Here is a 57,120-nt window from a genome sequence, read left to right as displayed (position 1 = left end):
CGCTTCAAGGACCGGGCCACCCAGCTGGGACTGCACCTCGCCCACGCGGCGCTCACCGACGCCGGGCTCCTCCAGGACGGCGAACCGACCGTCCCCGGAGACCGGCTGGGCACCGTGGTCAGCTCCAACCTCGGCAACGCGGACACCGTGTGCCGAGCCGTGGAGACCATAGCCAAGGAGTCCACCGGCGCCCTCAGCCCGATGGACACCCCCAACGCCTCCAGCAACATCATCGCCTCCGAGACGGCCATCCGGTACGGCCTGCGCGGCCCCAACCTGACGGTGTGCAACGGGCGTTCCTCGGGCCTGGACGCGATCCGCTGGGCCGCCCTGATGCTCCGCAGCGGCCGCGCCGACCACATCCTGGTCACCGGCGTCGAACCGGACAACGAGGTGACCCGCCGGCTCGTCGACGGACCGGTGGCGGACGGCGGCGCCGCCGTCGTCCTCAGCCGCACCACCACCCGTGCCAGGGCACTGCTCGGTCCGGTGCTGCGCACCGCCCGGTCCGCCGACACCGCCGACGAGCTGACCCGGCGCGCCCCCGGCGGCGAGCTCTGGCTCAGCGAGGAGGACCACGTCGTGCCCGGGCACGCACGACGGATCGCGCTGACCGGCTGGGGCGAACTCTCCGGCGCCCTCGGCGTCGCGCAGTGCGCCGCCGCGGCCGGCTGGTTCGCCCAGGGGCACGACGGCCCCGCCTACGCCCTGGCCGGCACGGCCGGAGCGGTCCTGTTCCCCCCGGAGCGCACCCCATGACCAACGTCGTACTGCTCCACGGGCTCGCCAACAACGAGGCCATCTGGTCGGCGCTCGACGGGCACTGGCCGGCTGACCTCGAGGTCCACGCGCCCCGACTGCCCTGGCACAGCGGCGGAATCGCCGACTGGCGCCACGAGACGGACTCGGCGGCCCGCCTCCAGGACGTGCTCGACGCGGTCCCCGGCGGCCCCGGTGTGGTGGTCGCCCACTCGTTCAGCTCGGTGGTGCTCCTCGAACTGCTCAGCCGCCGGGCGGCCGCCGCCGACCCGCTGGACGTACCGGCCGTCGTCCTTGTCAACCCCTTCTACCGCAGCGACGCGGACGCCTTCCACTGGAACATGATCGCCCCGATCCTGGACGACTTCCCGCGCACCATGGCCGAGTCCATCAGGCTGCGGACGTCCGGCCACCCCATCGAGGAGGAACGCCTCGCGGACATGGCCCGGCGCATGACCGAGTGGATCGGCCCCTACGGCTGGCTCCGGTTCTTCGACACCTATCTGCGCACCCCGCTGTTCCGGGTGGACCTCGTCGAGACCCCCGCCCTGGTGATCGGCTGCGCGGCCGACCGGTCCGCACCCGCGGAGCAGGCCGGCCACCTCGCCGCCCGGCTGCCCGCCGGCCGGGCGCTGACCGTGCCCGACTGCGGTCACTTCCCGATGCTCGAACGCCCCGCCTGGTTCACCGGCGCCGTGCACACGTTCCTCGAGCGGATCCCGGACCGCGCCCGGCCCCTGGCGGGCGCCTGACCCCGGCACGCCGGTTCCGTCCGACCCGACACGACACGTCCCGACACGTCCCGACACAAAAGGAGTCCGTGATGGGCCCGACGCCCCATCCTGCTGTCACGGCGCTGCTGGAGACCCCGACGACGGGGCGGCTGCGCCCCCTCTTCGAAGGCAACAACATCAGCTTCGCCATCGGCTTCAAGCACATCAACTACGTTGCCGAGGCAGCGGTCCTGAACCACTTCAGGGAGGCGGGGCTGCCCGTCGGCGACCTCTACCGGCGCTACGGGCTCGGGTTCGACGTGGTCGACATCCACTCCCGGCTCGGCGCCCTCCTCGCCGTCGACGACGAGGTGGAGGCGGTGGTCACCCCGGCCACCAAGGACGGCGCGGACCGGCTCCGCTTCAAGGTCGACCTGTTCGTCGAGCGCGACGGCAAGCGCGTCAAGTGCGCGGGCTCCACGATCCTGGTGGCGCTGCGCGTCGACGACCACATCAAGGCCGAGGAGCCCTGGCCGGACGGCCTCGAACCCTTCACCACCGCCCGCCTGGGCACCGGGGACCGCGTGGAGATCGCCGCCACCCCGCGGCCGTACGGCGAGTTCACCGCGGGCCGCGGCACCACCGCCGACCCGGTCCTCACCGAACTCATCGGCGAGACCAACGCGTTCGGCTGGCGCTGGCGGATGGGCTACTTCTACTGCCACTTCAACGAGCGCGTCCAGATGTCCGGATTCCTGCGGGTGATGGAAGAGGTGGAGGACCTCTTCCTCGCCGACCGGGGCCTGGCCATCAAGGAGGTCCTCGACACTCGCGGCTGGATCCCCGTGGTCACCCAGTCCCGCATCGAACTCCTCGACGAGACCGTCATGGAGGAGGAGCTCTACACCGTCTACACCGTCGAGAACGTCTTCAAGACCCTGCTCTACACCACCCGCATGGACTGCTACGTCCTGCGCGACGGGCAGCTGGTGAAGACCGCCACCGGCACCATCACCCACGGCTACCTCCACGAAGTGGCGCCCAACCAGTGGGAGATGGCCGAGTTCGACGAGTCCACCGTCACCGCGCTCACCACGCCCCGCAAGGCGGCGGCATGAGTACCGCGGTGACCACCCGGCCGGTGATCACCGGTTGGTCGGCGGTGTCCCCGCACGGCATCGGCGCCGACGCCCTCGCCGAAGGGCTGCGCACCCAGCGGTCCACGGCCGCGCCCGTCGACACCGCACGCTGGAAGGTGCCCGCCTCCCGGGCCCATCTGGTCCCCGGCTTCGAGACCCGCGAGGTGCTCGGCAAGAAGGGCACCCGCTCCATGGACCGGGTCACCGGCCTCGCCGTGGCCGCCGTGGGCTCCCTGCTCGACCGGCCCGGTGCGGTACGGGAGTCGGAGACCGGCGAACGCGCCGCCCTGGTGCTCGCCACCACCACGGGCAGCGCCGCCAGCATGATGGACTTCACCCGCAGCTCGCTCGAAGGCGCCCGGCCCTACGACGTCGACCCGGCCGTGATGCCCAACGCCGTCATGAACTGCGCGGCCGGCCAGTGCGCCATCTGGTACGGCATCAAGGGCCCCAACACCACACTCGCCGGCGGCCGCGCGGCCGGCCTGCTCTCCCTCAACTACGCGACACGGCTGCTGTCCACGGGCCGCGCGGACACCGTGCTGTGTGCCGCCGCCGAGGAGTACTCGGCCGCCCGCTACTGGCTGGAACGGCACAGCAGGGGCCCCGAGGCCCCCGGTGTCGCGCTCGGCGAGGGCGCGGCGGTGCTCCTGGTCCAGCCCGCCGCCGCGGTCACCCCCGAACGCCCCGCGCTCGCCGAGGTGCTCGCGGTCCGCACCCGGGTGGCCACCGGCAACCGGGCGCGCCCCGCCCTTCAGGCCTGCGTACGCTCCGCCCTGGAGGCCGCCGGGGTGACCGGCGACGACGTGTGGGCGGCGAGCCCCTCGGACGCGCCGGGCCTCCTCGGCCACCTGGAGCGCGAGGTACTCGGCGAGATCTGCGGCACCGAGGCGCTGGAGCGGGTGCCGGCCGTCGGCCGCCTCGGTGACGTCTCCGCCGCCTCCGGCTCGTTCCAGATCGCCATGGTCCTCGCCACCGCCGCCGGTACGCCCTCGGCGGCCGAGCGGGTCGCCCTGATCACCTCCGCCGATCGCGACGGCTCCCTCGCCTGCGCGGTGCTGAAGCTGCTGGACCGCCGATGACCGCCGCGCCGCGTGTCCACGTGAGTCCCGTCGCCGCCGAGGTACGGGTGGAGGCCCGCACGGAGGACGGCCTGACGGCCGCCGCCCGCGCCGACATCCGGCACAGCGAGCCGGTGTTCGCCGGCCACTACCCCGACTTCCCGATCTTCCCCGGGGTCTGCGTGCTGGAGTGCGTGCAGCGCGCGGCCACCGACGGGGACACCGCTCCGGACCCCACCGAGCTCGCCGCCGTGGAGTCGGCGCGGTTCGCCGGAGCCGTCTACCCCGGGGACACCCTCCGTCTGACGCTCAAGTGGCGCCGCACCGGCACCAGTCTGCGCTGCGACGCCACCGCCGCCACCGAACGGGGCAGGGCCGCCACCGTACGGCTGCGCTACGCCTGCGCGGGAGGTGCGCGATGACCGCACCCGCACCGGCCCTCCCACGGGTCACCGATCTGCTCCCGCACCGCTATCCGATGCTGCTGGTGGACCGGGTGACCGAACTTGTCCCCGGTGAGCGCATCCGCACGGTCAAGGCGATCACCCTCAACGAGCCCTGGTACGCGGGGATCTCACCCGACAAGGCCCTCGACTACCCGCCGTCCCTGCTCGTCGAGTCCTGGGGCCAGTCGGCGGGACTCCTCGCCTCGGCGATCGCGGAGGCCCCCACGCCGGGCCAGGTGATGCTGTTCGGCTCGGTGGCCGACGCCGAGTTCCACCTGCCCGTACTCCCCGGCGACGTGATCGAGCACCGGGTCCGCATCTCCCGGGCCCTCACCGACTCGGTGGTCTTCGAGGGCAGCAGCCATCGCGGCGACGAGACCGTGATGACCGTGACGCGGATGGTGATGGCCTTCCGCCCGGCGGACCTGCTCCGCCCCGACGACACCGCCGCCCCGACCCCCACCCCACCGTCCGCAGCACCCGGAAGAGAGGCCATCCGATGACCGACACCAGGCCCGTGGCCCTGATCAGCGGGGGCTCGCGGGGCATCGGCCGGGCCGCCGTACTGAAGCTCGCGGCGGACGGCTACGACATCAGCTTCTGCTTCCACTCGCAGGCGGAGGCCGCGCAGCTCCTCGCCAAGGAGGCCGAGGCGCTCGGCGCCCGGGTGCTGCACCACCGCGTGGACGTGAGCGAGGCGGCCGCGGTGCGCGACTGGGTCAACGCGACCGAGAAGGACCTCGGCCCCGTCGAGACCGCCGTCACCTCGGCCGGCATCACCCGCGACAAGGCGCTGGTGATGATGTCCGACGACGAGTGGACGTCCGTCCTGTCCACCAACCTCGACGGCGTCTTCCACGTCTGCCGCGCGGTCACCTTCGCCATGATGAAGCGCCGTCGCGGCAGCATCGTCAACATCTCCTCGGTGGCCGGGGTTCACGGCAACGCCACCCAGACCAACTACGCCGCCTCCAAGGCCGGGATCATCGGCTTCTCGCGCTCCCTCGCCAAGGAGGTCGGCCGCTACGGCATCCGCGTCAACACGGTGGCGCCCGGCTTCGTCGACACCGACATGGTGGCCGCCGTCACCGAGCGGGTCCGTGACGAGGCACTCGCCGCCGTCGCGCTCGGCCGGATGGGCACCCCCGACGAGGTCGCCGAACTCGTCGCCTTCCTCGCCTCCGGGCGCGCGAGCTACATCACCGGATCCGTGTTCCAGATCGACGGGGGGATCGCCCTGTGAGCACCGCCCACCGCAGGAAGAAGCACCCCAGGTGGTACTTCTCGCTGCGCAGCCCGTACTCGTGGTTCGCCTACCGCGACCTCAGTGAGAAGTACGCGGACGTACTCGACCGGATCGAGTGGATCCCCTACTGGGAGCCGGACGACGAGTCCACCCGGCTGCTCGAGGACGCCGGCGTCACCCTGCCGGTGATGCCCATGCACCGCACCAAGAACTTCTACATCCTGCGGGACGCGCGCCGCTGGGCGCATGCCCGCGGCTGGCAGGTGACCTGGCCGGTCGACCGCGCGCCGCACTGGGAGGTCTCCCACCTCGCCTACCTCGCGGCCGAGGAGCAGGGCCTGGGACGGCAGTTCGTCGACCTCGCCTACCGGGCCCGCTGGAACCGGGGCCTGGACCTCGCGGAGCGCGAGACCATCGTGGGCATCGCGGGCGAGCTCGGCCTCGACCCGGCGATCGCCGACTCGGTCGACGACCCGGATCTGCGGATCAAGGGCGTGGAGTGCCTGATCGCGGCCTACCACGACGACGCCTTCGGGGTCCCCTTCTTCATGCACGGCCGCGAGGCGTTCTGGGGTGCCGAGCGGGTCGGGGCGTTCGTGGCCGCCGTGCGCGGCGAGGCCTGGGACGGCATCAGCGACGCCCCCTTCGACGCCACCCCGTTCACCGCCGCCTCGGACGGCAGCCACCCGGCCTGACAGGAGACAGCGATGACGACCAACGGAACACCCCAGCGGACCGTCCCGCGCTGGGTACCCCCGCCCCCCGCCGGACAGTCACCACGCATCGGACGGGCGGAGCTGATCCGCCCGGTCCCGCTCCGCCTCGCCGCCCGGGCCCGGCTGCTGGCCCGGCGCTCGGGCACGGGCTGGGAGGCGGTGCTGCTCGCCGCCCACACCGCCGTCCTCACCGCGCTCAGCGGTGAACGCGCGGTCGTGAGCGGCTACCTCGCACCCGGCGCCGCCGAAGCCCGGCCCGTGGCACTCGGACTCGACGACGAGACCTGGCGCGCCCTGCTGGCCGCCGCCGAACGGGCCTCCACCGCACCCGCCGAGGGCGCCCACGAGACCGTACTGGACCTCGGACACACCGAGGGCGACCTCGACGAGCCGCACCCGGAGACCGTGCTCACCACCACGCTGCGGTACGGCCCGAAGGGACCCGCCCTGCTGATCGGTCACCGCACCGACGTGCTGGACGCCGACGCGGCCGACCGGATCGCCGGGTACTACCTGACGGCTCTTGAACAGCTGACCGAGGAGCCGGACGCGCCGGCCCGCGGCAGGAGCCTGCTGTCCGCCGCCGAGTACCACCACCAGATCACCGGACTCGCCGGACCGCACCGACCGTTGCCGGACCGGCGCTTCCACGAGCTGTTCGAGGAGCAGGCCGCCCGACGGCCCGCGGACATCGCCGCCGTGCACGGCGCCCGCACCTGGACGTACGAGGAACTCAACGCCCGGGCCAACCGGATCGCCCACGCGCTCCTCGCCCGGAACCTGGGAGCCGAGGCCGTGGTGGCCGTCGTCACCGAGCGCAACCTGGACTGGCTCGCCTCGGTCATCGGCATCCTCAAGGCCGGCGCCGCCTACCTGCCCGTCGAGCCGCACGCCCCCGCGGACCGCATGGCCCGCACCCTGGTCCGCAGCGGCTGCCGCCTGGTGCTCACCGAGGACGGCGGCCCCGGCCATCTGGAGCGGGCCGCGCCCTCCGGCGTGGAGCTCCTCGAGGTCGCCGCCGCGTACGCCGAAGGACACCCCGGCCACGATCCGCGTGTGCCCGTCGCCCCCGACCAGCTCGCCTACCTGTACTTCACCTCCGGCTCCACCGGTGAGCCCAAGGGCGCGATGTGCGAGCACGCCGGATTCCTCAACCACCTGTACGCCAAGATCGACGACCAGGGGATCGGCGCCGGCCACGTGGTCGCCCAGACCGCGCCGCAGTCCTTCGACATCTCCCTGTGGCAGCTGGTGGCGGCCCTGCTCGTGGGCGGGCGCACGCTGATCGTCGAACAGGAGGCGATCCTCGACGTCGACCGCTACCTCGACACCGTCGAGCACGGCGAGGTCTCCGTGCTCCAGGCCGTCCCCTCCTACCTGGAGGTGGTGCTCAGCCGCCTGGAGGAGCGCCCCCGCGAGCTGCCGGCCCTGCGCTGTGTCTCGGTCACCGGTGAGGCGCTCAAGAAGGAGCTCACCGTCCGCTGGTTCGCGCGCTTCCCGCACATCGCCCTGATGAACGCCTACGGACTGACGGAGACCTCGGACGACACCAACCACGAGGTCATGACCTCGGTCCCGGTGTGGGACTCGGTCCCGCTGGGGCGCGCGGTCGCCAACGTCTCCGTGTACGTCGTCGACGAGCGCCTGCGGCCGGTGCCGCTCGGCGCTCCCGGCGAGATCGTCTTCTCCGGCGTCTGCGTGGGACGCGGATACGTCAACGACCCCGAGCGCACCGCCCAGGCCTTCGTCGACGACCCGCACCGGCCGGGACAACGCCTCTACCGCTCGGGCGACTTCGGGCGCCGGCTGCCCGGCGGCTCCGTGGAGTTCCTGGGCCGGCGCGACGCCCAGATCAAGATCCGTGGCTTCCGGATCGAGATCGGTGAGATCGAGAACCAGCTGCTGCGGCTGCCCGGGGTCCGCGACGGCGCCGTCGTCGTGGTCGAGTCCGCCGACCGGGGACGCCATCTGGTCGCCTTCCGGACCGGCTCGCCCGAACCGGCCGAGGCCCTGCGCGACCGGCTGAGGCAGGCCCTGCCCGCGTACATGGTGCCGGACCGGATCGAACACCTCGACACGCTGCCCCTCACCCCCAACGGCAAGACGGACAAGCGTGCCCTGCGCGCGCTCGCCGCCGAACTCGCCGAGCGGGAGGGCACCGAGGAGCACGAGGCTCCCCGTACCGACACCGAACGGCGGCTCGCCGAGGCCTGGGCCGCCGTACTGAAACTGCCCCTCGAACGGGTCGGCCGCACCGCCGACTTCTTCGACCTGGGCGGCACGTCCCTCTCCGCGGTGCGCCTCGTCGTACGGATGGAACGTGCCTTCACCCTGCGCGACGTCGTGCTGCGCCCGAGGCTCGACGCACTCGCCGCGTTCCTCGACGATCCACGGGCCCACGCCCAGGACGGCACCACCTCCGGAGACCCGGGCGACACCACCGCGGCCGCGGCGCACGCCGAGGCCCCCGTCACGGCGCCCCGCACCGCGTGGGAGGCCACCCCCTTCGAGGTGATCAGGACCGAGGGCCGGCCCGCCGTGCTCACCCTCGACGGCCCCGTCCCCGACGACCCGGCGGCATGGGCCGCGGAGCACGTCGGCCGGGTGCGGGCCACCGTCGCGGAGCACGGCGCGCTGCTCGTACGAGGACTCGGCCTGCGGGACGCGGACACCGTCGCCCGCGTCGGCCGCGAGCTCCTGCACCAGGTGATGACCGAACGCGAGGGCTTCGCACCGCGCAAACCGCTCGCGGACGGCGTCCACTCCTCCTCGGAGTGGCCCGTCGACCAGCCCATGTGCATGCACCACGAGCTGAGTTACGCCCGTGAGGTGCCCGGCACCCTGCTCTTCGCGTGCCTCACCGCACCCGAGTCGGGCGGGATCACCGGTGTCTCCGACTCCCACGAGGTGCTGCGGGCGCTCCCCGCCGACCTGGTCGCCCGCTTCGAGGCCGAGGGCTGGCTCGTCGACCGCAACTACACCAACACCGTCGGCGTCGGCCTCACGGACGCCTTCGGCACCACCGACCGCGCGGCCATCGAGGCCTACTGCGCGGCCCGCGCCATCCAGTGCCGCTGGGAGCCCAACGGCGACCTGCGCACCCGGCAGCGCGCCGCGGCCGTGCTGACCCACCCGGTCACCGGACGGCGCGGCTGGTTCAACCAGATCGCCTTCCTCAACGAATGGACCCTGGACCCCGTCGTCCGGGAGTACCTGAAGTTCGAGTTCGGCGAGACCGGGCTGCCCTTCAACAGCCGCTACGGCAGCGGCGCCGCCCTCGACGAGGAAACGGTGCTCACGATCAACGGGGTGTACGAGAAGCACACCCTGCGCGAGCCGTGGCGGTCCGGCGACCTGCTGATCGTGGACAACCTGCGAATGGCGCACAGCCGGGAGCCCTACGAGGGGGAGCGGCGGATCGCGGTCGTCCTCGGCGACCCGGTCACCGTTCCCACCCACCCCTGACCAGTCCCTCCCCCCAGCCCATGGACGGAGCAACCATGTCCCGCCAGCCGCTCGTGCCGCCCTTCGCCGTCATCACCGGCGCGCAGGTGGCACAGGTTCTCACCGGCAGCGAGAAGCAGGTCGTGAACCTGGTCGAAGACATCTACCGGACCCACGGCCGGGGCGACTCGGTCAACCCGCCCTCGTACTTCCTGCGCTTCCCCGACCGCCCGAGTGCCCGGATCATCGCGCTGCCCGCCTCGGTCGGCGGCGCCCACCCCACCGACGGCCTGAAGTGGATCTCCAGCTTCCCCGAGAACGTCGAGGCCGGCATCCCGCGGGCCTCCGCGGTCCTGATCCTCAACGACCACCGGACGGGCTATCCCTTCGCCTGCCTGGAGAGTTCCATCATCAGCGCCTCCAGGACCGCCGCGTCGGCCGCCCTTGCCGCCGACCGCCTCAGCAGGGGCGAACGCCCCCGCCGCATCGGCTTCATCGGCACCGGCCTCATCGCCCGCTACATCCACCACTACCTGGAGGCCACCGGCTGGACCTTCGACGCGGTCGGGGTGCACGACCTGTCCCAGGAACACGCCACGGCGTTCGCCGACTACCTCGGCGGCCGCCCCGGCGACCGCACCGTGGTGGTGCACGACAGCTCCGAGGAACTGATCCGGGAGAGCGACCTGGTGGTCCTCGCCACCGTCGCGGGCGGCCCGCACATCCACGATCCGGCCTGGTTCGCCCACAACCCGCTGGTCCTCAACGTGTCCCTGCGGGACCTGGCGCCGGAGATCCTGCTCGCGTCCGCCAACATCCTCGACGACGTCGAGCACTGCCTCAAGGCGGACACCTCACCCCATCTCACCGAACAGCTCACCGGCAGCCGCGACTTCATCGACGGCACCCTCTTCGACGTGCTCGAGGGCCGGGTCGAACTCCCCGAGGACCGCCCCGTCGTCTTCTCTCCGTTCGGCCTCGGTGTCCTGGACATCGCCCTCGGCCGCTACGTCCACGACCAACTGCGCGACACGGGCCGACTCGGCGTCGTCGACGGCTTCTTCCACGAGCTCGACCGCTACGGCCGCGACAGCGCCCAGGCGGCACCCGAACGAAGGTGATGAAGTGACGGTCATATCCGCCCCGTACGAGATCAACGTCGACGACGTCTTCGTGGATCTGGAGCCCGTCTTCGACGTCCCTCTCTTCCTCAAATACGAGGGGATCAACCTCGCCGGCTCCGTCAAACTGAAGGCGGCACTCGGAATGGTGCTCGCCGCCGAGCGCGACGGCACCCTGACCCCGGGCGACGTGCTCGTGGAGTCCTCGTCCGGCAATCTCGGTGTGGCGCTCAGCATGATCGCCGCCCACCGGGGATACGGCTTCGTCTGCGTCACCGACTCGCGCTGCAATCCGGCGAGCCGTCGGCTCATGGAGTCCTTCGGCGCCCGCGTCCTGGTCATCTCCCGTCCCGACAAGGAACGCGGCCTGCTGGGCGCCCGGATCGACTACGTGCAGCGGCTGGTCGACTTCGACCCCAACTACGTCTGGCTCAACCAGTACGTGAACCCGCACAACTGGCTGTCCCACTACCGCTCCACCGGCCCCGCCGTGGCCGCCCAGTTCCCCGAGCTGGACGTGCTCTTCGTCGGCGCGGGAACCACCGGCACCCTGATGGGCTGCGCCCGCTACTTCAAGGAGCAGCGGCGGCCCGTGCGGATCGTTGCCGTCGACAGCGTGGGCTCCGTGACCTTCGGCGGCCCCGCCCGCACCCGGCACATCCCCGGCCTGGGCGCGGGCGTACGACCGCAGCTGCTCGACGACGGGCTCGTCGACGAGGTCGTGATGGTGCCCGAGAGGGACACCCTGGAGAGCTGCCACGCGCTGGCCCAGCGGGGCTTCCTGTTCGGCGGCTCCACCGGCACCGTCGTCAGCGGCGCGCTGCGCTGGCTGGCCGGGCGCCCCCGGGGAGAACGGCTCACAGCGGTCGCGCTCTCCCCGGACCAGGGCGACCGCTACCTCGACACGGTGTACGACCCCGAGTGGGTGGAGCGGCACTTCGGCGCCCCGCACACCTGGGACACGGCGGTCCCGGAGGCCTCGGCCGAACTGCCCCAACTGGTCACCAGCGCCGGCTGAGCCGACTCCGCCCGACCGCACGCCCTCACGAGCCCTTACGAGCCTTCACGAGCCCTCACAAGACAAGGAATCGCGTCGTGGACAAGCCAGTCGTACTGATCGCCGAGGAACTCTCTCCCGCCACCGTCGACGCCCTGGGACCGGACTTCGAGATCCGGCACTGCGCGGGCGCCGACCGCGCCGCGCTGCTCGACGCGCTGCCCGGGGCCGACGCGGTACTCGTACGCAGCGCCACCCGCATGGACGCGGAAGCCATCGAGGCGGCCACCCGGCTCAAGGTGATCGGCCGGGCCGGGGTCGGCCTGGACAACGTGGACGTGACCGCCGCGTCCCGGGCCGGCGTCATGGTGGTCAACGCCCCCACCTCCAACATCGTCAGCGCGGCCGAGCACACCGTCGGGCTGCTGCTCGCGGTGGCCAGGAACATCCCGCAGGCCGACGCGGCGCTCAAAGCCGGCCACTGGCAGCGCAGCCGCTTCACCGGCGTCGAGCTGGCCGACAAGACGCTCGGCATCATCGGACTGGGCCGCATCGGCTCCCTGGTGGCCCGCCGCATGGCGGCCTTCGGGATGAAACTGCTCGCGTACGACCCGTACGTCCAGGCCGGGTACGCCGAGCGGACGGGGGTGCGCGCGGTCGCGCTCGACACCCTCCTCGACGAGGCCGACTTCCTGACCGTCCATCTGCCGAGGACTCCGGAGACCGCGGGCCTGATCGGCTTCGACGCGCTGCACCGGGTCAAGCCCGGCGTACGGATCGTCAACGCGTCCCGCGGCGGGATCGTCGACGAGGCGGAGCTGTACGCGGCGCTGAAGGAGGGCCGCGTCGCGGGCGCGGCCATCGACGTGTTCGCCACCGAACCCTGCACCGGCTCCCCGCTGTTCGAGCTCGACAACGTGGTCGTCACCCCGCATCTGGGCGCGAGCACCGCCGAGGCACAGGAGCGGGCCGGCGTCTCGGTCGCCAGGTCGGTCCGCGAGGCGCTGTCCGGGCGGTTCGTGCCGGAGGCGGTCAACGTGCGGATGGGCGAGGTCGACGCCGAGCTCGACCCGTGGCTGCCCCTGGCCGAGCGCCTCGGCCGGCTGTTCACGGCGACCGCCGGGGGGCTGCCCGGGCAGTTGCGGGTGACCGTGTCCGGAGAGATCGCCCGCCATGACGTCGTGGCCCTCGAACTGGCCTCCCTCAAGGGCGTGTTGGGCCAGGTCGTCGACGGCGGTGTCAGCTATGTCAACGCCCCGCTGATCGCCCAGGAGCGCGGCCTGGGCGTCGAGGTGCACTCCGGCCCCGACAGCCCCGTCCACCGCAGTGTGGTCCGGGTCGACGGGACACTGCCGTCCGGTGAACCGGTCTCGGTGACCGGCACCCTGTCCGGGCTCCGCTCCGGCGCGCGGCTGGTGGAGATCTGCGGCTACGAGGTCGATGTCGAGCTCGACGGTGACCTGGCTTTCTTTCTCGCCCCCGACGCACCCGGAGTGATCGGCGCGGTCAGCGAGGTCCTAGGGCAGGCCGGGACCCCCGTGGAGTCCCTGCGGATCGTCCGGGGCGCCGGGGCGCGGGAGGCGGCCCTCGTCGCGGTCGGACTGGGCGGACGGGTCGCCCAGACGGTCCTCGACGACGCGTCCGCCGCGATCGACGCCACCCGTGGCTGGAGCCTGGAGCGGACGGGATGAGCACCTATGAATGGCTGATGGGCCAACTGGAGCGCAGGCAGGCGCGTTTCCGGCTCATCGACCACGCCCCGGAGGGCCGCACGGAACCCGCGAGCATCCTGCGCGACCACGCCCTCGCGCAGGCGGCCAAGTGCCTGGTGGTACGCGTCGCCACCGGCCGCCGCTCCCGGCGGTACGTCCTCGCGGTCGTGCCCGGCGACCGCAAGGTCGACCTCGACGAGCTCCGAGCCATGTACGCGGGAACGGAGGCGTCGTTCGCGGCACGTGACGTGGCCGAGCGGCTGGCGGGCAGCGTCAGCGGTTCGGTGGTGCCCTTCGCACGCCACCCCGAGCTCGACCTGGTGGTCGACCCGGACATGCTGGTCCACGACGAGATCTTCTTCAACGCGGCCCGACTCGACCGGTCGGTGGCCCTGGCCACGGACGACTATGTGGCGATGGCCCTGCCGCGCGTGGCGCCCATCGCCCGCCCCCCGCTCGCCCAGCACACGACATCCCGGAGGATGACAGGATGAGCACGAGCGTCGGCGCCCACGGCACCGTACCGTCAGCAGCCGTCGGCACCGACCGGTGGTTCCGCCGGTACCCGGCGACGGCACGCCCCCGCCGCAGGCTGCTCGTCCTGCCGCACGCGGGCGGTTCGGCCAGCTTCTTCCACTCCTGGGGCACCGCCTTCGACAGCCGCACCGAGGTACTGGTCGCGCGCTACCCAGGCCGGCACGACCGGCTGGCCGACCCCTGCATCGAGACCATGGAGGAGCTCGCGGACCAGGTGACCGCGGCGCTCCTGCCCTTCCTCGACGTACCGGTGACGCTCTTCGGGCACAGCATGGGGGCCTCCCTCGCCCACGAGGTGGCGCTGCGCCTGCACCGCCGGCACGGGGTCGCCCCGGCGGCGCTCCATGTGTCGAGCCGCAGGCCCCCGCACCTGCTGACTCCGCGAGAGCTGCACACACAGGGCGACGAAGCACTGATCGAGGAGGTCCGACGGCTCGGCGGCACCGACGAGTCGCTGCTCACCGACCCCGATCTCCGGGAGATCGTCCTGCCCGCGATCCGCGCCGACTTCACGATCGTCGGCACCTACGGCCCCCGCGACGCCGACCCGGTCGCCTGCCCCGTGTACGCGTACATCGGCGACCAGGACCCGGCCACCTCGACAGCGGAGATGGCGGACTGGCACGCCGTCGCGCCCGAGGGATTCCACCTGGACGTGCTGCCCGGCGGCCACTTCTACCTGGTCGACCAGCACGACGACCTGGTCAGCACGATCGCGGCCCGCCTGCTGCCCGAGCACTCGACGCGGGAGGCCCCGCCGTCGCGTGGGCCGGCGCACTGATCACGGGCGGCACCTTCACACCGACGGCCCAGGGAGCGGGCCCGGACACATGCGGCCGGGCGGGAGCTGTGGAAGCGTCATGAGCAACCGATCTCGTTCCCCGCTGCTCATGAAGGGCCGACGGTGGTTGCTGCGGTTGCCGAGAAGGGGGCTCGATTCGCGCTGTCCTGGGGGCAATTCAGCCTCGGCCAGTACCTGGGGCTGACCCTGATCGCGGTGGGGACGCTGGTCGGCGCCTGGCTGGGCCGCCGGTGGTCGCACCGCTCGACGATGATGCTCGGCGCCGCGTCCGGGGTGCTGCTGGCGGTGGCCGGTGCCGACATCGTGCCGCACGCCCTGCACGAAGCGGAGGAGCAGGGACTCGCGGGCTGGATCGTGCCGGTCGTCGCCGCCGCCTTCGCCCTCGTCTCGACCGGACACCTCCTGCGTAGACGGGGGGAGCCGGGGCGGCTTCTGGGCGCCGGAACGGCCGTCGCCCTCGTGCTGCACCGGCTGGTCGAGGGCATGACGGTGGCCCTGCTGGCCTCGGTTCCCGTGGTGGCGGCGCTGACCGTGCACTCCGTCAGCGAGGGGCTCGCGTTGACGGCGGTCCTCGACGCGCGTGGCCGAAGTCCCCTGGCGCCGTGGCTGATCGCCGTCTGCGTGAGCCCGCTCGTGGGCGGCTGGATCACCGCGGTGGCCCCCGTGCCGGGGTGGACGCACGTGCTGTTGCTCTCCGCCGTCGCGGGTGTGCTGCTGCGGAACGCCGCCACGGCTCTGGCACTGGCCCGGCGCCGACACCTGACCGGGGAACTGGCGGGGGCACCTGTACTGCTGGTGCTCGGGTCCGCTGCCGTCGTCACCACGGCCGCCGTGCTGGTCCTGCGCTGAACCCCGCCCGTTGAGTTGCGTGCCCGTCACCCGATGCGATGCTGGAGATGGTTGCCCCAGTCGGGGTACGCGCGGCATGTCCGTCATCCACCGCCGCGCCTTCCCGCCGCGCATGGTCACCCCGAGTGGCGCGCGGCAGCACCATCACCTCACCGGAAGGGCAGAGTCATGGCCCAAGCGGCTCGAGTGCGTCGTGACACGACGAAGATGACAGACACCTGGGACCCCCAGCTCCTCTGGTACGCCCGAGCGGTACGGCGGATGCAGAGCAAGCGGGAATCGGATCCGTCCAGCTGGCTCTGGCAGGCCAACATCCACGGCGAGAAGGCGGAAGCCCCCGGCCCCAACCCGGAATGGAACAACTGTCCGCACGGCGGCTGGTTCTTCCTGCCGTGGCACCGCGCCTACATCCTCTGCTTCGAGGAGATCGTGCGCGACGTCATCCAGAACGAGCTGGACGGACCCGACGACTGGGCGCTGCCGTACTGGAACTACACCCGGGTGACGAACGGCGACCCGGACAGCCCGGAATCCCTGGAATGCCGTCGCCTGCCGCGCGCGTTCCGCAGCCCGACCTGGCCCGACGACGACGGCGACAACCCGCTGTACCTGGCGGAGCCCGACCGCAGCCCGGGTGCCGCCCTGGGAGCACCCGTCGGGTGGACCGAGGTCAACCCGCACAAGGCCATGCAGGCACCGCGCTTCACCGGCGTGCCCCAGTTCGGCAGCGAGTACACCGGCAGCCATCTGGTCCACAGCAACGGGCAGTCCGGTCTGCTGGAGATGCAGCCGCACAACCTCCTCCACGGTTACGTGGGAGGGGTGATGTCACAGTTCTTCTCGCCCCGTGACCCCATCTTCTGGCTGCACCACGCCAACATCGACCGTCTCTGGGCCGCGTGGATCGCGAGCAACTCCGGGCACAAGAACCCGACGGACCAGGACTGGCTCGGATTCACCCACACCTTCCGCGACGCGCAGGGCAACAAGGTGGGGTTCACCTCCGAGAAACTGCAGTCCGAGGAGGCGCTCGGCTACGTCTACGAGTCGGTGACGGACGGAATCGGTCTGAAGCCGCCCGAGCGCCTGGTAGCCCTGGTGGCGGCCGGCGGCGACGGCGACGCCCCGGTGGAGCAGGTGGCGTCGACCTCGGGCCCGACCGACCTGGGCCCGGAGGCCCTCACCGTCCCGCTCAACCCTGAACCCAGCGCCCGCGCCGGGGCTCTGCCCGAGGCCGCCTCGCCGGACACCGAGGCCCGCGCCATCCTCACCGTGGACGGGGTACGCGCCGACGCGCCGCCCCAGACGAACTACCGCGTCTTCGTCGGCGCACGCCCTGACCACGAGGAGGACCTCGACCCGGAAGGCCCTTACTTCATCGGCCACCTGCACTTCTTCGGCGCGGTCGGGGCCAACACCGAGCATCACGGCGGTGAGGGGCTCACCTTCAAGTTCGACATCACCGAGCATCTGACCGAGCTGCGCCAGCTGGGCATCTGGAACGGCGAGGGCATTCCGTCCGTCGTCGTGACGCCGGCCCCGCTCGGCCCTCCGCCGCCCGGCGCCGAGGCGCAAGCGGCCTTCCGCGCGGCCGCCCCGACGCCACCGCCCGAGTCGCGTCCCCGCATCGGCAGCGTCTCCCTCACCACCACCTGACCGAGGCACGGAGGCCGGAATGGACACAGCAGACCTGACCGGGACCTATACCTACCGAAGCTTCCTCGACCTGCCCCAACCGGTTGACGACTTCAACCGACTTCGGTTCGCCCAGCTGGAGCTCAGGTTGTCGGTGGAGTCCGGCGGGGCGATCAGCGGGGCGCTGGTCTTCTCCGACGCACCCGACGACTTCCTCGCGATGGACATCACCGGGAAGGCCACGAACGGGTCCCTCGTGCACTTCACCCTGACCGGCAAAGGACAGCCGGACACGCCCATTTCGGACTTCCACTACGAGTACGACGGCATCATCCTGCCGCACTGGCCGGCGGGGGTGAACCAGCGGCAGACCCTGGCCGGGACCGTGCTGCGCGCGGCGGACCACGGCAGCGGTCCCGACCTGGCTCCGGCCGGCCAGACGGCCGGCTTCCTCGCGGTCAAGCGGGACGGCTGATCCCGCACGCGCTGCGCCGGTGGCGCAACTGCCGCCACCGGCGCAGAATAAGAGACATGGGACTCGCTAGGCCTGCGTGAACACGCGGCCCCCGGATCCGAGTCCCCGGCGCAGGGGACTCGTGACTCTCCTCAAACGGCCCTCTTCCAAGGAGGGACACCCATGCGCCCCGTCTGCGGCATCCTCCCGCCGTACATCCTCGAAAAGCTGGCCGAGGCGGAACATCCCGACATCCGCGAGGCCGCCCAGGACACACTCGCCGTGGGTGCCGACTTCCGGCAGAACCGGATCAACGCGCCGAGCCTGGCGGCACCGGCCGCGCCCACACAGTTCGTCCTGACGCGGACGATCTACGACACCAACCACAGCATGGCGTTGCCCGGCAACGAGATCAGGGCGGAAAGCGCCCCGCCCACACTGGACGGCACGGTCAACCGTGCCTACGACAGCCTCGGTCTCACCTTCACGTTCTTCCAGAACGTCTACGGGCGCCACTCCATCGACGACGCCAACCTGCCTCTGGACGCGACGGTCCACTATCGTCGCCGGTTCAACAACGCCCTCTGGGACAGCAGCCAAATGATCTTCGGAGACGGCGACGGTCTCGTATTCAACGACTTCACCCTCTCCCACGACATCATCGCCCACGAACTCTCGCACGGGGTCACGCAGTACACCGCCGGCCTCGTCTACCAGGACGAGTCCGGCGCTCTCAACGAGTCGGTCTCGGATGTCTTCGGCTCGCTCGTGAAGCAGTACGACCGGCACCAGACCGCCGATCAGGCCGACTGGCTGATCGGGGCGGGCCTGTTCACCCCTGCGGTGCGCGGCCAGGCCCTGCGGTCCATGAGGGACCCGGGTTCGGCGTTCGACGACCCGAAGATGGACGGCAAGGACCCCCAGCCGAAGCACATGACCGACTACGTCCACACCAGACTCGACAACGGCGGTGTGCACTACAACTCGGGCATCCCCAACCACGCCTTCTACCTGGCCGCGATCGCCATCGGCGGCTTCGCCTGGGAGAAGGCGGGACGCATCTGGTACGAGACGATGACCTCCGGGCAGCTCTCCCCGAACGCCACCTTCAAGGAGTTCGCGGAGGCCACGACGACCACCGCGAAGCGGCTCTACAACTCGGCGAGTGAGCTGGCCGCGGTGGAGAACGCGTGGCGTACGGTCGGCGTCCTGTGAGCCCCACGCCATGCGCCTACGGCTGATCAGGAGCGGGGGTCTGCTCGGCATGCCCCGCCGGGCCGACGTGGACACCTCCGACCGACCCGACGGGGCGGACCTGGAACAGCTCGCACACCAGGCCCTCACCGAGCCGCCCAACCGGCCCCCGGCCGGAACGGGCATGCCCGACGCCTACCACTACACCCTCACCGTGGACGACCAGCCCCCGATCGAGTTCACCGACCCCGGACTGACCGAGTGCCAACTCCAACTGGTCGAACGCCTCCTCGGCGAGGGCTTCTGAGCCAAACAGCTCATGACTTCGCCGACGAGGGCCTCTTGGCCTCTGCCTTCGAAGCGCGGAGTGAGGCGTTCTGGCTGCCTTCCTTTCTCATGCTTCCATGGTTCCGGAGGGTCAGCCGAGCTGGGTGAGGGCCGGGCTGCCGCCGATCGCCGTCGCGTCCGCCGGGGGGAGGGCCGTCGAGTACAGGCGGACGTCGCTGAGGCGGCCGGCGGCGTACTCGCCGTACGTGCCCTGGAAGAGTCGTCGGCCGAACTGGACAGGACCGGTGGCGTTCCAGTCGGTTCCGCTGTAGACCTTGGCGGCGGACAGGCGGCCATTGACGTACAGGAGCAGTCGGCCGGCTTCGGCGTCGTAGACACCGACGAGGTGGGTCCACTTGCCCGCCACGGCCTTGGCGCCGTAGGCCGCGGTGAAGGCCGTGCTGGTGGTGTCGTCGTTGTGGCGGCCGAAGGCCCAGACGCGGGCGCCGGAGGAGTAGTAGAGCTGGAAGCCGTTGGCGGCGCCGACTGACGGGGCATCGGACTGGGACATGAACGTCGAGTTGTCTCCTGAGAGGGAGTTCAGCTTGACCCAGGCGGAAACGGTGAAGCTGCCGCTGGTGTCCACACCGGGACCGGCGGTGGCGGCGTAGGCGGACGTGCCGTTCAGGCTCAGTGCTGCGCCGCGGTCGGTATCGGTGATCCATGCGGCCCCGCCGGTCAGCGCGGCGGGGGCGTTGCCCGTGGCGTCGGCCGCGGTGGTGCCGGTGCCGTCGGCGAGGCTCCAACGGTGTGCGGCGGTGTCGGTGACCGTGCCCAGGGAGACGGGGGCGGAGAAGGCGGCAGTGGTACCGGACGGGGTGGCGCCGGGGTACTCGGTGAGCTGCCCCGCGGTGTCGGTGGCGTACAGGTCGGGCTTGCCGTCCGGGCCTCCGGTGGCGCTGTTGACGTCGCCGGGGGAGGCGACGGTGGGGTATTCGTGGGCGCGCAGCACCATGGACAGGCCGGTGGCGGGGTGCGCGTTCCAGCCCGCGGCGGCGCTGCTCGTCCAGTTCTGGGCGGCGGATCCGTTGCAGGTGTAGAGGCGGACCTGGGTGCCGTTCGTGGTGCTCGCACCTGGGTCGTCCAGGCACTTCCCGGACTGCGGATTGACGAGGCTGCCGGCGCTGCCTGTGGTCCATTTCTGGGAGCCGGTGCCGTTGCATTGGTACAACTGGAGCAGGGTGCCGTTGTCCGTGCCGCCGCCCGTGACGTCCAGACACTTGCCGAGGACGCGCAGGGAGCCGTCGTCGTGCAGGGTCCACTGCTGGGCTGCGCTGTCGTTGCAGGTGTATATCTGAATCTTGGTGTGGTCGGCGGCGCGTGAACCGGCGTCGTCCAAGCAGATCGTGCCGCCCGAGGAGGTCTTCACCGCGGAGACCAGCCCCGTGTGGACCGGGGCGTGCAGCAGCTTGGGCAGGAGGGTGCCACCGTCGATGTCGATCGGGAACGTGTAGACGGTGCCCGAGGCGTCGTCGCGGGCCCACAGAGTGGGAGTGCCGCCGGTGACCTTGCCGTTGCCGTCGTCTGCCGAGAAGGCGCCGCCGACCCGGCCGGGCGCGATCAGGGTCAGCCCCGACCAGTCGCCGTCGCCGAGCAGGCGCGGGTGGCCCAGGTGGTTGACGCCGTACGTCTGGTACAGCCAGAGCTTGTCGTTCTCGACCGTGATCACGGCGGGGTGGTCGGCGTTTCCGTAGACGTCTCCGTCGACGACGAGTTGTGAGAGGTCCCAGGGCTTTGCCGGGTCGTAGCCCGCACCCGCGCAGCGGTCCCTCGGGACGATGTCCGTGGCCTCGCAGTCGTCCTTGGTCACCACGTCGTAGCGGCGGCCGACGAAGCCGGGGAAGGCGGAGTAGGGGGTGCGGGGGGAGGCGCCGTCGTCCTTCGGGTCGAGGTCGTTCTTCACCACGTACATCTGGTGGGTTTTGCGGTTGTACGCGAGCAGGTCGTCGTGGGTGTCGCCGTGCAGGTTGCCGCGGTGGGCGACCAGGTAGTCGCTCCAAGTGCCGGTGGGTGCTCCGGCGGCGGTCGAGACGATGACCGGGCCGGTGATCGCCGACGGGGTGCCGCTGACCGGCCCGTCCTGGGCGGGGGCGGGGGCCTGGGCGGGGTCGCGGTCGCCCGGGATCAGTTCGAGGTCTCCGGTGCTGGTGGTGGCGAGCAGATCAGGGCTGCCGTCGCCCGTGACGTCGCCCGGGGCAATCGACTCCGGCGACGACTCCACGCACGCAGCCTGGGGCCTGCCGGTGCTGCACCCGCGCTCCTCCGACCCCTGCCACACCGACGCCGACGGCAAGAAGTCCCGCTGCGACAAGCCCGAGGGCTGGCGCTGGAACCTGGACTTCGTCGTCTCGCCCACCGGCTTCGTGCAGCGCTACGACTACACGACCGAGACCGGCTACTACGACCTCGGCGGCGGCCAGGCCGCGGCGACCGACGACAAGGACGACACCGGCACCCTCGCCTCGTACACCCGCGGCGGCACGCTCACCGCAATCTCCTACGGCTACACGCTGGCCGACGAGCGGGCCGGCCGCACCCCGGCCGCGCAGGTGGTCTTCTCCTCCAAGCAGCGCTGCCAGACCACGTCCTCCTTCACCGACTGCTCCGCCGGGAACCTGGACGACAACACGGCCCCGCACTGGCCGGACGTCCCCTGGGACCTGCACTGCGACGCGACCGACAAGACCAAGCTGCCCGACGACGCCACCAAGGTGCCCACCGACGTGTGCATCGTGTCGTCGCCGACCTTCTGGTCCACCACCCGCCTCGACGGCATCACCACCAAGGTGCACGTCAAGGACGGCGACACCGACAAGCTGCTCCCGGTCGACTCCTACGCCCTCGGGCAGGTGTACTCGGACGCGGGCGGCACAGTCGACCCGGTCACCGGCACCACCGTCGACCCGAAGGACGCGGGCTCCCTCCGGCCGTGATGTGGCTCCAGTCCATCCGCCACACCGGCAGGGACACCTACGGCAACGGCAACAGCGACCTGGCCCTCAACCAGGTCTCCTTCACCGGCACCGAGATCGACAACCGGGTGAACGACGAATCGCCGTCCGCCCCTCCGCTGTACCGGCCTCGCATCTCCAACATCCAGACGGAGACAGGCGAGTCGATCACGGTCGAGTACAACCAGACCCCGTGCGCGGGCAAGACGCTCGACTTCAAGCAGGCCGACGCCAACACCAATTCCTGCTACCCCGTGTACTGGACAGTCCCGGGTGCCTCCAAGCCGATCGCCGACTGGTTCAACAAGGTCACCGTCCACAGCGTCACCGCGGCCGACCTGACGATCGCCGCGCAGTACAACCCGGACGCTTCCAAGATCCCTGCCGGCTCCGAGGCCCACACCTACACCTACGCCTACTCGGGTCCCGCCTGGCACCGCGACGACTCCGACCTCACGGACGACCAGTACCGCACCTGGGATCAGTTCCGCGGCTTCCGGACCGTCACCGTGCGGACCGGAAAGGCGCCCGAGCCGGTCACCCAGCAGACCACCACCTACCTCCAGGGCATGGACGGCGACTACAAAGCAGACGGCAGTCGCCGCTCGGTCAGCGTGGACGCCACGGTCGGCGGCAAGAACGTCGAATCCGTCACCGACGCCGACCAACTGGCGGGAGCCGCCCTTCAGGCGGACACCTACACCGTCTCCGGCGGAACGGTGAACGCCTCCACCGTCAACGGCCCGTTCACCTTTACCACCACCGCGCACACCGACCGCACCTCGTGGACCGCCTGGACCCAGGAGGACCACCCGGGTGAGACCAAGCCGGACAAGGCCACCCTGCCCGACCTCACCGCCCGCAGGGTCAGTTCGACCCAGACGCACGGCTACGCCCGGCTCGCCGACGGCACCTGGCGGCACACCCGCACCGACACGGCGTACGACGACGAGGGCCGCGTGCAGTCGGTGGACGCGCACGGCGACGTCTCCGTGGCCGCGCAGGAGAAGTGCAGCACCACCGACTACGCGAAGCCGCCGTCTTCGGCCGGCAACAGCATGCTGCTCGCCTATCCGGACCGGATCACCGAGGTCTCCGGGCCCTGCGGCACGAAGGCCGACGCTGACACCCTGCTCTCCGACAAGAAGATCTACTATGACGGCGACGGCTCCGTCACCGCCCTCGGCTCCTACGGCACGGTCACCCACCCGCACGTCACCGCTACCCAGGTCGCCACCGCCGTCGCCGACGACGGCACCGAGACCTGGCGTACCACCAGCGGCATCGCCTACGACGATGCGGGCCGCGTCACCGACGCCCTCGACACCACCGGCAAGGGCACGCACACCGACTACCTGCCCAAGTGGAGCAGCACGGGCGGCAACACCAACCCCACCAGCATCGTCTCCACCAATCAGAAGCAGTGGAAGGTCACTTCCACGCTCGATGCGCTGCGCGGCCTGCCCCTGCGCAATGTGGACGCGAATGACCGCGTCACCGACATCACGTATGACGCCCTCGGCCGCCGCACCGCGGTCTGGCTGCCTGGACGCGACAAGGCGACCCAGAGCGCGGACCTGACGTTCGCGTACTCCGTCAACCACGGAGCGGTCCCAGCACCCGGCGGCACCATCACCCAGCCCGGCGACCCGACCTCGGTCACTACCCGCACCCTGCGCGAGGACGGCACGTACGCGACGTCGATCAGCATCTACGACGGGATGCTCCAGCCCCGGCAGGTCCAGACGACCGCCGATGGCGACACGGACTCGGGCCGGATCATCTCCGACACGTTCTACGACTCCCACGGCTGGCCGAGCGCCTCTTACGCCCCGTACTCGGAGCCGGACCACGGTCCGTCCGCCACCCTGTACGCGGCCAACGAGAACGAGATCCCGGCCGAGACCACCACGACGTACGACGGCCAGGGCCGCGCCACCGCGAGCACCCTGTGGCACCAAGCCGTCAAGCAGTGGAGCAGCACCAGGGCCTACCCGGGCGCCGACGAGACGGACGCCACCCCACCGGCGGGCGGATCGTCTACGGCCGTCTTCACCAACGCCCTCGGTCAGACCGTGAAGTCGGTGGTGAGGAACACGGGCGCCACGGTCACGCTCAAAGGCGGCAGCATCATCCCGTCCGGCACCTCGCTGACCTCCAGCAGTGTGCGGCTGACCATGCAGGCCGACGGCAACCTGGTGCTGACCGCCCTGGCGAGCGGCAAGACCGTCTGGTCCAGCGGGACGAGCGGGAACGCGGGAGCCTACGCCCAGTTCGGCACCGATGGCAACCTCGCCGTGTACACCGCTGCGGGCGCCTCCAAGTGGAGCACCGGCCTGACCGCCACCACCGGCGCCACCCTCCAGGTACGGGCCGACTCCACGCTCGCGGTGGTCGCGAGCGACGGCAAGGCCGTGCCGTGGAAGCAGGGCACCGCGGGTGCGATCCCGCCCGCCGACGCCACCACCCGCTACACGTACACCCCCGCCGGACGGATCGACACGGTCAAGGACAGCGCGGGCAACACCTGGTCGTACACCTACGACCTTCTCGGCGAGCCCACGGCCCAGACCGACCCCAACACCGGTACGGCCTCTTTCGACAAGTACGACGTCCTCGGCAACCTGCTCCAGGCCACCGACGCGCGCGGCCAGGTGATGTCGTACGCCTACGACTGGGACAACCGGCCCACGGCAAGTTACGCGGGGCCCTGGTCGGCGACGCCCGACCCAACCAAGCAGCAGACCGCCCGCGTCTACGACACGCTCGCCAAGGGCTACCCGACGTCCTCCACCCGGTACGTGGGCGGGGCGAGCGGCAAGGCGTACACCGAGGCGGTCACCGGCTACAACACGGCTTACCAGCCGCTGGGTTCGACGCTGACGATGCCCGCAGCCGACGGTTTCCCGGGCAAGGCCGGCAAGGACAGCGGCACGATCACCTACACCCGGACGTCCACCTATACCCCCAACGTCGGCCTGTTGGCGACGACCCAGTACCAGGCGGACGGCGGCCTGCCGGCCGAGCGCATCGGCTTCGGCTACACGGTGCAGGGCGAACTGGACGGTTTCGGCGGGGACATCAGCCCCGCCAACACACCGTCGTATCTGGACGGCACGGTCCACGACCCCTTCGGCCGGGTGCTCCAGGCCAATTACGGCCCCACCGGCAAGGAACTCGCGACCTTCGCCCAGTACGACGCGACGACCGGCCGCACCACACAGACGTCCAGCATGCTGCAGACCTCGACGACAGCCCTGGACGTCGTCAACTACCGCTACGACCGGACCGGTCAGCTCACGGCGGCGGACGACCTTCAGAACAACACCACGCACGACACGCAGTGTTTCTCCTACGACTCCTTCCAACGGCTGACCGCCGCCTGGACGGACACCGCAGGGATCAGCGGTTCCGGAACCGCGCCGGTGGGTGCTGTCGGCGGATGTGCGACGGCGTCCGTGCAGACCAGCGCGGCCCCCGTGAAGACGAAGACGGTCGGGGGCCCGGCGCCGTACTGGCAGACGTACACCTACGACCTGCTGGGCGACCGCACGGGCACGGTCGACCACGACACCACCGGAAACGCCCTCGCCGACACCACCCAGGCGACGACGTACCCGGGTGTCGACGGTACGACCCCGGCGGCGCGTCCGGACCAGGCGGGCGCGACCACGACCACCAACCCCGGCACGGGTACGGCGACGCAGACGCCGTCGTACACGGACGCGACGAGCGGCAAGAACGCGGGCAACACGGTCAGCCGCGCGACGAGGACGACGGGCCCGATCACCACCGGCTTCACGCTCTCCGGCGGCGGCAAACTATGCCTGGAGGAGACCGGTTCGGGCGCCAAGGTCGAGGTCAGCGGATGTAGTTCCGCCGTTGCCCAGAATTGGACGATAGGCACCGACGGCACGGTCAAGGCGGGCGGGTTCTGCCTGGACACGGCCTCCAACGCGACGACCTCCGGCACGGGCGTCATCGCCGATACCTGCTCGACCGACGCCACCCAGAAGTGGCGGGTGACGTCGACCGGCACCCTGGTCAACGCCGCCAAGAGCACCCTGTGCCTGACCGACCCGGGCGCCAGCGCGACGAAGGGCACCCAACTGACCGCCGCCACGTGCGGCGGCAAGGGCCAGACCTGGTCCACGATCACGACGGGTGCGTTGCCGGCGGGCCAGACACAGACGTTCACCTACGACGCGGAGGGCCGCACGGCGACGGTGTCGACGCCGTCCGGCACGACGACCCGCACAAGCAAGTACCTGTACGACGCCGACGGCAACTTGCTGGAGCAGACCGCATCGGTCGGTGGAGCGGACAAGACGCGGATCCTGTACCTCTTCGGCGGCGCGGAGCAGCTGACGCTGGATGTGGCGACGAAGACGTGCACGGCGTTGCGGTACTACGCGGGCCCGGACGGCACGCGGATCACCCGCTCCAGCGCCGGCGACGTCACGTACCAGGTGGCCACGTCCCAGGGCACGGCGACCACGGCGGTGGATGCCTCAACTCTGGCCGTCACCCGTCGCTACTACGACCCGTACGGGAACCCGCGCGGTACTGAGCCGTCGACGTGGGTGGCGCCGGACGAGAACCACGGCTTCCTGGGCAAGCCCAGTGACTCGGTCACGGGCCTGGACCTGCTGGGCGCACGCAACTACGACCCGACGCTGGGCCGCTTCCTCACCCCCGACCCGCTCTTCGAGGCGGGCGACCCCAACCAGATGGGTGGCTACAGCTACGCCGGCGACAACCCGGCGACGCGGTCCGACCCGTCGGGGCTGTGCCCCAAGGACATCTGCGACGGGTACGGACAGCACACCGGGACGACACCGACCACCACGTCCGGCGGCGGCACAGGGGGCGGCGGCAGTGGAGGGTCGCCGAGTCCGTCGCCGGGGCCTGCTCCCACCGACACCTCCAGCGGTGGCTCGGGTTCGTCGTCCTCCATGGTGCCGGCCGCGCAGTCCCTGCCGCACGCGAACCTCAACGAGAAGATCGATCCGCACGGCGTCACCGCGGTGCTGGATTCCATCCTCACGGCGCCGTTCCATATGGCGAACTGCACGTTCTGGCTCTCTGGCAGCGGTGCCGGCCACGACCAGTCCTGCGAGATCGCAGGTGGTGTCGTCTCGGGTGGCGGACTGGAGGGCGGTGTCGCCGGAGCCGCGGGGCGCGGGTTGGCCGGTGACCTCGAAGGCGCGGCCGAGGGAGCCGTCGAAGGCGACGCGGCCGCGGCGGCCGGCGCGGGCGCCAGGGCGGTCGAGGAAGCAGCGGCCGACGCAGCGGATCTGGTTGCCATCAAGCGGGCGAACGCTCAGGTGCGAGCGGAGGCAGCGGATGGGGCGTCGGCCGCGCCGAGTTCACCGGCGGTCGGTGCCTCTGGGACCAGGCCGTCGGCCCGGGACTCACGGCCGCCGGTGCGGAACGGCGACGTGGGAACCAAGGCACATCAAGTGTCAACGGTCACCAAGACCAAGGCGCCCAGGGGAACGCCCATTGAGGACGGCCTCGCCGGTGCGCGCAATCTCCGCGATCGGCTGGCGAGCCGTACGCTGTTCCCCAATAGGAACGCGATCCCCGTAAACAGGCATGTGCTGAAGAAGACGTGGACCGCGGGCTACAACGCGGAGACGGGCGAGATCGCGGCTGCGTCTTCCGGGTGTGGCTACTGTGCGGAAGGAAACGTCATCAACGCCTTGGGCGGCGACGCCAACCGGGTAATGCTGACACGGGCCCTCTACTGGAATCCGAGGGTAGGCGGCTGGGACGAGAAGGAAATCTGTGCGAACTGCCAGACCTTCCTCACCCCCGACGACGTCGAGCCCGGGGCCTGGTACGAACACCCAGGGCCGTGGGATGAAAGGTGATCACCGTGGCACGTAAACTCAACTGCAAAATATCAACACCCGCAGTCCCCGGAGAGCCGGTGTGAGTATCAGACCGTCGTTGATTCAGGCCGAACGGGTCCCTTGGGCTTCCCTGCGGTGCGGCTGTGGCAAGACGGGCACGCATCTGCCCGAGATCTTTGCCAGGCTGCTGGAGGCTGGGACACCGGATGAGATCGCGGAGGCGACGCTTGAGGGGCACATCAACATCCAGTCACTTCTGTTCGAGGTGGCAGTGCCGGTGACGGCGATGATTGTCGCGGCCCTGCAGGAGGACCTCTCCGAGCCTGTGCGCTTGGAATTGCTCGATCATCTGCTCACCTGCGTGGCGGGGGAGTCCCACTGGACCGAGGTTGAGGCAGGTTCGCCCGAGATCGAGATCGACTGCCAGATCGCGGCGCGGGAGGGTATCTGGACGCTCTATCAGGAATACGCCACCGGCCACGCGATGCTGGCCCGCTACATCCTCGAAGGAGTGGACAACGATTCGGAGCGTTTCGCGTACTTCGACGCCAAACTGATCGGCCGTATCGAGAAGCAGGCGAAGCGTCACGGGCCGACTGGGTTCTGAGGCCGGTGCCGGTAGCGGAAGCTTTTGGCAGGTGAGTCTCGCTCGTGCAGAATTGGAAAGGCATGACTGGAATGCGATCCCGTGCGGGTGCGGTCAGTCTGCTCTGCATCTGCTCGACACCCTGGAGTCCACCATCGGGGGGAATTCCGCCGGGGCCGTCCGGAGCCTGGATGACCACGTGTTCGTCCAGTCCATTTTGATGCCCCCGGCGCCCGCGGTCTGCGCGGTGGTCATGGCGCATCTGGCCGACGGCATGGCCCTGCCGCAGGAGAAGGAGATCCTGAGGCTGCTCCTCGGGTTCGTCGCGGGCGAGGTGGACGGCGACTCGCCAAGGGGTACGCAGATGATGTCCTGGACACCGTCGAGTGGGACTTGGCACGGCTGCGGCACTACCGGACCCGGTGAGGGCACAGTGCTCAGCACTCGATGATGTTCACCGCCAGCCCACCCCGCGCCGTCTCCTTGTACTTCACGCTCATGTCTGCCCCCGTGTCCTTCATGGTCTTGATGACCTTGTCGAGGGACACCTTGTGGGAGCCGTCGCCCCGCATCGCCATGCGGGCGGCCGTGACCGCCTTGACCGCGGCCATGCCGTTGCGCTCGATGCAGGGGATCTGGACGAGGCCGCCGACGGGGTCGCAGGTGAGGCCGAGGTTGTGCTCCATGCCGATCTCGGCCGCGTTCTCGACCTGTTCCGGGGAGCCGCCGAGGACCTCCGCCAGTGCGCCCGCCGCCATCGAGCAGGCCGAGCCGACCTCGCCCTGGCAGCCGACCTCGGCGCCGGAGATGGAGGCGTTCTCCTTGAACAGCATGCCGATCGCGCCCGCGGCGAGCAGGAAGCGGACCACGCCCTCCTCGTCGGCGCCCGGCACGAAGTTGACGTAGTAGTGCAGGACCGCGGGGATGATGCCGGCCGCGCCGTTGGTGGGGGCGGTCACCACCCGGCCCCCGGCCGCGTTCTCCTCGTTCACCGCCATCGCGTAGAGCGTGATCCACTCCATGGCCAGGGCCAGCGGGTCACCCTCGGAGCGCAGCTTGCGCGCGGTGTTCGCGGCCCGGCGGCGTACCTTCAGACCGCCCGGCAGGATGCCCTCGCGGGACATGCCGCGCGAGACGCACTCCCGCATCACCCGCCAGATCTCCAGCAGACCCGCGCGGATCTCGTCCTCGGTGCGCCAGGCGCGCTCGTTCTCCAGCATCAGCGCGGAGATCGACAGGCCCGTCTCCTTCGTCAGGCGCAGCAGCTCGTCGCCCGTGCGGAAGGGGTACTTGAGGACCGTGTCGTCGAGCTTGATGCGGTCCGCGCCGACCGCGTCCTCGTCGACGACGAACCCGCCGCCCACCGAGTAGTAGGTCTTGGACAGCAGCTCGGCGCCGGACGCGTCGTACGCCCACAGCGTCATGCCGTTCGCGTGGTACGGCAGGGCCTTGCGGCGGTGCAGGACCATGTCGTCGTCGAAGGAGAACGGGATCTCGTGGTCGCCGAGGAGGCGGAGGCGCCCGGAGGCCTTGATCTCCTCCACTCGCTCGTCCGCCGTCTCGACGTCCACCGTGCGCGGTGAGTCGCCCTCCAGGCCGAGCAGCACCGCCTTCGGGGTGCCGTGGCCGTGGCCGGTGGCGCCCAGCGAGCCGTACAGCTCGGAGCGTACGGAGGCGACGGAGTCCAGCAGGCCCTCGTTGCGCAGCCGGCGGGCGAACAGGCCCGCCGCGCGCATCGGGCCCACCGTGTGGGAGCTGGACGGGCCGATGCCGATCGAGAACAGGTCGAAGACCGAGATGGCCACGGTGACTCCTCAATACAGGGGTGGTGCGAGGGGGTGGGGCACCCGGCACTCAGGTCGGGTGCCCCGCCGGCACGTGATTACTTGTTCAGGCCCGGGTACAGCGGGTGCTTGTCGGCCAGGGCCTTCACCCTCGCCTTCAGACCCTCCGCGTCGAACGACGGCTTCAGCGTCTCGGCGATGACGTCCGCGACCTCGGCGAAGTCTTCGGCCGTGAAGCCGCGGGTGGCCAGCGCGGGCGTACCGATCCGCAGACCCGACGTCACCATCGGCGGACGCGGGTCGTTCGGGACCGCGTTGCGGTTGACGGTGATGCCGACCTCGTGGAGACGGTCCTCGGCCTGCTGGCCGTCCAGCTCGGACTCCCGCAGGTCCACCAGGATCAGGTGCACGTCCGTGCCACCGGACAGCACGTTGACCCCGGCCTCCCGGGCGTCGGCTGACGTCAGCCGCTCGGCGAGGATCCGCGCGCCCTCCACCGTACGCCGCTGGCGCTCCTTGAAGTCCTCCGAGGCGGCGACCTTGAAGGAGACCGCCTTCGCCGCGATCACGTGCTCCAGGGGACCGCCCTGGAAGCCCGGGAAGACGGACGAGTTCAGCTTCTTCGCGAAGTCCTTCTTCGCCAGGATGATGCCGCCGCGCGGGCCGCCCAGCGTCTTGTGGGTCGTGGAGGTGACCACGTCCGCGTGCTCGACGGGGTTCGGGTGCAGGCCCGCCGCGACCAGACCGGCGAAGTGCGCCATGTCGACCCACAGGTACGCCTCGACCTCGTCGGCGATCCGGCGGAACTCCGCGAAGTCCAGCTGCCGCGGGTACGCCGACCAGCCCGCGATGATCACCTTCGGGCGGTGCTCCTTGGCGAGCCGCTCGACCTCGGCCATGTCGACCAGACCGGCGTCGTCCACGTGGTACGCGACCACGTTGAACTGCTTGCCGGAGAAGTTCAGCCGCATCCCGTGGGTCAGGTGGCCGCCGTGCGCCAGGTCCAGGCCCAGAATCGTGTCGCCGGGCTGGGCCAGCGCGAACAGGGCGGCCTGGTTGGCGGAGGCGCCCGAGTGCGGCTGCACGTTGGCGTACTCGGCGCCGAACAGCTCCTTGACCCGGTCGATCGCGATCTGCTCGGCGACGTCGACGTGCTCACAACCGCCGTAGTAACGGCGGCCCGGGTACCCCTCGGCGTACTTGTTGGTCAGGACCGAGCCCTGCGCCTCCATGACCGCGAGCGGAGCGAAGTTCTCCGAGGCGATCATCTCGAGCGTGGACTGCTGGCGGTTCAGCTCGGCGTCGACCGCGGCGGCCACGTCCGGGTCGAGCTCGTGCAGGGGCGTGTTCAGAACAGACATGGGGCTTGAGGCTCCTCAGCCGGCGGAGTGGGCGGCGTACTCGTCGGCGGTGAGCAGGTCGGAGGGCTCCTCCGAGACCCGCACCTTGAACAGCCAGCCACCCTCGAAGGGGGCTGAGTTCACCAGCGACGGGTCGTTCACCACGTCCTCGTTGATCTCGGTGACCTCGCCGGAGACCGGGGAGTACAGGTCGCTGACGGACTTGGTGGACTCCAGTTCGCCACAGGTCTCGCCCGCGGCGACCGTGGAGCCGACGTCCGGGAGCTGGGCGTAGACGACGTCACCGAGCGCGTTGGCCGCGAACTCCGTGATGCCGACCGTCGCGACGCCGTCCTCGGCGGCCGACAGCCACTCGTGCTCCTTGCTGTAGCGCAGCTGCTGGGGGTTGCTCATGGCCTGAATTCTCCTGTACGCGGGGGAGTGCTGGTGAATGAGTGACTGCTGAAACCGCTGATGAGCAGCGAAATGTGCGCGGGGTCACGCCGGGAGGCGAGGCGCCGCGCCCAGTGTCTACTTCTGGCGCTTGTAGAAGGGCAGCGCCACGACCTCGTACGGCTCGTGAGTGCCCCGGATGTCGACGCCGACGCCCTTCGTGCCCGGCTCCGCGTGCGCCGCGTCGACGTACGCCATGGCGATGGGCCTGCCCAGCGTGGGGGAGGGGGCGCCGGAGGTGACCTCGCCGACCACCTCGCCGCCCGCGACGACGGCGTACCCGGCGCGCGGGACGCGACGGCCCTCGGCGACCAGGCCGACGAGGACGCGCGGCGGGTTCTCCTGGGCCCGCGAGGCCGCCGCGGACAGCGCCTCGCGGCCCACGAAGTCGCCCTCCTTCTCGAACTTCACCACCCGGCCGAGCCCGGCGTCGAAGGGCGTCAGGGAGGTGCTCAGCTCGTGCCCGTACAGCGGCATGCCCGCCTCCAGGCGCAGCGTGTCCCGGCAGGACAGACCGCAGGGGACCAGTCCGACGCCCTCGCCCGCCTTGGTCAGCGCCTGCCACAGCTCGACGGCATGCTCCGGCTTCACGAACAGCTCGAAGCCGTCCTCACCGGTGTAGCCGGTGCGCGCGATCAGCGCCGGGACACCGGCGACCGTCCCGGGCAGGCCCGCGTAGTACTTCAGCCCGTCGAGGTCGGCGTCGGTGACGGAGGCGAGGATGCCGGGCGACTCGGGGCCCTGCACGGCGATCAGCGCGTACGCGTCGCGGTCGTCGCGCACCTCGGCGTCGAACCCGGCGGACCGCTCGGTGAGCGCGTCCAGCACCACCTGGGCGTTGGAGGCGTTGGCGACGACCAGGTACACGGTCTCTTCGAGCCGGTAGACGATCAGGTCGTCGAGGATGCCGCCGTCGGCCCGGCAGATCATCGTGTAGCGGGCCCGGCCCACCTTGACGCCCCCGATGTTGCCCACCAGGGCGTGGTCGAGGAGCGCGGCCGCCTGCGGCCCGGCCACGGTGATCTCGCCCATGTGGGAGAGGTCGAACAGGCCGGCCCGGGTGCGCACCGCGAGGTGCTCGTCGCGCTCGGAGCCGTAGCGCAGGGGCATGTCCCAGCCGGCGAAGTCGGTCATCGTCGCGCCGAGCCCGCGATGCACGGCATCGAGCGCGGTACGGCGGGGTTCGGTACTGCTCATCGGTCGGTCGTCTCCCATGGCATGACAGGACGGGCGAGGGCGTTCCTCCCCATCTGTCATCGGAACCTGAGAGGTTCGCCATGACCGCACAGGGGTCCTGGCTTGCACCTTGGGTGGAGCCACTGCGACAGCGGCCCGCTTTTCAGATGTGCCTCGCCCGCGCGGTAACGGGGCCTGAGAGATTCAAGGGAGGGACTTGCTCCTTCGGCGCCCCAGCGACAGCTGCTGCTGGGAACTCTCCCGCGCGGATTCAAACGGCCGGTATGCAGTTGGCGGCCTCATCATTGCACGCCCGCACCCCCGCGCGGCAGGCCGCATCTGTAACCGGCTTGTGGCAGGAAGCGAACGAAATGACGAGGCACCTCGTATTACCTTCTCTTTACACTCGGCGGGGAGGGACAGTCGTGAACCACTCCAGGGGAGGACGATCACGGTGAACAGGACCACCGCGTACGCGACCGGCTCGGCCGTCGCGCTGCCCGCACAGCCGGTCGCCCCGGCCCGGGAGGCGTACGGCCCGCAGCCCGTCGTCCGCGACCTGCGCGAGCGCGCGGGCCACAGCCCCCACGCCCTGCTCTTCGGCCCCCGCGACGTGGTCGTGGTCACCGGTCTGCCCGGCAGCGGCAAGTCCACCCTGATGCGGCGCGCGGTGAAGGGCGTCGGCATCGACTCCCAGGACACCCGCGACCGCTGGGACGCCCGCATGCCCCGCCTCCTGCCCTACGCCGTCTACCGCCCCCTCGTCCGCCTCGCCCACTACGCCGGACTGCGCCGCGCCCTGCGCTCCGGCGCGGGCGTCGTCGTGCACGACTGCGGTACGCAGGCCTGGGTGCGCCGCTGGCTGGCCCGCGAGGCCCACCGCCGGGGCGGCACCCTGCACCTGCTCCTTCTCGACGTCACCGCGGACACCGCCCTGGCCGGCCAGCGCGAACGCGGCCGGGGCGTCTCCCGGTACGCGTTCCTGCGCCACCGCACGGCCGCCGCCCACCTGCTGCGCTCCGTGGAGCGGGGCGAACTGCCCCAGGGCTGCGGCTCGGCGGTGCTGATCGACCGGGCCGCGGCGGACACCCTGCGCCGCATCGGCTTCACGGGCTGAGCCGGCCCCGTCGGCCGAGTCTGGTCACGGGCCGAGCACGACGGGGAACGGGGCGGCCGGTACCCGATAGCCTTTCCGCCACAGCAGTGGTTCCCGGCAGACGGTTGAGAGAGATGGACTTCCCGGCGGATTTTCCCGCGGACTTCCCGGCACAGGCACACCCCCACTCGCACGGCGGCTGGCCAGGCAACGAACTGGAGGAGGTGCTCTCCGCCTCCCTCGGCGTGCCGGGCGCCGGCGGCCGGATCGTCGAGGTCCTCGGCCGTAGCTTCGTCTGGGTGCCGCTGCCCAACGGCGGCGGCCCGCACAGCGGCCCGCTGGACCTGCCCACCCTGGAGATCGAGGGCCAGGCCTATGTGCCCGTCTTCAGCTCCGAGGAGCAGTTCCGCCAGGTGGTCGGCTCCCACATGTCGTTCACGATCGCCCCGGCCGTCGAGTTCGCCCGGGGCCTGCCCCCGCAGGTCGGCATCATGGTCAACCCGGACGGCCTGGTCGGCGTCCCGCTGCCGCCGCCGGCCGTGGCCGAGCTGTGCCGCTCCGGCCGCACCCCGCTGGACGACCCCACGAGCGGCGGCCGCGTCCGCCTCTTCGAGCCCGACTGGCAGGACGACCCGATCGACTTCCTCGCCGCCGCCTCCACGGAGTTCGCCGCCACCGGCGTCGTCAGCACCGCCCGCCGCTGCCTCGCCACCATCGAAACGGCCGACCCGGTCATGTTCGTCGGCGTGGAACTCTCCCACCTGGAGGGCGACCTCCGAGTCCTCCCCCTCGACGCCCTCGGCCGAGCCCTCGGCCAGGCCCCCACCCCCTGGCCGGTCAACCTGGTCCTGCTGGACGTGGCCCAGGGCGACCCGGTGGCGGAGTGGATGCGAGAGAAGGTCCGCCCCTTCTACATACGGGACCTGTAGCGACCTCCAGGGGCGCGGGGCTGTATCGATATGCGGCTCCGTCGCGTGGGCGCGACAACCCCCACGACCCGCACCCGCCACCGTTCGACCACTCCCACCTGCTGGCGCGGCTCTTGCCGGTCGGTCCACCTAAGCTGGTTTCATACACGAGGCCCACTCAACTCACGAAGGGCGGTAAAGGTGAGCGCGAGCGGCACCGCCGCGACCGGACAGGTCGAGCACATGCTGCGCCAGGTGACGCCCGGGCGTTACGACGCCTACGAGGCACTCCTGCGCGCGCTCGCCACCCCCTCCTCCGGCCAGGTCTGGATGCTGCTGTGGCACGGCCAGGCCGGCTCCCCCGACGCCCAGTACGGGAACATGGAGGTCGACGGCCACGGCTACGCCCCCTGCGTCACCTCCGCCCAGGAACTCTCCGCGAGCGGCTGGAATCGGTCGTACGAGGTGGTCGACGGCCTGGACGTGGCCCGCACCCTCTACCCGGACCACTACGGCCTCTGGCTGAACCCGCACGCCCCGGGCGGCGGCGTCGGCATCCCCTGGCTAGACCTGCGGCGGATCGCGACCGGCCTGGACCGCCAGCCGGCCGGACCCCTGCGGCTGTCCGAACCCGGTATCGAGATCCCGCAGTTCTACGCCCTCCTCGCGCAGAACGCCCACCGCACCCCGGCCGTCCGCTCGTTGCGCCGCGCCTGGGTCCAACCGGCGCTCGGCGCGCCGTATCTCGCCATCGGTCTCGACGTGTACGAGACCTCGCCGACCGCCGTCGACTCGGTGCGGGCGATGATGCAGCAGTCGATAGGGGCGGTACCGGACGGGCTGCCGGTGTCGACCGTCGCCATGACCGACGAGTACGACCCGGTGGTGATGTGGCTGCGCGGCCAGGCGCGCCCCTTCTACGACCGCGAGGCCCACGCGGCCCCCGCGCCGGCTCCTGCGGGTGGGTACGGGTATCCGCCGGCGTCCGGAAGATACTGACCGTCGACGGTGCTCCGGCATCGCCGAAATGGTAGCGGAGCTTTATCTTCGCGCGTAGATCAAGCCGGAAAATCACGTTTCGGTCCTGTCTGTCCTAATTCGCCCTCGTCCGGCCGCCGTTACCTGCTGTCCGGATAACGGAACCCCCCAGACAGCATCACGTTTACGCATCCTTTCACCCTTAAGTCTGGCAACAGATCGCCAAAGCGTTGAAGACTCCCGCACCAGGGGTGTTTCGCCCCTGTGTACGACGGACTGAGTCAATGCCGCCACAGCGGCAAGTGCGGGCCGGCCAACCGCCGGTTGAGAGGGGTCCCTGCCAGATGACGGCACCATTGCACGAGCCGACCGCGGAAGCGGCCCCGAGCGCGGCCGAGGAAGCGGCAGTTGGCGGCGTCGGCGCGAAGGCCGTACAGGGTCGTTCCCTGGGCCGGATCGCCTGGGAGCGCCTGAAGCGGGACAAGCTCGCCCTGACGGGCGGCGTCGTGGTGCTCGTGCTCATCGCGATAGCGCTGCTCGCGCCGGTGATCACCGGTCTGCTCGGGCAGGACCCGAACGAGTATCACGAGAAGCTGATCGACCCGCTGTTCGGCACCCCCACGGGGTCGCTGGGCGGCATCAGCGGCGATCACCTGCTGGGCGTCGAGCCGGTCAACGGCCGCGACATCTTTGCCCGCATCCTCTACGGAGCCCGGATCTCACTGCTCGTCGGCTTCCTGTCCGCGGTGGTCGCCGTGATCCTCGGCACCGTCCTGGGCATCCTCGCCGGCTTCTTCGGCGGCTGGGTCGACTCGCTCATCAGCCGGATCATGGACGGCCTGCTGGCCTTCCCTCAGCTGCTGTTCATCATCGCGCTGGTCTCCGTCATGCCCAACCAGATGCTGGGGCTGACCGGCACGGGCGTGCGCATCTTCGTGATGATCCTGGTCATCGGCTTCTTCGGGTGGCCCTACATCGGACGCGTGGTGCGCGGCCAGACGCTCTCGCTGCGTGAGCGCGAGTACGTCGAGGCCGCCCGATCGCTGGGCGCCGGGCGGCTGTACATCCTGTTCAAGGAACTGCTGCCCAACCTCGTGGCGCCCATCATCGTGTACACGACGATGATGATCCCCACCAACATCCTCACCGAGGCGGCCCTCAGCTTCCTGGGCGTGGGCGTCAAGCCGCCCACGGCCTCCTGGGGGCAGATGCTCTCGAGCGCGATCGACTACTACGACTCGGACCCCATGTACATGGTGGTCCCGGGTGTGGCGATCTTCATCACCGTCCTTGCCTTCAACCTCTTCGGCGACGGCGTGCGTGACGCGCTGGACCCGAAGGGCTCCCGCTGAACTGCCGTACCCCAAGCGTCCCGTGGCACCGACTACGGGGTCTCTCATCAAATCCGGAGGATCCGAGATCGTGACTACCCAACGCACCTCAGGGCGGCGCAAGCAGGCCATGGCCGCTGCCGCCGTGGTCGCGGCGCTGCTGACCACGGCGGCGTGCGGCGGCGGAGACGACGACGGCGACGGTGGCTCCAAGAACGGTGCGGCCGGCTTCGACGCCGCCAACAACAAGGTCGCCCAGGCGTCCGCGGCGAAGAAGGGCGGCGAGCTCAAGTTCGGCGCCGCCCAGGACGCCGACTCGTGGGACACCACGCGTGGTTACTACGGCATGATGTGGAACTTCGCGCGCTACTACAGCCGTCAGCTCGTCACGAACAAGACGGAGCCCGGCAAGGCCGGCGCGGAGCTGACCCCGGACCTCGCCACCGGTCTCGCCAAGATCACCGACGACGGCAAGACCTACACGTACACCCTGCGTGACGGCATCACCTGGGAGGACGGCAAGCCGATCACCTCCAAGGACGTCAAGTACGGCATCGAGCGCGTCTGGGCGCAGGACGTGCTGTCCGGCGGCCCGACCTACCTCAAGGAAGTCCTCGACCCCAAGGGCGAGTACAAGGGCCCGTACAAGGACACCTCGAAGGACAAGCTGGGTCTGAAGGCCATCGAGACGCCGGACGACAAGACCATCATCTTCAAGCTCCCGAAGGCCAACTCGGACTTCGAGGAGATGCTGGGCCTGATCTCGGCCTCCCCGGTCCGCCAGGACATGGACACCAAGTCCAAGTACCAGCTGAAGCCGTTCTCCTCCGGTCCGTACAAGTTCCAGTCGTACAACCCGGGCAAGGACCTCACGCTGGTCCGCAACGAGGGCTGGAAGCAGGCCTCGGACCCGATCCGCAAGGCGTACCCGGACAAGATCTCGATCAAGTTCTTCACCAACGCCAACGACCTGGACCAGCGCCTGATCAGCGGTGACCTGGACCTGGACCTCAACCAGACCGGCATGTCGCCGCAGGGCCGCACCATCGCCCTGAAGCAGCACAAGGCCAACCTGGACAACCCGGTCTCCGGCTACATCCGCTACGCGACGTTCCCGCAGAGCGTGAAGCCGTTCGACAACATCCACTGCCGCAACGCCGTCATCTACGGCGCCGACCACGTGTCGCTGCAGACCGCGCGCGGTGGCCCCGTCGCCGGTGGTGACATCGGCACGAACATGCTCCCGCCGTCCGTCGCGGGCGCCGAGGGCCAGAAGTACGACCCGTTCGAGCTCAACGGCGCCAACAAGAACGGCAACGTCGCCAAGGCCAAGGAAGAGCTGAAGGCCTGCGGCAAGCCGAGCGGCTTCAAGACCACCATCGCCGTCCGCAACAACAAGCCGGTCGAGGTGGCCACCGCCCAGTCCCTGCAGGCGTCGCTGAAGAAGATCGGCGTCACCGTCGACATCGACCAGTACGACGGCTCGCAGAGCTCCAGCGTCATCGGCAGCCCCTCGAACGTGAAGAAGAAGGGCTACGGCATCATCATCATGGGCTGGGGCCCGGACTTCCCGTCCGTCCAGGGCTTCGGTCTGCCGCTGTGGAACAGCAAGTACATCCTTGAGAGCGCCAACAACAACTTCGCGCTCATCAAGGACAAGACCATCGACGGCCTGTTCGACCAGTACGTCAACACGCTGGACGACTCCGGCAAGGCCAAGATCGCCACGGAGATCAACCACAAGGTGATGGAGGGCGGTTACTACCTGCCCTTCGTCTTCGAGAAGTTCATCAACTGGCGCTCCAGCCGCCTGGCGAACGTCTACACGACCGACGGCTACAGCGGTATGTACGACTTCGTCAACCTCGGCCTGAAGTCCGCGAAGTAAACCCGGCACACCCGCCGAACGGCACGAAAGGCAGGTGAAGGCCGGCGACGCGTGAGGCGGGCCACCGGATGACCTCCGGTGGCCCGCGTCCGCGGCGGGCCGAGAGCTGTGCTCGCTTACCTCATCAGGCGGCTGTTCGCCGCCGCAGTGATGCTGGTCGTCATCGTCCTGGTGGTCTTCAGCATCTTCTTCCTCTTCCCCAAGTGGGCGGGCGTCGACGTGGCCCTGAGCTTCGTCGGCAAGCAGGCCGACCCGGCCGCCGTCGAGGGGGTCCGGCAGAAGCTCGGACTGGGCGAACCGATCTACGTCCAGGCCTGGGAGTTCTTCAAGGGCATCTTCGCGGGCCGCACCTACTCGGGCGGCGGTGACGTCACCCACTGCTCCGCGCCGTGCTTCGGCTACTCCTTCCGCAGTGAGCAGGCCGTCTGGCCGGTGCTGACCGACCGTCTCCCGGTGACCCTGGGGCTCGCGCTCGGTGCCGCCGTGCTGTGGCTGATCTTCGGTGTCGCGGCGGGCGTGCTCTCCGCGCTCAAGCGCGGCACCCTGTGGGACCGCAGCGCGATGGTCGTCGCGCTCGCGGGTGTCTCTCTCCCCATCTACTTCACCGGCATGCTCTCGCTGGCGGTCTTCGTCTTCGGCCTGAACTGGTTCAAGGGCGACTACGTGCCGCTGGAGGACAGCTTCACCGGCTGGTTCGGCGGCATGATCCTGCCCTGGATCACCCTGGCCTTCCTCTACGCCGCGATGTACGCCCGCATCACCCGCGCCACCATGCTGGAGGTGCTCGGCGAGGACTACATCCGTACCGCCCGCGCCAAGGGCCTGCGTGAGCAGACGGTCATCGGCAAGCACGCCATGCGCTCCACCATGACGCCCATCCTGACGATGCTCGGCATGGACCTCGGCGCCCTCATCGGCGGTGCGATCCTGACCGAGACCACGTTCAGCCTGCCCGGACTCGGCCAGGCCGTGCTGAACGCCATCAGGACCCAGGACCTGCCCATCATTCTGGGCGTCGTCCTGATCACCTCCCTCGCGGTGCTCATCGCCAACCTCGTGGTGGACGTCCTGTACGCCGTGATCGACCCCCGAGTGAGGCTGTCATGACCGAACTGAGCAAGACCGGAGCTGCCGTGGGCGAACCCACGAGCAACTCGCAGGCCCCGAGCGCCTTCCTCGAAGTGCGCGACCTGAAGGTCCACTTCCCGACCGACGACGGCCTGGTCAAGTCCGTCGACGGGCTCAGCTTCCAGCTGGAGAAGGGCAAGACCCTCGGCATCGTGGGCGAGTCCGGCTCCGGCAAGTCGGTGACCTCGCTCGGCATCATGGGCCTGCACACCGCCGGCCAGTACGGCAAGCGCAAGGCGCAGATCTCCGGCGAGATCTGGCTGGACGGCACCGAGCTGCTGTCCGCCGACCCCGACCACGTGCGCAAGCTGCGTGGCCGTCAGATGGCGATGATCTTCCAGGACCCGCTGTCCGCGCTGCACCCGTACTACACGATCGGCCAGCAGATCGTGGAGGCGTACCGGATCCACCACAACGTCGACAAGAAGACCGCCAAGCGTCGCGCGGTCGAGATGCTCGACCGGGTGGGCATCCCGCAGCCGGACAAGCGCGTCGACAGCTACCCGCACGAGTTCTCCGGCGGTATGCGCCAGCGCGCGATGATCGCGATGTCGCTGGTGAACAACCCCGAACTGCTCATCGCGGACGAGCCGACGACCGCCCTCGACGTGACCGTCCAGGCGCAGATCCTCGACCTGATCCGGGACCTGCAGAAGGAGTTCGGCTCCGCGGTCATCGTCATCACCCACGACCTGGGCGTCGTCGCCGAACTGGCCGACGACCTCCTGGTGATGTACGGCGGCCGCTGCGTGGAGCGCGGCCCCGCCGAGAAGGTGTTCTACGAGCCCCGCCACCCCTACACCTGGGGCCTGCTCGGCTCGATGCCGCGTCTCGACCGCGAGCAGCAGGAGCGCCTGATCCCGGTCAAGGGCTCCCCGCCCTCGCTGATCAACATCCCGTCCGGCTGCGCGTTCAACCCGCGCTGCCCGTACGCGGACCTCCCGAAGGACAACGTCACCCGCACGGTCCGCCCGGAGCTTGCCGAGGTCGGCAGCCGGCACTGGGCCGCCTGCCACCTGAGCCAGGAGCAGCGGGAGCGTATCTGGACCGAAGAGATTGCGCCGAAGCTGTGAGTGACGAGAAAGCAGTGACCAAGTCCGCGCAGGCAGCCGGCGCCACCCTCACCAAGGACGCCGCCCCCGGCGAGACCCTGCTGAAGGTGACCGGGCTCAAGAAGCACTTCCCGATCAAGAAGGGCCTGCTCCAGCGGCAGGTCGGGGCGGTGCACGCGGTCGACGGGATCGACTTCGAGGTCAAGGCCGGCGAGACCCTGGGTGTCGTGGGCGAGTCGGGCTGCGGCAAGTCCACGATGGGTCGGCTGATCACCCGGCTGCTCGAACCGACCGGCGGCAAGGTCGAGTTCGAGGGCAAGGACATCACGCACCTCGGTGTGGCGGGCATGCGTCCGCTGCGCCGCGATGTGCAGATGATCTTCCAGGACCCGTACTCGTCGTTGAACCCGCGCCACACCATCGGCACGATCGTCGGCGCCCCCTTCAAGCTCCAGGGCGTCGAGCCCGAGGGCGGCATCAAGAAGGAGGTCCAGCGGCTGCTGTCGGTGGTCGGCCTCAACCCCGAGCACTACAACCGCTACCCGCACGAATTCTCCGGCGGTCAGCGCCAGCGCATCGGCATCGCCCGTGCGCTCGCGCTCAACCCGAAGCTGGTCGTGGCGGACGAGCCGGTGTCCGCGCTGGACGTGTCGATCCAGGCGCAGGTGGTGAACCTCCTCGACGACCTCCAGGAGGAGCTCGGCCTGACGTACGTGATCATCGCGCACGACCTCTCGGTCGTCCGGCACGTCTCGGACCGGATCGCGGTGATGTACCTCGGCAAGATCGTGGAGCTGGCCGACCGCGACCTGCTCTACCGGACGCCGATGCACCCGTACACCAAGGCGCTGATGTCGGCGGTGCCGATCCCGGACCCGAGGCGCAAGAACGCCAAGAGCGAGCGGATCCTGCTCAAGGGTGACGTGCCCTCGCCGATCTCCCCGCCGAGCGGCTGCCGCTTCCACACCCGGTGCTGGAAGGCGACGGAGATCTGCAAGACGACCGAGCCGCCGCTGATCGAGCTGCGTCCCGGCCAGCAGGTCGCCTGCCACCACCCGGAGAACTTCGCGGACCAGGCCCCGCAGGACACCGTCCTGCTGAGCGCCGCGAAGGAGGCGGCCGAGCTGGTGGCCGACGAGGTGCTGGCGGAGTCGGCGGAGACGTCGGCGGCGGTGGCGGCGGAGGTCGCCAAGGAGACGCCTGCCGGTACAGACTCCACCGAAACCACCGAGAAGTAATCAAACCTGAGCCCCTGCCTTGCAATGTAAGGCAGGGGCTCAGTGCTGCGTCAGAATGGAAGGGTGCTCCTGCAACTCTTCACCCCGTCCGTCCAGCACACGCTCGACGTGGTCGGCATCTTCGTCTTCGCCATCTCCGGCGCGCTGCTGGCCGTCCGCAAGAACTTCGACGTCTTCGGCATCGCCATGCTCGCCGAGGCCACCGCGCTGGGCGGCGGGCTGTTCAGGGACGTGGTGATCGGCGCGGTGCCGCCCGCCGCCTTCACCGACCTGGGGTACTTCCTCACGCCCCTGCTCGCCGCCCTCCTGGTCGTCTTCCTCCACCCGCAGGTGGAGCGCATCCAGGTCGGCGTCAACGTCTTCGACGCGGCGGGCCTGGGCCTGTTCTGCGTCACGGGCACGACCAAGGCGTACGACTACGGGCTCGGCCTCACCGCGTCGGCGGCCCTCGGCCTCGCCACCGCCGTCGGCGGCGGTGTGCTGCGCGACGTGCTGGCCAACGAGGTGCCCTCGCTGCTGCGCTGGGACCGCGACCTCTACGCGGTCCCGGCGATGGTCGGCGCCACGATGGTCGTGCTGTGCATCCGCTACGACGCCCTGACCCCGCTGACCAGCGCTCTGGCCGCCGTCACGGCTTTCGCTCTGCGCCTGCTCGCGATGCGGTACCACTGGCGAGCTCCGCGCGCGTGGAACCGTCGTTCGACGGTGCGGGAGGAGTAGTGCCCCCGGCGCCCCCGCGGGAGTGCCGGGCGACGGGCTGCTCGCCCATCTCCTGCGTCAGCCACAGGAACGCCGGGACCACCTGCGGCCGCCACAGGGCCATGGTGTGGCCGCCCGCGCTCTTCGGGACGTACACGACGTGCACGGCGGTCGGTGCCTTCGCGATCTTCTCCAGGGCCATGGCGGCCTCGTAGCCGTCGCGCGGCTGGCCGGAGAGGTAGAGGGCGATCCGGGGCGGGACGGCCTTCTTGCCCAGCAGCAGGTAGGGGTTGTTCTCGGCGCGCAGGGCCGGGGTCTCGGCGGCCAGCGAGTTGCGTTCGGCGATCGGGTCGTTGTAGCCGGACATGCTCACCGCCGCCCCGTAGCGGTCGGGGTGGGCGACCGCCAGTTTCGTCGCGCAGTGCCCGCCGGCCGAGTACCCGGCGACCGCCCAGCCGCGCGGCGCCGGCTGGGCCCGGAAGTTGTCCATGACCATCCTCGGCACGTCGACGCTCAGCCAGGTGTCCGCGTTGACCGTGCCGGGGACGTTGGCGCAGCCGGTGTCGACTCCGGGGAGCAGGGAGGTGCGCGGCGAGACCAGGATGAACGGCGCGACGCGGCCGTCGCGCATCAGCGGCAGCAACTGCTCGTGCGCCTTCATCGACCCGAACCAGGCCTTCGCCGAACCCGGATAGCCGGGCAGCAGCTCGACGACGGGGAACTTGTGGTGCCGGTAGGCGGGTTGGTCGTACTGCGGCGGCAGCCATACGTAGACCTCGGCGTTCACGCCGGACACGCGGCCCTTGAGCTGGGTGACGCGGACTCCGCCGGCCTTGCGCATGCCCGGTCCGTGCGCGGCCTTGAACTTCTGCTCGACCCTGGGCAGCCGCTCCAGCGCGATACCGCCGGTGCCGCTGGCGCCGAGGTCGGCGGCCTGCTGCACATGGTTGGCCGTGCCGAGGAGGTCGCCCCAGTTGTCGTACAGGTTGTTGGAGTTGTTGACCAGGACGAAGACCAGGGAGACGGCCGTGCCCTGCGCGAACAGCAGCATCAGCACCCGCGCCGCGGCCCGCACGACCTTCGGCCCGCGCATCCGCGACCACAGGACGAGTGGCAGTGCGAGCGCGACGACGGCCAGCGCGATCAGGGTGTAGAGGAATGCAGTCCCGGTGAGGCTCATGCCCCTAAAGAGGCGAAGTGGGGGCCCAAGGTTGACGGACCTTGCGGGCACTTACCGAGAAATTGACCACATCTCACCTTCGCCGCATTCCTTCGTGGGCGGCCAAAGCTACCGCTTAGTAATCAGGTGTTGTACGGTTCAGCCATGCCAGAAGCAGCTACCGGGACCCTGCGCGCCACCATCGGCGACAGCGAGTTCGACCGCGACACCGCGCTGATCCGGCGTGAACCCGGCGTCTACGACATCGACCTCTCGGCCGGCTGGACGATCATCAGTGCCGTCAACGGTGGCTACCTGCTGGCCGTCCTGGGCCGCGCCCTCGCCGACGCCCTGCCGCACCCCGACCCGTTCACGATCTCCGCGCACTACCTGACCGCCTCCCGGCCGGGCCCGGCGGTCGTCCGCACGGACGTCGTACGCACCGGGCGCACCCTCTCCACCGGGCAGGCGTCCCTCTTCCAGTACGACGACGAGGGCCGCGAGGTCGAGCGCATCCGTGTGCTGGCCTCCTACGGCGACCTGGACGCCCTCCCGGACGACGTCCGCACCACGGCGAAGCCGCCCGCGATCCCGCCCCTGGAGCACTGCTTCGGCCCCGAGGACGGACCCGCCCCCGTGGAGGGCAGCTCTGCCATCACGGACCGCCTGATGCTCAAGCTCGACCCGTCCACCCTGGGCTGGGCGCTCGGGAAGCCCTCCGGCAAGGGCGAGATGCGCGCCTGGTTCGGGCTCGCCGACGGCCGCGACCACGACCCGCTCTCGCTGCTCCTGGCGGTGGACGCGCTGCCGCCCACCGCCTTCGAGATCGGCCTCAGCGGCTGGGTGCCCACGGTCGAGCTGACCGTCCACGTCCGCTCCCGCCCGGCCCCGGGCCCCCTGCGCGTCTCCATCACCACCCGCAACCTCGCCGGCGGCTTCCTGGAGGAGGACGCGGAGGTCTGGGACAGCACGGACCGACTGGTGGCGCAGTCGCGGCAGTTGGCGCGGGCGAGGCTGGGCTGAGCCCGAGCACCGAGCGGTGTCAGGGGCCCTTGCGCTGTGAGCGTCCGACCCGGACGGGCATGGTGCGAGGGCCCTTAGGCCCGGCTGAGCGGCCTGCGGCCCAGCCATGCCGCCAACTGCTCGTAGATGTCGGCCCCTTCGGGCGCCGGCAGGGCCGAGTCGAAGGGCGTCCGCTCGTCGCGTTGTGCGTCGGGCAGGGTGCGCCGGGCGGTCGCGAGGGCGAACTCGGCCAGTTCGGGGTCGAGTTCCAGGGGGCGGCCCACGGACTCGGAGAGGTCCCAGGTGTGGGTCACGAGTTCCATCACGTATCCGGACAGGGCCGCGTGCCCCGGCACCTCGCCCCACGGCACCCGGACCGGCGCCGCCATCCGCTCGTCGCCCTCCCAAGCGGCCAGCACCCGCTCCCGCACCTCCTCGTACGCGGCTGTCCAACCGTCGTCCCCGACCCCCTCGGCGAAGGGCCGGACGGCGAGCCCGTCGCCGCCCTCCCCGACGACCGCGATCCGCAGGGTGCCGCCCACGATGTGGGAGAGCAGCGTGCGGACGTCGAAGTCGCCGCACGGGGTGGGACCGGTCAACTGCTCCGGCCGTACGGTCTTGATGAGCGAGGCGGCCTGTTCGGTGGCGCGGGAGTAGAAGGGGCGGGGGTCGACGGCGTTCATCATGCTGGGCCTCTCTGCGGGTCGGTTCACCCAAGACTCCCCGGATAACCTGACAGCTGCCGTCAACATTTGCCCGGGGCCGTGCGCGGCGGGATCCTGAGACCGTGAAGTCCGACCGCCTGCTGTCGATCCTGCTGCTCCTGCAGACCCGTGGTCGCGTCCCGGCCCACGAACTCGCCACCCGCCTGGAGGTGTCGGTCCGCACCATCTACCGCGACATCGAGGCCCTCTCCGCCTCCGGTGTCCCGGTCTACGCCGAACGCGGGCGCCACGGCGGCATCGAGCTGCTCGCGGGCTTCCGTACGGACGTGACGGGACTGACCGCCGACGAGTCCCGGGCGCTGTTCATCCTGGCCGCGCAGGGCGCGCACGCGGCGCTCGGCCTGGACGTGGCGCTCGGCTCCGCCCTGCGCAAGGTGATGGCCGCGCTTCCGGCACCGCACCGCCCGGCCGCCGAGGTCACCAGCCGGCGCATCCTGGTCGACGCCACCCGCTGGAAGGGCGGCCCCCGGCCCGCCGTCGACCTCGACACCCTCCAGGACGCCGTCTTCGCGGACCGACGGCTGCGCCTGCGCTACCGCCACAGCGGCGACCGCGAGCCCCGCACCTACACCGTCGACCCCTACGGCCTCGTCTCCAAGGCGGGCGTCTGGTACCTGGTCGCCGACCGCCGGGCGAGACCCCAGCTCTTCCGCGCCGACCGCGTGCACTCGGCGAAGACGCTCGACGACCCCGTCCGGCGGCGGCCCGGCGTCGAACTCACCGACGTGTGGGAGGTGCTGCGCCGCCAGGTCGAGGAGCGCCCCGGCGGCCTCGACGTCACCGTCCGCGTCCGGCGCGACCGCCTCGACATGTTCCTGCGCCTGAACGCCTCCGCGCTGGCCGAACTCCCCGAGGACGACGGCGAGAGCGAGTGGGTGACCGCCCGGCTGTCGTACGGCTTCGTCCGCGAGGCCCGCCAACTGCTCGCGTTCTCGGACCGGGTGGAGGTCCTCTCCCCGCCCGAGGTGCGCGAGGAACTGCGCGCGGCCGCCGCCTCTGTCACGGACCTGTACCAGCGCGTGAGCGGCCCCTCCGACTGAACCCGCAGGTCGGCGAGGTGACTTGGTTCGGCCTTTACTCCGCTGACAGGAGGCGTACAGCAGAGGCTCAAGGAAGCCCTAAGCGCCGTTGGTTGAGTGCCCGCCTCAGGACCCCCTCATCCTTCTTCGGCTTCTTTGGAGTTGTTTCTCATGATGCGTGCGCGTCTCGTTCCCGCGGTGGCCCTGCTGGCACTCTCGCCCCTCGCCCTGGTGGCCTGCGGCTCCGGCGACTCCTCGTCCTCGAACAGTGGCAGCTCCGGCCGGCAGGCCTGTCAGGCGCCGTCCGGCATGCCGACGGGCAACGCCTCCGGCCGACCCAGCGGCGCCCCGTCGGGTGCGCCCTCCGGAGCGGCCACGGCGGCCCCCTCGGGCGCGCCGACCGCCCGTCCCTCCGGCGCCCCGTCCGGCATGCCGAGCGGCGGCCCCGGTGGCGGTCAGGGGGGCCAGGGCGGCCCAGGTGGCGGCGGCCAGGGCGGTGGCTGCGGCGGCCCGGGCGGGGGTCAGGGGCAGCAGGCACAGCAGCAGGGCTGACCCGGCTGCCGTACGAGAGGGGCGGCGCACCACCTTGTCGGTGCGTCTCCCCTCTCGTGTGCTCAGTCGAGCCAGTGGTGGCGCCCGATGCTGATGAGCCGCATCTGGCGGGTGGCCACCTGGGTGACCCGTTCCCGCTCGTCCTCCGGCGCCTCCAGGGCCTCCAGGAACAGCGAGGCGGTGATGAGCATCTGGTCGACGTAGAGATGGGCGAGCATCAGCAGGTCGTCGTCGTTCCAGCCCTCGGCCTCCGGGTCCTTGGCGAGCTCCGCCTTCACCTCCTCGGCGAACCGGACCAGTTGGGCCCGTATGGCCTCGCGTACCGGCTGGACGCCGCCGTGTCGTTCACGGGCGATGAAACGGACGTGTGCGGGGTACGCGGTCACGTGACGGGAGATCAGCTGGACGGCGCGCGTGATCCGTTCCTCGCTGTTCTCCGAGGTGGTCACCGTCGTGCGGATCATCGGGTGCAGGCTGCCCAGCGCCTCCTCGACCAGGGCGACGCCGAGGTCCGCGGTGGAACGGAAGTGCCGGTAGAAGGCGGTGGGGGCGACGCCGACGGCGCGGGTGACCTCGCGCAGGCCCAGGCTGCTCAGGCTCTGCTCCTCCAGCAGGACCAGGGCCGCGTCCAGGAGCGCCTGCCGGGTCTTCTGCTTCTGGGCCTGCCGGATGCCGAAGGTGTGACTCATACCATGCAGTTAACAACTGTTCTCTGTAATTGGAAAGCCGTGAGGGACGCTAGACTCGAGAGTCAGTGAACAATTGTAACCACAACCGTTCACCGAAACGTCACGAGACCGGAGAGGGATTCATCCCATGCTGTTCCTCGTCGCCGCCCTGCTGCTGTTCGGCGCCGTCCTGGGCACCGTCGCCCACGCGCCGTTCACCTTCACCGTCGTCGCCGCCGCCGTCATCGCCGCGTGGCTCGGCATCTTCGCGCTCCGCGAGCGCCACGGACGCCGGCACACCTCGACCCACTGACACCCGCTTCTGACCGTCTGGAGCTGACCACCATGCACCTCACCGCCCCGGCCACGCGCCGCACCGGCATCCGCGACGCCGACGGCATGGCCGTCGCCGCCTTCATCCTCGGCCTCGTCGGCCTCCTCGTCCTCAACGTCTTCCTCGGCCCCATCGCCATCGCCCTGGCCGCCGCGGCCCTGTGGCGCCGCACGGCCCGCCCCGGCCGCGCCTACCTCGGCCTCGTCCTGGGCATCGCCGACCTCGTGGTCCTGGTCGCGTTCATGCAGGCGGACAGCACGATCTCGTGGAGCTTCTGAGAGGTTTGGTGCGCGGGGGCCGCTCCCGCCCCATCCCAGGCCCACCTTGACACGAGGCCCTTCCACACCGCCCCGTAGAATCGTGGCCACCATGGCATACCTCGACCACGCCGCGACCACCCCGATGCTCCCCGAGGCAGTCGAGGCGCTCACCGCGCACCTCAACGCCACAGGCAACGCCTCCTCCCTCCACGCATCCGGCCGCCGCGCGAGGCGAACCGTCGAGGAGTCCCGCGAAACCCTCGCGGAAGCACTCGGCGCCCGCCCCAGCGAGGTCGTCTTCACCTCCGGCGGCACCGAGGCCGACAACCTCGCCGTCAAGGGCCTGTACTGGTCCCGCCGCGCCGCCGACCCGCGCCGCACCCGCGTCCTCGCCAGCCCCGTCGAACACCACGCGGTCCTCGACGCGGTCCACTGGCTCGGCGAACACGAGGGCGCCACGATCGAGTACCTCCCGGTCGACCCCTACGGCCGCGTCCACCCGGACGCGCTGCGCGAGGCGATCACCCGCGACCCCGACGACGTCGCCCTGGCCACGGTCATGTGGGCGAACAACGAGATCGGCACGATCACCCCGGTCCGTGAACTCGTCGACGTGGCGAACGAGTTCGGCGTCCCACTGCACGCCGACGCCGTCCAGGCCTTCGGCCAGATCCCCGTCGACTTCGCCGCCTCCGGCCTCGCCGCGATGACCGTCTCCGGCCACAAGATCGGCGGCCCCTACGGCATCGGCGCCCTGATCCTGGGCCGCGAGCACACCCCCGTACCCGTGCTGCACGGCGGCGGCCAGGAGCGCCACGTCCGCTCCGGCACCCTGGACGTCCCCGCGATCGCCTCCTTCGCGGTCGCCGGCCGGCTCGCGGCCCAGCAGCGCGACTGGTTCGCCCGCGAGATCGGCGCCCTGCGCGACGCCCTGGTCACCGCGGTCCGTACGGCCGTCCCGGACGCGATCCTCGGCGGCGACCCCGTGGACCGCCTCCCGGCCAACGCCCACTTCACCTTCCCGGGCTGCGAGGGCGACTCCCTGCTGCTCCTGCTCGACGCCCAGGGCATCGAGTGCTCCACCGGCTCCGCCTGCACCGCCGGCGTCGCCCAGCCCAGCCACGTCCTCCTCGCCACCGGCACCGACCCCGAACTGGCCCGCGGCACCCTGCGCTTCTCCCTCGGCCACACCTCCACGGAGGCCGACGTCGAAGCGGTCGGCAAGGCCATCGGCCCCGCGGTGGAACGGGCCCGGGCCGCTGGACTGACGTGACCGGCCGTCCGCCTCAGGCGCGCGTGGCGGCACCGGCCTCCCGCACCAGCCGCATGTACCGGTCCCAGTCCCAGAGCTTCCCGGGGTCGGTGTGGTCCGTCCCCGGCACCTCCACGTGCCCGATGATGTGCTCCCGATCGACGGGTATGTCGTAGCGCGCGCAGATCCCCGCCGTCAGGCGCGCGGAGGCCGCGTACATCGCGTCCGTGAACGAGGACGCGCGCTCCACGAACCCCTCGTGCTCGATGCCGATGCTGCGCTCGTTGTACTCCCGGTTGCCCGCGTGGAACGCCACGTCCAGCTCGCGGATCATCTGGGTGACGCGTCCGTCCGTGCGGACGATGTAGTGGGCGGCGGCCCGGTGCTCGGGGTCCTGGAAGGCCTCCACCGCGCTGGCGTAGTCGCCCTGGGTGACATGGATGACCACCATGTCGACGTCGTAGTCGTCCGGCCGGTCCGCGCGGCGCCAGTTCGCCGTGGAGGCCGCCACCCAGCGCGCGCCCCGGTAGTCGACCGCGCCCTCGACCCGCGGCTTCTCCACACCGGGCAGCCGCCACCACAGGTGCGTCAGCTCGTCGCGCGCCAGCACGGCCGTACCGACGGCCGCCGCGACCCCGCCCACGAGCAGGGCACGCCTCCCGATCCGCCGGTCCGTGTCCTTCTCGCTCGCCCCCATGTGACCCTTCCTCGTCCCCTTGAGATCGACAACGGATACCCGCGGGCTCCGGTTCCCGTCCCCCCGTACTCTTGAAGGGCTATGACTGACACCTCGCAGCACCCCCGCCCCCTCCGTGTCCTCGCCGCCATGTCCGGCGGGGTCGACTCCGCCGTCGCCGCCGCCCGTGCCGCGGAAGCCGGCCACGACGTGACCGGCGTCCACCTCGCGCTCTCCGCGAACCCGCAGTCGTTCCGCACCGGCGCCCGGGGCTGTTGCACCATCGAGGACTCGCGCGACGCGCGCCGCGCGGCGGACGTCATCGGCATCCCCTTCTACGTGTGGGACCTCGCCGACCGCTTCCGCGAGGACGTCGTCGAGGACTTCGTCGCCGAGTACGAGGCCGGCCGCACCCCCAACCCCTGCCTGCGCTGCAACGAGAAGATCAAGTTCGCCGCGCTCCTCGACAAGGCACTCGCGCTCGGCTTCGACGCGGTGTGCACCGGCCACTACGCGCAGGTGATCGTCCGCGAGGACGGCACCCGCGAACTGCACCGCGCCTCCGACATGGCCAAGGACCAGTCGTACGTCCTGGGTGTCCTGGACGAGAAGCAGCTCGCCCACGCGCTCTTCCCGCTGGGTGACACGGTGACGACCAAGGACGAGATCCGCGCGGAGGCCGAGCGCCGGGGCCTGTCCGTCGCCAAGAAGCCCGACTCGCACGACATCTGCTTCATCGCCGACGGCGACACCCAGGGCTTCCTGGCGAAGAGGCTGGGCAAGGCCGAGGGCGACATCGTCGACGAGACCGGCACCAAGCTCGGCACGCACGACGGCGCGTACGGCTTCACCATCGGCCAGCGCAAGGGCCTGCGCATCGGCACCCCCGCCGCCGACGGCAAGCCGCGCTACGTCCTCGACATCTCGCCGGTGAACAACACGGTGACGGTCGGTCCCGCCGACGCCCTGGACGTGACCGGGCTGTCGGCCGTCAAGCCCCGCTGGTGCGGCGCCGCTCCCACCGGCCCCGGCACCTACACCGCCCAGCTCCGCGCCCACGGCGGCGAGACCGAGGTGACGGCGGAGCTGGTGGACGGCGAGCTGCGGGTGCTGTTCGGGGAGCCGGTCCGCGGCGTGGCCCCCGGCCAGGCGGTCGTCCTGTACGACGGCACCCGTGTGGTGGGCTCGGCGACGATCGCTTCGACCACGCGCGCGAGGACGGCGGTCGCGTAAGCGGCGCCGCGGCGCACGCCAGGAGAGCGCGCCGGGGTGCGCGCCTGCCAGGAAGTGGCGCCCGGGGGGCGCTCGCTAGTGCTGTGACCGGAAAGGTTTGCCGGAAGCTCGCGGCGTCCGGTGCGGTGCCTCGCAAGGCGGAGCATGACCCGCGTACTGGATGTACTCGGGTGATGCGACAACGCGGCGAGGGGCCGTGCCGGGCGTCGCGAGCCGGTGAACCTTTCCGGTCACAGCACTAGGGCGCGAGGAACTCCGTGAGCACCGGTGCGAGCGCGTTCGGGTCCACCATGTGGGTCTGGCCCTCCAGGACGCGGTACGTGCCCTCGGGAGCCGCGTCGGCGACCGCGCGGGTGGCCTGTTGCAGCCAGTCGGGGCTCTCCCCGCCCGCGACGGCCAGCACGGGCACGTCGAGCGAGGCCAGGCGGTCGCGGGGGAGGAGGCCGTCGCCCATGACGGCGTCGTCGTACGCGAGAGTCGGTGCGATCGCCTCCATCGCGGCCCACATCGGCGACCGACGTGCCCCCTCGATCATCTCCTCGGCCAGTCCCGTCAGCCGCAGGAACAGCGCGACCGCGTCCCCGCGCCGCCCCTGAGCGAGCGCCTCGGTGAGGTTCGCGGTGTACTCGGCGCGTTCCTTCGCGCCCTCCGCGTCGAGCGCGAACGGCGTCTCGTACACGGCCACCCGGCGCACGGGCAGCCCCCGGGCCGCCGCCTCGAGCACCAGCGCGCCGCCCGACGAGATGCCGTACAGCGCCGCCTCCCCGCCCACCACGTCGATGAGCGCGGCGAGGTCCTCCACCTCCCGCTCCACCGAGTAGGGCGCCGTGTCCCCGCTCTCGCCCCGGCCCCGGCGGTCGTACCACAGGGCGGTGAAGCGGTCCGTGAGGAGCCCGGCCAGGGGCGCCACCGTGCCGCCCGTCGACATCGCCCCGCTCACCAGGATGACCGCGGGCCCCTTCCCGGCGCGCGCGTAGGCGAGTTCGGTGCCGTCACGGGAAATCATCTTCTTGTCCATGTCTGTCCAGACTGCCGCACGGCGTGCGCCTCATCGGTCTACGACACTTTCCCTTCACAGGCGGACGCGTACGGTGGCGGCATGCGTATCTGTGTTTTCCTGTCCGCCGCCGACCTCGACGACCGTTACACCCGCCCCGCGCGCGAGTTCGCGGAACTGCTCGGCAAGGGCGGTCACACGCTCGTCTGGGGTGGTTCCGACGTGGGCCTGATGAAGGTGGTCGCCGACGGCGTGGAAAAGGCCGGTGGCCGGCTGTGCGGGGTGTCGGTGGACTTCCTCGCGGCCAAGGCGCGGGCCGGGGTGGACGAGATGGTCGTCGCGCGCGACCTCGCCGAGCGCAAGAGGCTGCTCCTGGAGAAGTCGGACGCGGTCGTCATCATGGTCGGCGGGACCGGCACGTTGGACGAGGCCACCGAGATCCTGGAACTGAAGAAGCACGGCCACACCGACAAGCCGGTCGTGCTGTTGAACACCGCGGGCTTCTACGACGGGCTCAAGGAGCAGTTCCGGCGCATGGAGGACGAGGGGTTCCTGCCCCGTCCCCTCACCGACCTGCTGTTCTTCGCGCAGGAGCCGGTGGGCGCGCTGGCCTACCTGGAGGAGAGCCAGGGCATCGTGTAGGCCCGCGGTGATGCGAGCATGGCGGGCATGGCTACTCATGTGATCACCGGAGCGGGTTCCGGCATCGGCGCGGCCGTCGCCCGCCGTCTGCACGCGCGCGGGGACGACCTCGTGCTCCACGTGCGCGACGCGGGCCGCGCGAAGGAGCTGGCGGCGGAGTTCCCCGGCGCGAAGACGCTCGTGGGCGACCTGGCGGACCCCGACAAGCTGTCCTGGGCGTTCTCGCACCAGACGCTCCCCGACCGCGTGGACTCCCTGCTGCACATCGCCGGAGTCGTCGACCTCGGCCCCGTCGGCGACCTGACCCCCAAGACCTGGCGCCACCAGCTCAACGTCAACCTCATCGCGCCGGCCGAGCTGACCCGCCACTTCCTGCCCCAACTCCGCGCGGCCCGCGGCCACGTGGTCTTCGTCAACTCCGGCGCGGGTCTGAACGCCAGTGCCGGCTGGTCCGCCTACGCGGCCTCCAAGCACGGCCTGAAGGCCCTGGCCGACTCCCTGCGCCACGAGGAGCACGCGAACGGCGTCCGCGTCACGACCGTCTACCCCGGCCGCACGGCCAGCCCCATGCAGGCGAAGGTCCACCAGCAGGAGGGCAAGGACTACGACCCCGCGAAGTGGATCGACCCCGAGTCCGTCGCCACGACGATCCTCACGGCGCTGGACCTCCCGAGGGACGCGGAGATCAACGACCTGACGGTCCGCCCGGGCCGCTGACGCACCCGTGAGGCACAGCCCAGCTGTTCTCAGCCCGTCCGGCATTCGAGGACGAGGCCGTTCAGGCCGATCGGGGGTCCAGGGGGCGGAGCCCCCTGGCGGGCCCGCACCAACACCGTCCACCCCACGACCTACGTAGGCTTCCACCCGTGAACGACAACTTTCGCTTCGGCCCCGCCACCGGCATCGGCTCCCTCCCCGGCACCGACGCCCGGGAAGCCGCCAGGACGGCCACCGGAAGCTTCGAGGACTTCCCCTTCCTCCCAGAGCTCCCGGCCAGAGGCCCCGGCGCCGACATGATCGGCCGCACCGCGGGGATGCTCGTAGAGCTGTACGCGCGCGTGGAGCCCAGCGGATGGCGTATCGGTGACCGTCCGGGCCGGGACACCAAGCGGGCGCGTTCCTGGCTGGGTGAGGACCTCGACGCGCTGGAGGAGTTCACGCAGGACTACGAGGGCCCGCTGAAGGTGCAGGCCGTGGGGCCCTGGACGCTCGCCGCGCACCTCGAGCTGAAGAACGGCGAGGCCGCCCTCTCCGACCCCGGAGCCTGCCGCGACCTCGCCGCCTCCCTCATCGAGGGACTGCGCCTGCACCTCGCCGAGGTGCGGCGCCGCATCCCCGGCGCCCGCATCGTCCTCCAGCTCGACGAGCCCTCCCTCGTCGCCGTGCTGACCGGACATGTGAAGACCGCCAGCGGCTACCGCACCCACCGCGCCGTCGACCGCCAGCTCGTCGAGGCCACGCTCCGCGACGTCGTCGGGGTCCACGACACCGGCGCCGTCGTCGTCCACTCGTGCGCGCCGGACGTCCCCTTCGCCCTGCTGCGCAGGGCGGGCGCCGCGGCGATCTCCTTCGACTTCTCGCTGCTCACCGAGCGTGACGACGACGCGATCGGGGAGGCCGTCGAAGCAGGGACCCGCCTCTTCGCCGGTGTCGTGCCGACCACGGACGGCCCATTGTCAGACCCTGCCGGTAGCGTCATGGGTGTCAGAACGCTGTGGCGCAGGCTGGGGCTGCAACCGGGACTTCTCACGGAGGCGGTCACCGTCACTCCGGCGTGCGGACTCGCGGGAGCCTCCCCCGAGTACGCGCGCAGGGCGCTCGCCCACTGCGTCCGGGCGGCGAGATCCCTCGCGGACAACCCAGAGTAACGGGAGGACAACACGGTGGCCGGCGACAAGCAAGCGGAGACGACGGTGCCCGCGGAGGCACGCGACAAGCACGCGCAGCTCGCTGAGCAGATCGAGGAGCACCGCTTCCGGTACTACGTGAAGGACGCTCCCGTCATCAGCGACGCGGAGTTCGACAAACTCCTGCGCACCCTGGAGGCACTGGAGGAGGAGTACGCCGAACTGCGCACCCCGGACTCCCCGACCCAGAAGGTCGCCGGGGCGTACGAGACGGAGTTCACGGCCGTCCAGCACCGCGAACGCATGCTGTCGCTCGACAACGCGTTCGACGCCGAGGAGCTCGCCGCCTGGGCCGAACGGGTCGCCAAGGAAGTCGGCACCTCCGACCACCACTTCCTCTGCGAGCTCAAGGTCGACGGCCTGGCCGTCAACCTCACCTACGAACACGGCCGACTCACCCGCGCGGCCACCCGCGGCGACGGCCGCACCGGCGAGGACATCACGCCCAACGTCCGGACCATCGCCGAGATCCCCGACCGTCTGAAGGGCGACCGCGTCCCGGACCTCGTCGAGATCCGCGGTGAGGTCTACTTCCCGATGGAGAAGTTCGAGGAGCTCAACGCCCGCCTGGTCGAGGCCGGGGACAAGCCCTTCGCCAACCCGCGCAACGCCGCCGCCGGTTCCCTCCGCCAGAAGGACCCGCGCGTCACCGCCACCCGCCCCCTCCACATGGTCGTCCACGGCATCGGCGCCCTCAAGGGCTTCGACGGCCTCACCCGCCTCTCCGAGGCCTACGACCTCCTCAAGACCTGGGGCCTGCCCACCTCCCGGCACAACAAGGTCGTCGACGACCTCGACGGCGTACGGGAGTTCATCGCGCACTACGGCGAGAACCGCCACTCCGTGGAGCACGAGATCGACGGCGTCGTCGTCAAGCTCGACGAGATCCGGCTGCAGGGCCGCCTCGGCTCCACCGCCCGCGCCCCGCGCTGGGCGATCGCGTACAAGTACGCGCCGGAGGAGGTCAACACCAAGCTCATCAACATCCGTGTGGGCGTGGGCCGTACGGGCCGGGTGACGCCGTACGCACAGGTCGAGCCGGTCACCGTCGCGGGCTCGGAGGTCGAGTTCGCGAC

53 protein-coding genes and 1 riboswitch (2 of these 54 cut by a window edge) are annotated in these 57,120 nt (G+C 70.8%); of the genes, 43 read left to right on the top strand and 10 right to left on the bottom strand.

Translation table 11 applies throughout. The features are described 5' to 3' along the window. The 19 genes from ACGFNV_RS30625 to ACGFNV_RS30535 form a co-directional block, all read left to right on the top strand. On the top strand, nt 1-759 hold the 3' portion of the coding sequence (locus ACGFNV_RS30625) for a beta-ketoacyl synthase N-terminal-like domain-containing protein (protein WP_393626749.1). 129 nt of this gene lie to the left of the window's left edge; the window shows 759 of its 888 coding nt (coding positions 130-888); its start codon lies beyond the left edge, outside the window; it ends in the stop codon at nt 757-759. Next, entirely contained in the window at nt 756-1,511 is a 756-nt protein-coding gene (locus tag ACGFNV_RS30620) for an alpha/beta fold hydrolase (protein ID WP_393626747.1), read from the top strand. Before ACGFNV_RS30625 ends, ACGFNV_RS30620 begins: the two co-directional genes overlap by 4 nt. 71 nt (nt 1,512-1,582) lie before the next feature. Further along, nucleotides 1,583-2,590, top strand: coding sequence for a hypothetical protein (locus ACGFNV_RS30615; RefSeq protein ID WP_393626745.1), 1,008 nt, complete (start codon nt 1,583-1,585; stop codon nt 2,588-2,590). Further along, the gene (locus ACGFNV_RS30610) at nt 2,587-3,693 is read left to right on the top strand and encodes a beta-ketoacyl synthase N-terminal-like domain-containing protein (RefSeq protein WP_393626744.1); all 1,107 of its coding nucleotides are present in this window, start codon (nt 2,587-2,589) and stop codon (nt 3,691-3,693) included. Before ACGFNV_RS30615 ends, ACGFNV_RS30610 begins: the two co-directional genes overlap by 4 nt. Then, nucleotides 3,690-4,094, top strand: coding sequence for a 3-hydroxyacyl-ACP dehydratase FabZ family protein (locus ACGFNV_RS30605; RefSeq protein ID WP_393626742.1), 405 nt, complete (start codon nt 3,690-3,692; stop codon nt 4,092-4,094). The genes ACGFNV_RS30610 and ACGFNV_RS30605 overlap by 4 nt, the downstream gene beginning before the upstream one ends. After that, nucleotides 4,091-4,621 (top strand): 3-hydroxyacyl-ACP dehydratase FabZ family protein, encoded by a 531-nt coding sequence (locus tag ACGFNV_RS30600; RefSeq protein WP_393626740.1) that lies wholly within the window; start codon nt 4,091-4,093, stop codon nt 4,619-4,621. The genes ACGFNV_RS30605 and ACGFNV_RS30600 overlap by 4 nt, the downstream gene beginning before the upstream one ends. Continuing rightward, on the top strand, nt 4,618-5,361 hold the full coding sequence (gene fabG, locus ACGFNV_RS30595) for a 3-oxoacyl-[acyl-carrier-protein] reductase (protein ID WP_393626738.1): 744 nt from the start codon (nt 4,618-4,620) through the stop codon (nt 5,359-5,361). The genes ACGFNV_RS30600 and fabG overlap by 4 nt, the downstream gene beginning before the upstream one ends. After that, nucleotides 5,358-6,059: a 2-hydroxychromene-2-carboxylate isomerase gene (locus ACGFNV_RS30590; RefSeq protein ID WP_393626736.1), complete on the top strand. Its 702-nt coding sequence runs from the start codon at nt 5,358-5,360 to the stop codon at nt 6,057-6,059. The genes fabG and ACGFNV_RS30590 overlap by 4 nt, the downstream gene beginning before the upstream one ends. Nucleotides 6,060-6,071: 12 nt before the next feature. Then, nucleotides 6,072-9,545, top strand: coding sequence for an amino acid adenylation domain-containing protein (locus ACGFNV_RS30585; RefSeq protein WP_393626734.1), 3,474 nt, complete (start codon nt 6,072-6,074; stop codon nt 9,543-9,545). A gap of 35 nt (nt 9,546-9,580) precedes the next feature. After that, the gene (sbnB, locus tag ACGFNV_RS30580; RefSeq protein ID WP_393626732.1) at nt 9,581-10,645 is read left to right on the top strand and encodes a 2,3-diaminopropionate biosynthesis protein SbnB; all 1,065 of its coding nucleotides are present in this window, start codon (nt 9,581-9,583) and stop codon (nt 10,643-10,645) included. Between the two features lie 4 nt (nt 10,646-10,649). Then, the gene (gene sbnA, locus ACGFNV_RS30575; RefSeq protein ID WP_393626730.1) at nt 10,650-11,663 is read left to right on the top strand and encodes a 2,3-diaminopropionate biosynthesis protein SbnA; all 1,014 of its coding nucleotides are present in this window, start codon (nt 10,650-10,652) and stop codon (nt 11,661-11,663) included. A gap of 77 nt (nt 11,664-11,740) precedes the next feature. Next, on the top strand, nt 11,741-13,333 hold the full coding sequence (gene serA / locus ACGFNV_RS30570; protein ID WP_393626728.1) for a phosphoglycerate dehydrogenase: 1,593 nt from the start codon (nt 11,741-11,743) through the stop codon (nt 13,331-13,333). Then, entirely contained in the window at nt 13,330-13,848 is a 519-nt protein-coding gene (locus ACGFNV_RS30565) for a YbaK/EbsC family protein (protein ID WP_393626726.1), read from the top strand. Before serA ends, ACGFNV_RS30565 begins: the two co-directional genes overlap by 4 nt. After that, a complete protein-coding gene (locus ACGFNV_RS30560) occupies nt 13,845-14,672 on the top strand; it encodes a thioesterase II family protein (RefSeq protein ID WP_393626724.1) in 828 nt (275 codons plus the stop codon). Before ACGFNV_RS30565 ends, ACGFNV_RS30560 begins: the two co-directional genes overlap by 4 nt. A gap of 123 nt (nt 14,673-14,795) precedes the next feature. Next, entirely contained in the window at nt 14,796-15,542 is a 747-nt protein-coding gene (locus ACGFNV_RS30555; protein WP_393626722.1) for a hypothetical protein, read from the top strand. A gap of 207 nt (nt 15,543-15,749) precedes the next feature. Beyond that, nucleotides 15,750-17,198 (top strand): tyrosinase family protein, encoded by a 1,449-nt coding sequence (locus ACGFNV_RS30550; RefSeq protein WP_393626720.1) that lies wholly within the window; start codon nt 15,750-15,752, stop codon nt 17,196-17,198. A gap of 19 nt (nt 17,199-17,217) precedes the next feature. Next, complete coding sequence (locus tag ACGFNV_RS30545; protein ID WP_393626718.1) at nt 17,218-17,652, top strand: hypothetical protein; 435 nt, start codon at nt 17,218-17,220, stop codon at nt 17,650-17,652. A 162-nt stretch (nt 17,653-17,814) separates the two neighbouring features. Further along, on the top strand, nt 17,815-18,846 hold the full coding sequence (locus ACGFNV_RS30540) for a M4 family metallopeptidase (RefSeq protein WP_393626716.1): 1,032 nt from the start codon (nt 17,815-17,817) through the stop codon (nt 18,844-18,846). 10 nt (nt 18,847-18,856) lie between these two features. Next, the gene (locus ACGFNV_RS30535; RefSeq protein WP_393626714.1) at nt 18,857-19,132 is read left to right on the top strand and encodes a protealysin inhibitor emfourin; all 276 of its coding nucleotides are present in this window, start codon (nt 18,857-18,859) and stop codon (nt 19,130-19,132) included. A gap of 111 nt (nt 19,133-19,243) precedes the next feature. On the opposite strand, the gene ACGFNV_RS30530 is transcribed toward ACGFNV_RS30535, so the two are convergent. Beyond that, complete coding sequence (locus tag ACGFNV_RS30530; RefSeq protein ID WP_393626712.1) at nt 19,244-21,373, bottom strand: ricin-type beta-trefoil lectin domain protein; 2,130 nt, start codon at nt 21,371-21,373, stop codon at nt 19,244-19,246. On the opposite strand from ACGFNV_RS30530, the gene ACGFNV_RS30525 reads away from it, so the two are divergent. The 4 genes from ACGFNV_RS30525 (at nt 21,333) to ACGFNV_RS30510 (ending at nt 28,998) form a co-directional block, all read left to right on the top strand. Continuing rightward, the gene (locus ACGFNV_RS30525; RefSeq protein WP_393626710.1) at nt 21,333-22,085 is read left to right on the top strand and encodes a hypothetical protein; all 753 of its coding nucleotides are present in this window, start codon (nt 21,333-21,335) and stop codon (nt 22,083-22,085) included. The genes ACGFNV_RS30530 and ACGFNV_RS30525 overlap by 41 nt on opposite strands. Beyond that, complete coding sequence (locus ACGFNV_RS30520; protein ID WP_393626902.1) at nt 22,085-27,979, top strand: RHS repeat-associated core domain-containing protein; 5,895 nt, start codon at nt 22,085-22,087, stop codon at nt 27,977-27,979. The genes ACGFNV_RS30525 and ACGFNV_RS30520 overlap by 1 nt, the downstream gene beginning before the upstream one ends. Nucleotides 27,980-28,040: 61 nt before the next feature. Then, nucleotides 28,041-28,568, top strand: a complete 528-nt coding sequence (locus tag ACGFNV_RS30515) for a hypothetical protein (protein WP_393626709.1) — start codon at nt 28,041-28,043, stop codon at nt 28,566-28,568. Nucleotides 28,569-28,767: 199 nt separating this feature from the next. Continuing rightward, nucleotides 28,768-28,998: a hypothetical protein gene (locus ACGFNV_RS30510; RefSeq protein WP_393626707.1), complete on the top strand. Its 231-nt coding sequence runs from the start codon at nt 28,768-28,770 to the stop codon at nt 28,996-28,998. On the opposite strand, the gene ACGFNV_RS30505 is transcribed toward ACGFNV_RS30510, so the two are convergent. The 4 genes from ACGFNV_RS30505 to gcvT form a co-directional block, all read right to left on the bottom strand. Beyond that, on the bottom strand, nt 28,985-30,352 hold the full coding sequence (locus ACGFNV_RS30505) for an L-serine ammonia-lyase (RefSeq protein ID WP_393626705.1): 1,368 nt from the start codon (nt 30,350-30,352) through the stop codon (nt 28,985-28,987). The two genes, ACGFNV_RS30510 and ACGFNV_RS30505, sit on opposite strands and share 14 nt — an antisense overlap. A gap of 77 nt (nt 30,353-30,429) precedes the next feature. After that, nucleotides 30,430-31,692 (bottom strand): serine hydroxymethyltransferase, encoded by a 1,263-nt coding sequence (glyA, locus tag ACGFNV_RS30500; RefSeq protein ID WP_393626703.1) that lies wholly within the window; start codon nt 31,690-31,692, stop codon nt 30,430-30,432. A gap of 15 nt (nt 31,693-31,707) precedes the next feature. Next, entirely contained in the window at nt 31,708-32,085 is a 378-nt protein-coding gene (gene gcvH, locus ACGFNV_RS30495) for a glycine cleavage system protein GcvH (protein WP_037677742.1), read from the bottom strand. A gap of 117 nt (nt 32,086-32,202) precedes the next feature. Continuing rightward, nucleotides 32,203-33,321, bottom strand: coding sequence for a glycine cleavage system aminomethyltransferase GcvT (gene gcvT / locus ACGFNV_RS30490; RefSeq protein ID WP_393626701.1), 1,119 nt, complete (start codon nt 33,319-33,321; stop codon nt 32,203-32,205). A gap of 152 nt (nt 33,322-33,473) precedes the next feature. Further along, a riboswitch (glycine riboswitch) is annotated at nt 33,474-33,574 on the bottom strand. Between the two features lie 180 nt (nt 33,575-33,754). Here gcvT and ACGFNV_RS30485 point away from each other — a divergent pair. The 9 genes from ACGFNV_RS30485 (at nt 33,755) to ACGFNV_RS30445 (ending at nt 43,639) form a co-directional block, all read left to right on the top strand. Continuing rightward, nucleotides 33,755-34,417 (top strand): AAA family ATPase, encoded by a 663-nt coding sequence (locus ACGFNV_RS30485; RefSeq protein ID WP_393626699.1) that lies wholly within the window; start codon nt 33,755-33,757, stop codon nt 34,415-34,417. 113 nt (nt 34,418-34,530) lie between these two features. Continuing rightward, nucleotides 34,531-35,325 (top strand): enhanced serine sensitivity protein SseB, encoded by a 795-nt coding sequence (locus ACGFNV_RS30480; RefSeq protein WP_393626697.1) that lies wholly within the window; start codon nt 34,531-34,533, stop codon nt 35,323-35,325. Between the two features lie 180 nt (nt 35,326-35,505). Further along, the gene (locus ACGFNV_RS30475) at nt 35,506-36,303 is read left to right on the top strand and encodes an enhanced serine sensitivity protein SseB C-terminal domain-containing protein (RefSeq protein WP_133930127.1); all 798 of its coding nucleotides are present in this window, start codon (nt 35,506-35,508) and stop codon (nt 36,301-36,303) included. Nucleotides 36,304-36,626: 323 nt separating this feature from the next. After that, nucleotides 36,627-37,634, top strand: a complete 1,008-nt coding sequence (locus ACGFNV_RS30470) for an ABC transporter permease (RefSeq protein WP_393626695.1) — start codon at nt 36,627-36,629, stop codon at nt 37,632-37,634. Nucleotides 37,635-37,704: 70 nt separating this feature from the next. Next, nucleotides 37,705-39,501 carry an ABC transporter substrate-binding protein gene (locus ACGFNV_RS30465; RefSeq protein ID WP_393626693.1) on the top strand — a complete coding sequence of 599 codons (1,797 nt, stop codon included), beginning with the start codon at nt 37,705-37,707 and terminating at the stop codon, nt 39,499-39,501. 108 nt (nt 39,502-39,609) lie between these two features. Further along, nucleotides 39,610-40,608 (top strand): ABC transporter permease, encoded by a 999-nt coding sequence (locus ACGFNV_RS30460; protein ID WP_393626691.1) that lies wholly within the window; start codon nt 39,610-39,612, stop codon nt 40,606-40,608. Then, nucleotides 40,605-41,702, top strand: coding sequence for an ABC transporter ATP-binding protein (locus ACGFNV_RS30455; protein WP_393626689.1), 1,098 nt, complete (start codon nt 40,605-40,607; stop codon nt 41,700-41,702). Before ACGFNV_RS30460 ends, ACGFNV_RS30455 begins: the two co-directional genes overlap by 4 nt. Next, complete coding sequence (locus ACGFNV_RS30450; protein WP_393626688.1) at nt 41,699-42,919, top strand: ABC transporter ATP-binding protein; 1,221 nt, start codon at nt 41,699-41,701, stop codon at nt 42,917-42,919. The genes ACGFNV_RS30455 and ACGFNV_RS30450 overlap by 4 nt, the downstream gene beginning before the upstream one ends. Before the next feature lie 63 nt (nt 42,920-42,982). Beyond that, entirely contained in the window at nt 42,983-43,639 is a 657-nt protein-coding gene (locus tag ACGFNV_RS30445; RefSeq protein WP_393626686.1) for a trimeric intracellular cation channel family protein, read from the top strand. Here ACGFNV_RS30445 and ACGFNV_RS30440 read toward each other — a convergent pair. Then, nucleotides 43,548-44,798 carry an alpha/beta hydrolase gene (locus ACGFNV_RS30440; protein WP_393626684.1) on the bottom strand — a complete coding sequence of 417 codons (1,251 nt, stop codon included), beginning with the start codon at nt 44,796-44,798 and terminating at the stop codon, nt 43,548-43,550. The genes ACGFNV_RS30445 and ACGFNV_RS30440 overlap by 92 nt on opposite strands. Nucleotides 44,799-44,942: 144 nt before the next feature. Here ACGFNV_RS30440 and ACGFNV_RS30435 point away from each other — a divergent pair, with 144 nt between their 5' ends. Beyond that, nucleotides 44,943-45,800, top strand: a complete 858-nt coding sequence (locus tag ACGFNV_RS30435; protein ID WP_393626682.1) for a thioesterase family protein — start codon at nt 44,943-44,945, stop codon at nt 45,798-45,800. Nucleotides 45,801-45,874: 74 nt separating this feature from the next. Here the strand turns inward: ACGFNV_RS30435 and ACGFNV_RS30430 are convergent, their stop codons facing one another. Beyond that, nucleotides 45,875-46,462, bottom strand: coding sequence for a TIGR03086 family metal-binding protein (locus tag ACGFNV_RS30430; protein ID WP_393626900.1), 588 nt, complete (start codon nt 46,460-46,462; stop codon nt 45,875-45,877). Between the two features lie 104 nt (nt 46,463-46,566). Here ACGFNV_RS30430 and ACGFNV_RS30425 point away from each other — a divergent pair, with 104 nt between their 5' ends. Beyond that, entirely contained in the window at nt 46,567-47,544 is a 978-nt protein-coding gene (locus ACGFNV_RS30425) for a helix-turn-helix transcriptional regulator (RefSeq protein ID WP_393626681.1), read from the top strand. Nucleotides 47,545-47,694: 150 nt separating this feature from the next. Beyond that, nucleotides 47,695-48,075: a hypothetical protein gene (locus ACGFNV_RS30420; RefSeq protein WP_393626679.1), complete on the top strand. Its 381-nt coding sequence runs from the start codon at nt 47,695-47,697 to the stop codon at nt 48,073-48,075. Between the two features lie 62 nt (nt 48,076-48,137). Here ACGFNV_RS30420 and ACGFNV_RS30415 read toward each other — a convergent pair whose 3' ends face one another. Beyond that, nucleotides 48,138-48,764 (bottom strand): TetR family transcriptional regulator, encoded by a 627-nt coding sequence (locus tag ACGFNV_RS30415; RefSeq protein WP_393626677.1) that lies wholly within the window; start codon nt 48,762-48,764, stop codon nt 48,138-48,140. A gap of 127 nt (nt 48,765-48,891) precedes the next feature. Between ACGFNV_RS30415 and ACGFNV_RS30410 the strand changes: the two genes are divergently transcribed. From ACGFNV_RS30410 to ACGFNV_RS30400, 3 genes are all read left to right on the top strand, one after another. Beyond that, on the top strand, nt 48,892-49,056 hold the full coding sequence (locus ACGFNV_RS30410) for a hypothetical protein (protein ID WP_166662443.1): 165 nt from the start codon (nt 48,892-48,894) through the stop codon (nt 49,054-49,056). A 32-nt stretch (nt 49,057-49,088) separates the two neighbouring features. Then, on the top strand, nt 49,089-49,355 hold the full coding sequence (locus tag ACGFNV_RS30405; RefSeq protein ID WP_393626675.1) for a DUF4190 domain-containing protein: 267 nt from the start codon (nt 49,089-49,091) through the stop codon (nt 49,353-49,355). Between the two features lie 91 nt (nt 49,356-49,446). Beyond that, nucleotides 49,447-50,610: a cysteine desulfurase family protein gene (locus ACGFNV_RS30400; RefSeq protein ID WP_393626673.1), complete on the top strand. Its 1,164-nt coding sequence runs from the start codon at nt 49,447-49,449 to the stop codon at nt 50,608-50,610. A gap of 13 nt (nt 50,611-50,623) precedes the next feature. On the opposite strand, the gene ACGFNV_RS30395 is transcribed toward ACGFNV_RS30400, so the two are convergent. Further along, on the bottom strand, nt 50,624-51,286 hold the full coding sequence (locus ACGFNV_RS30395; RefSeq protein ID WP_393626671.1) for an N-acetylmuramoyl-L-alanine amidase: 663 nt from the start codon (nt 51,284-51,286) through the stop codon (nt 50,624-50,626). An 81-nt stretch (nt 51,287-51,367) separates the two neighbouring features. Between ACGFNV_RS30395 and mnmA the strand changes: the two genes are divergently transcribed. Beyond that, on the top strand, nt 51,368-52,498 hold the full coding sequence (gene mnmA, locus ACGFNV_RS30390) for a tRNA 2-thiouridine(34) synthase MnmA (RefSeq protein WP_393626669.1): 1,131 nt from the start codon (nt 51,368-51,370) through the stop codon (nt 52,496-52,498). A gap of 238 nt (nt 52,499-52,736) precedes the next feature. On the opposite strand, the gene ACGFNV_RS30385 is transcribed toward mnmA, so the two are convergent. Beyond that, nucleotides 52,737-53,516, bottom strand: coding sequence for an alpha/beta fold hydrolase (locus ACGFNV_RS30385; protein WP_393626667.1), 780 nt, complete (start codon nt 53,514-53,516; stop codon nt 52,737-52,739). Nucleotides 53,517-53,597: 81 nt separating this feature from the next. Here ACGFNV_RS30385 and ACGFNV_RS30380 point away from each other — a divergent pair, with 81 nt between their 5' ends. From ACGFNV_RS30380 to ligA, 4 genes are all read left to right on the top strand, one after another. Continuing rightward, entirely contained in the window at nt 53,598-54,137 is a 540-nt protein-coding gene (locus ACGFNV_RS30380; protein WP_393626665.1) for a TIGR00730 family Rossman fold protein, read from the top strand. A 27-nt stretch (nt 54,138-54,164) separates the two neighbouring features. Beyond that, nucleotides 54,165-54,854: an SDR family oxidoreductase gene (locus ACGFNV_RS30375; protein ID WP_393626663.1), complete on the top strand. Its 690-nt coding sequence runs from the start codon at nt 54,165-54,167 to the stop codon at nt 54,852-54,854. Between the two features lie 149 nt (nt 54,855-55,003). Continuing rightward, nucleotides 55,004-56,005 carry a methionine synthase gene (locus tag ACGFNV_RS30370; RefSeq protein WP_393626662.1) on the top strand — a complete coding sequence of 334 codons (1,002 nt, stop codon included), beginning with the start codon at nt 55,004-55,006 and terminating at the stop codon, nt 56,003-56,005. A gap of 15 nt (nt 56,006-56,020) precedes the next feature. After that, nucleotides 56,021-57,120 carry the 5' portion of an NAD-dependent DNA ligase LigA gene (ligA, locus tag ACGFNV_RS30365; RefSeq protein WP_393626660.1) on the top strand. 1,093 nt of this gene lie beyond the right edge of the window, so the window shows 1,100 of its 2,193 coding nt (coding positions 1-1,100); it begins with the start codon at nt 56,021-56,023; its stop codon lies beyond the right edge, outside the window.

This window comes from Streptomyces sp. NPDC048751 (assembly GCF_043198595.1).
In the GTDB taxonomy this organism is placed as follows: Bacteria; Actinomycetota; Actinomycetes; order Streptomycetales; family Streptomycetaceae; genus Streptomyces.
This window is presented reverse-complemented; position numbering and strand designations above follow the sequence as displayed.

Bases quoted from the DNA above. Each gene is read 5' to 3' on its own strand.
- ACGFNV_RS30620 (WP_393626747.1), top strand. From the start codon at position 756: ATGACCAACGTCGTACTGCTCCACGGGCTCGCCAACAACGAGGCCATC.
- ACGFNV_RS30615 (WP_393626745.1), top strand. From the start codon at position 1,583: ATGGGCCCGACGCCCCATCCTGCTGTCACGGCGCTGCTGGAGACCCCG.
- ACGFNV_RS30610 (WP_393626744.1), top strand. From the start codon at position 2,587: ATGAGTACCGCGGTGACCACCCGGCCGGTGATCACCGGTTGGTCGGCG.
- ACGFNV_RS30605 (WP_393626742.1), top strand. From the start codon at position 3,690: ATGACCGCCGCGCCGCGTGTCCACGTGAGTCCCGTCGCCGCCGAGGTA.
- ACGFNV_RS30600 (WP_393626740.1), top strand. From the start codon at position 4,091: ATGACCGCACCCGCACCGGCCCTCCCACGGGTCACCGATCTGCTCCCG.
- fabG (WP_393626738.1), top strand. From the start codon at position 4,618: ATGACCGACACCAGGCCCGTGGCCCTGATCAGCGGGGGCTCGCGGGGC.
- ACGFNV_RS30585 (WP_393626734.1), top strand. From the start codon at position 6,072: ATGACGACCAACGGAACACCCCAGCGGACCGTCCCGCGCTGGGTACCC.
- sbnB (WP_393626732.1), top strand. From the start codon at position 9,581: ATGTCCCGCCAGCCGCTCGTGCCGCCCTTCGCCGTCATCACCGGCGCG.
- ACGFNV_RS30565 (WP_393626726.1), top strand. From the start codon at position 13,330: ATGAGCACCTATGAATGGCTGATGGGCCAACTGGAGCGCAGGCAGGCG.
- ACGFNV_RS30560 (WP_393626724.1), top strand. From the start codon at position 13,845: ATGAGCACGAGCGTCGGCGCCCACGGCACCGTACCGTCAGCAGCCGTC.
- ACGFNV_RS30550 (WP_393626720.1), top strand. From the start codon at position 15,750: ATGACAGACACCTGGGACCCCCAGCTCCTCTGGTACGCCCGAGCGGTA.
- ACGFNV_RS30545 (WP_393626718.1), top strand. From the start codon at position 17,218: ATGGACACAGCAGACCTGACCGGGACCTATACCTACCGAAGCTTCCTC.
- ACGFNV_RS30540 (WP_393626716.1), top strand. From the start codon at position 17,815: ATGCGCCCCGTCTGCGGCATCCTCCCGCCGTACATCCTCGAAAAGCTG.
- ACGFNV_RS30535 (WP_393626714.1), top strand. From the start codon at position 18,857: ATGCGCCTACGGCTGATCAGGAGCGGGGGTCTGCTCGGCATGCCCCGC.
- ACGFNV_RS30520 (WP_393626902.1), top strand. From the start codon at position 22,085: ATGTGGCTCCAGTCCATCCGCCACACCGGCAGGGACACCTACGGCAAC.
- ACGFNV_RS30510 (WP_393626707.1), top strand. From the start codon at position 28,768: ATGCCCCCGGCGCCCGCGGTCTGCGCGGTGGTCATGGCGCATCTGGCC.
- glyA (WP_393626703.1), bottom strand. From the start codon at position 31,692: ATGTCTGTTCTGAACACGCCCCTGCACGAGCTCGACCCGGACGTGGCC.
- gcvH (WP_037677742.1), bottom strand. From the start codon at position 32,085: ATGAGCAACCCCCAGCAGCTGCGCTACAGCAAGGAGCACGAGTGGCTG.
- gcvT (WP_393626701.1), bottom strand. From the start codon at position 33,321: ATGAGCAGTACCGAACCCCGCCGTACCGCGCTCGATGCCGTGCATCGC.
- ACGFNV_RS30480 (WP_393626697.1), top strand. From the start codon at position 34,531: ATGGACTTCCCGGCGGATTTTCCCGCGGACTTCCCGGCACAGGCACAC.
- ACGFNV_RS30470 (WP_393626695.1), top strand. From the start codon at position 36,627: ATGACGGCACCATTGCACGAGCCGACCGCGGAAGCGGCCCCGAGCGCG.
- ACGFNV_RS30455 (WP_393626689.1), top strand. From the start codon at position 40,605: ATGACCGAACTGAGCAAGACCGGAGCTGCCGTGGGCGAACCCACGAGC.
- ACGFNV_RS30440 (WP_393626684.1), bottom strand. From the start codon at position 44,798: ATGAGCCTCACCGGGACTGCATTCCTCTACACCCTGATCGCGCTGGCC.
- ACGFNV_RS30435 (WP_393626682.1), top strand. From the start codon at position 44,943: ATGCCAGAAGCAGCTACCGGGACCCTGCGCGCCACCATCGGCGACAGC.
- ACGFNV_RS30430 (WP_393626900.1), bottom strand. From the start codon at position 46,462: ATGAACGCCGTCGACCCCCGCCCCTTCTACTCCCGCGCCACCGAACAG.
- ACGFNV_RS30420 (WP_393626679.1), top strand. From the start codon at position 47,695: ATGATGCGTGCGCGTCTCGTTCCCGCGGTGGCCCTGCTGGCACTCTCG.
- ACGFNV_RS30415 (WP_393626677.1), bottom strand. From the start codon at position 48,764: ATGAGTCACACCTTCGGCATCCGGCAGGCCCAGAAGCAGAAGACCCGG.
- ACGFNV_RS30410 (WP_166662443.1), top strand. From the start codon at position 48,892: ATGCTGTTCCTCGTCGCCGCCCTGCTGCTGTTCGGCGCCGTCCTGGGC.
- ACGFNV_RS30405 (WP_393626675.1), top strand. From the start codon at position 49,089: ATGCACCTCACCGCCCCGGCCACGCGCCGCACCGGCATCCGCGACGCC.
- ACGFNV_RS30400 (WP_393626673.1), top strand. From the start codon at position 49,447: ATGGCATACCTCGACCACGCCGCGACCACCCCGATGCTCCCCGAGGCA.
- ACGFNV_RS30395 (WP_393626671.1), bottom strand. From the start codon at position 51,286: ATGGGGGCGAGCGAGAAGGACACGGACCGGCGGATCGGGAGGCGTGCC.
- mnmA (WP_393626669.1), top strand. From the start codon at position 51,368: ATGACTGACACCTCGCAGCACCCCCGCCCCCTCCGTGTCCTCGCCGCC.
- ACGFNV_RS30385 (WP_393626667.1), bottom strand. From the start codon at position 53,516: ATGGACAAGAAGATGATTTCCCGTGACGGCACCGAACTCGCCTACGCG.
- ACGFNV_RS30380 (WP_393626665.1), top strand. From the start codon at position 53,598: ATGCGTATCTGTGTTTTCCTGTCCGCCGCCGACCTCGACGACCGTTAC.
- ACGFNV_RS30375 (WP_393626663.1), top strand. From the start codon at position 54,165: ATGGCTACTCATGTGATCACCGGAGCGGGTTCCGGCATCGGCGCGGCC.